This is a genomic window from Mycobacterium sp. NPDC003449, from assembly GCF_053588415.1.
The window spans coordinates 1-47,597 of sequence record NZ_JBSFPX010000031.1 but is presented as its reverse complement, the minus strand read 5'-3'; the positions used below and the strand labels follow the sequence as shown (position 1 = coordinate 47,597).

General features: G+C 69.1%; 41 protein-coding genes and 1 pseudogene. 20 read left to right on the top strand and 22 right to left on the bottom strand.

The window, feature by feature from the left end; genetic code table 11:
* Positions 1-36: 36 nt before the first annotated feature.
* Positions 37-1,257: pseudogene (locus tag ACWDTP_RS11415) on the bottom strand (GMC family oxidoreductase); the annotation flags it as partial.
* Between the two features lie 84 nt (positions 1,258-1,341).
* Here ACWDTP_RS11415 and ACWDTP_RS11410 point away from each other — a divergent pair.
* A complete protein-coding gene (locus ACWDTP_RS11410) occupies positions 1,342-2,241 on the top strand; it encodes a LysR family transcriptional regulator (RefSeq protein WP_450019610.1) in 900 nt (299 codons plus the stop codon).
* A gap of 30 nt (positions 2,242-2,271) precedes the next feature.
* Here the strand turns inward: ACWDTP_RS11410 and ACWDTP_RS11405 are convergent, their stop codons facing one another.
* Together ACWDTP_RS11405 and ACWDTP_RS11400 are read right to left on the bottom strand one after the other, a co-directional pair.
* Positions 2,272-3,201, bottom strand: coding sequence for a class I SAM-dependent methyltransferase (locus tag ACWDTP_RS11405; protein WP_450019608.1), 930 nt, complete (start codon positions 3,199-3,201; stop codon positions 2,272-2,274).
* A 126-nt stretch (positions 3,202-3,327) separates the two neighbouring features.
* Positions 3,328-4,353: a LacI family DNA-binding transcriptional regulator gene (locus tag ACWDTP_RS11400; RefSeq protein ID WP_450019606.1), complete on the bottom strand. Its 1,026-nt coding sequence runs from the start codon at positions 4,351-4,353 to the stop codon at positions 3,328-3,330.
* Positions 4,354-4,541: 188 nt separating this feature from the next.
* Between ACWDTP_RS11400 and ACWDTP_RS11395 the strand changes: the two genes are divergently transcribed.
* The 14 genes from ACWDTP_RS11395 to ACWDTP_RS11330 all read left to right on the top strand — a co-directional run bounded on the left by ACWDTP_RS11395 (position 4,542) and on the right by ACWDTP_RS11330 (position 16,601).
* Positions 4,542-5,870, top strand: coding sequence for an aryl-sulfate sulfotransferase (locus ACWDTP_RS11395; RefSeq protein ID WP_450019604.1), 1,329 nt, complete (start codon positions 4,542-4,544; stop codon positions 5,868-5,870).
* Complete coding sequence (locus tag ACWDTP_RS11390) at positions 5,867-6,703, top strand: ABC transporter permease (RefSeq protein WP_450019602.1); 837 nt, start codon at positions 5,867-5,869, stop codon at positions 6,701-6,703. Before ACWDTP_RS11395 ends, ACWDTP_RS11390 begins: the two co-directional genes overlap by 4 nt.
* 1 nt (position 6,704) lies before the next feature.
* Entirely contained in the window at positions 6,705-7,502 is a 798-nt protein-coding gene (locus ACWDTP_RS11385) for an ABC transporter ATP-binding protein (protein ID WP_450019600.1), read from the top strand.
* 5 nt (positions 7,503-7,507) lie between these two features.
* Positions 7,508-8,476 carry an ABC transporter substrate-binding protein gene (locus tag ACWDTP_RS11380; RefSeq protein ID WP_450019598.1) on the top strand — a complete coding sequence of 323 codons (969 nt, stop codon included), beginning with the start codon at positions 7,508-7,510 and terminating at the stop codon, positions 8,474-8,476.
* 99 nt (positions 8,477-8,575) lie between these two features.
* Complete coding sequence (locus ACWDTP_RS11375; protein WP_450019596.1) at positions 8,576-9,400, top strand: Abi-alpha family protein; 825 nt, start codon at positions 8,576-8,578, stop codon at positions 9,398-9,400.
* A gap of 22 nt (positions 9,401-9,422) precedes the next feature.
* Complete coding sequence (locus ACWDTP_RS11370; RefSeq protein WP_450019594.1) at positions 9,423-10,727, top strand: DUF445 family protein; 1,305 nt, start codon at positions 9,423-9,425, stop codon at positions 10,725-10,727.
* Between the two features lie 115 nt (positions 10,728-10,842).
* Positions 10,843-11,055, top strand: coding sequence for a TOBE domain-containing protein (locus ACWDTP_RS11365; RefSeq protein WP_450019592.1), 213 nt, complete (start codon positions 10,843-10,845; stop codon positions 11,053-11,055).
* Positions 11,056-11,111: 56 nt separating this feature from the next.
* Complete coding sequence (locus ACWDTP_RS11360; RefSeq protein WP_450019590.1) at positions 11,112-11,816, top strand: FadR/GntR family transcriptional regulator; 705 nt, start codon at positions 11,112-11,114, stop codon at positions 11,814-11,816.
* Positions 11,817-11,927: 111 nt separating this feature from the next.
* Positions 11,928-13,427, top strand: a complete 1,500-nt coding sequence (locus tag ACWDTP_RS11355; RefSeq protein WP_450019588.1) for an amino acid permease — start codon at positions 11,928-11,930, stop codon at positions 13,425-13,427.
* Between the two features lie 11 nt (positions 13,428-13,438).
* On the top strand, positions 13,439-13,621 hold the full coding sequence (locus ACWDTP_RS11350) for a hypothetical protein (RefSeq protein ID WP_450019586.1): 183 nt from the start codon (positions 13,439-13,441) through the stop codon (positions 13,619-13,621).
* Between the two features lie 13 nt (positions 13,622-13,634).
* A complete protein-coding gene (locus ACWDTP_RS11345) occupies positions 13,635-14,363 on the top strand; it encodes an MBL fold metallo-hydrolase (RefSeq protein WP_450019584.1) in 729 nt (242 codons plus the stop codon).
* A gap of 37 nt (positions 14,364-14,400) precedes the next feature.
* Positions 14,401-14,946: a hypothetical protein gene (locus ACWDTP_RS11340; protein ID WP_450019582.1), complete on the top strand. Its 546-nt coding sequence runs from the start codon at positions 14,401-14,403 to the stop codon at positions 14,944-14,946.
* An 80-nt stretch (positions 14,947-15,026) separates the two neighbouring features.
* Entirely contained in the window at positions 15,027-15,650 is a 624-nt protein-coding gene (locus ACWDTP_RS11335) for a TIGR03085 family metal-binding protein (protein WP_450019580.1), read from the top strand.
* An 18-nt stretch (positions 15,651-15,668) separates the two neighbouring features.
* Positions 15,669-16,601, top strand: coding sequence for an LLM class F420-dependent oxidoreductase (locus ACWDTP_RS11330; protein ID WP_450019578.1), 933 nt, complete (start codon positions 15,669-15,671; stop codon positions 16,599-16,601).
* Positions 16,602-16,718: 117 nt separating this feature from the next.
* On the opposite strand, the gene ACWDTP_RS11325 is transcribed toward ACWDTP_RS11330, so the two are convergent.
* Entirely contained in the window at positions 16,719-17,114 is a 396-nt protein-coding gene (locus ACWDTP_RS11325; RefSeq protein ID WP_450019576.1) for a hypothetical protein, read from the bottom strand.
* 46 nt (positions 17,115-17,160) lie between these two features.
* Between ACWDTP_RS11325 and ACWDTP_RS11320 the strand changes: the two genes are divergently transcribed.
* Positions 17,161-17,649, top strand: coding sequence for a hypothetical protein (locus tag ACWDTP_RS11320; RefSeq protein WP_450019574.1), 489 nt, complete (start codon positions 17,161-17,163; stop codon positions 17,647-17,649).
* 12 nt (positions 17,650-17,661) lie between these two features.
* Here the strand turns inward: ACWDTP_RS11320 and ACWDTP_RS11315 are convergent, their stop codons facing one another.
* The 11 genes from ACWDTP_RS11315 to ACWDTP_RS11265 form a co-directional block, all read right to left on the bottom strand.
* Complete coding sequence (locus tag ACWDTP_RS11315) at positions 17,662-18,717, bottom strand: AbrB family transcriptional regulator (RefSeq protein WP_450019572.1); 1,056 nt, start codon at positions 18,715-18,717, stop codon at positions 17,662-17,664.
* Positions 18,714-20,036, bottom strand: coding sequence for an MmgE/PrpD family protein (locus ACWDTP_RS11310; protein ID WP_450019570.1), 1,323 nt, complete (start codon positions 20,034-20,036; stop codon positions 18,714-18,716). Before ACWDTP_RS11310 ends, ACWDTP_RS11315 begins: the two co-directional genes overlap by 4 nt.
* Complete coding sequence (locus tag ACWDTP_RS11305) at positions 20,033-21,385, bottom strand: MmgE/PrpD family protein (protein ID WP_450019568.1); 1,353 nt, start codon at positions 21,383-21,385, stop codon at positions 20,033-20,035. Before ACWDTP_RS11305 ends, ACWDTP_RS11310 begins: the two co-directional genes overlap by 4 nt.
* A complete protein-coding gene (locus ACWDTP_RS11300) occupies positions 21,382-22,614 on the bottom strand; it encodes an MmgE/PrpD family protein (protein ID WP_450019566.1) in 1,233 nt (410 codons plus the stop codon). The genes ACWDTP_RS11305 and ACWDTP_RS11300 overlap by 4 nt, the downstream gene beginning before the upstream one ends.
* Positions 22,611-23,990: an MmgE/PrpD family protein gene (locus tag ACWDTP_RS11295; RefSeq protein WP_450019564.1), complete on the bottom strand. Its 1,380-nt coding sequence runs from the start codon at positions 23,988-23,990 to the stop codon at positions 22,611-22,613. The genes ACWDTP_RS11300 and ACWDTP_RS11295 overlap by 4 nt, the downstream gene beginning before the upstream one ends.
* A gap of 45 nt (positions 23,991-24,035) precedes the next feature.
* Positions 24,036-24,788 (bottom strand): SDR family NAD(P)-dependent oxidoreductase, encoded by a 753-nt coding sequence (locus ACWDTP_RS11290; protein ID WP_450019562.1) that lies wholly within the window; start codon positions 24,786-24,788, stop codon positions 24,036-24,038.
* 12 nt (positions 24,789-24,800) lie between these two features.
* Positions 24,801-26,348, bottom strand: a complete 1,548-nt coding sequence (locus ACWDTP_RS11285) for a tripartite tricarboxylate transporter permease (protein WP_450019560.1) — start codon at positions 26,346-26,348, stop codon at positions 24,801-24,803.
* On the bottom strand, positions 26,348-26,854 hold the full coding sequence (locus tag ACWDTP_RS11280) for a tripartite tricarboxylate transporter TctB family protein (protein ID WP_450019558.1): 507 nt from the start codon (positions 26,852-26,854) through the stop codon (positions 26,348-26,350). Before ACWDTP_RS11280 ends, ACWDTP_RS11285 begins: the two co-directional genes overlap by 1 nt.
* Positions 26,838-27,842 carry a Bug family tripartite tricarboxylate transporter substrate binding protein gene (locus tag ACWDTP_RS11275; RefSeq protein ID WP_450019556.1) on the bottom strand — a complete coding sequence of 335 codons (1,005 nt, stop codon included), beginning with the start codon at positions 27,840-27,842 and terminating at the stop codon, positions 26,838-26,840. The genes ACWDTP_RS11280 and ACWDTP_RS11275 overlap by 17 nt, the downstream gene beginning before the upstream one ends.
* 277 nt (positions 27,843-28,119) lie before the next feature.
* The gene (locus ACWDTP_RS11270; RefSeq protein ID WP_450019554.1) at positions 28,120-28,947 is read right to left on the bottom strand and encodes an IclR family transcriptional regulator; all 828 of its coding nucleotides are present in this window, start codon (positions 28,945-28,947) and stop codon (positions 28,120-28,122) included.
* A gap of 15 nt (positions 28,948-28,962) precedes the next feature.
* Positions 28,963-29,703 (bottom strand): GntR family transcriptional regulator, encoded by a 741-nt coding sequence (locus tag ACWDTP_RS11265; RefSeq protein ID WP_450019552.1) that lies wholly within the window; start codon positions 29,701-29,703, stop codon positions 28,963-28,965.
* A gap of 258 nt (positions 29,704-29,961) precedes the next feature.
* Here ACWDTP_RS11265 and ACWDTP_RS11260 point away from each other — a divergent pair, with 258 nt between their 5' ends.
* Positions 29,962-30,657 (top strand): GntR family transcriptional regulator, encoded by a 696-nt coding sequence (locus tag ACWDTP_RS11260; RefSeq protein WP_450019550.1) that lies wholly within the window; start codon positions 29,962-29,964, stop codon positions 30,655-30,657.
* 39 nt (positions 30,658-30,696) lie between these two features.
* Here the strand turns inward: ACWDTP_RS11260 and ACWDTP_RS11255 are convergent, their stop codons facing one another.
* From ACWDTP_RS11255 to ACWDTP_RS11225, 7 genes are all read right to left on the bottom strand, one after another.
* Positions 30,697-31,887: a CaiB/BaiF CoA transferase family protein gene (locus tag ACWDTP_RS11255; protein ID WP_450019612.1), complete on the bottom strand. Its 1,191-nt coding sequence runs from the start codon at positions 31,885-31,887 to the stop codon at positions 30,697-30,699.
* A 14-nt stretch (positions 31,888-31,901) separates the two neighbouring features.
* On the bottom strand, positions 31,902-33,077 hold the full coding sequence (locus tag ACWDTP_RS11250; RefSeq protein ID WP_450019548.1) for an acyl-CoA dehydrogenase family protein: 1,176 nt from the start codon (positions 33,075-33,077) through the stop codon (positions 31,902-31,904).
* 91 nt (positions 33,078-33,168) lie between these two features.
* A complete protein-coding gene (locus ACWDTP_RS11245) occupies positions 33,169-35,067 on the bottom strand; it encodes an Hsp70 family protein (protein ID WP_450019546.1) in 1,899 nt (632 codons plus the stop codon).
* A gap of 37 nt (positions 35,068-35,104) precedes the next feature.
* Positions 35,105-36,598, bottom strand: a complete 1,494-nt coding sequence (locus tag ACWDTP_RS11240) for a dynamin family protein (RefSeq protein WP_450019544.1) — start codon at positions 36,596-36,598, stop codon at positions 35,105-35,107.
* Positions 36,599-36,697: 99 nt separating this feature from the next.
* On the bottom strand, positions 36,698-38,569 hold the full coding sequence (gene iniA / locus ACWDTP_RS11235) for an isoniazid-induced dynamin-like GTPase IniA (protein ID WP_450019542.1): 1,872 nt from the start codon (positions 38,567-38,569) through the stop codon (positions 36,698-36,700).
* A 107-nt stretch (positions 38,570-38,676) separates the two neighbouring features.
* Positions 38,677-39,804, bottom strand: coding sequence for an IniB N-terminal domain-containing protein (locus ACWDTP_RS11230; protein ID WP_450019540.1), 1,128 nt, complete (start codon positions 39,802-39,804; stop codon positions 38,677-38,679).
* A 270-nt stretch (positions 39,805-40,074) separates the two neighbouring features.
* On the bottom strand, positions 40,075-40,635 hold the full coding sequence (locus ACWDTP_RS11225) for an Rv0340 family IniB-related protein (protein ID WP_450019538.1): 561 nt from the start codon (positions 40,633-40,635) through the stop codon (positions 40,075-40,077).
* A gap of 197 nt (positions 40,636-40,832) precedes the next feature.
* On the opposite strand from ACWDTP_RS11225, the gene ACWDTP_RS11220 reads away from it, so the two are divergent.
* The 3 genes from ACWDTP_RS11220 to ACWDTP_RS11210 all read left to right on the top strand — a co-directional run.
* Positions 40,833-42,632 carry an Hsp70 family protein gene (locus ACWDTP_RS11220; RefSeq protein ID WP_450019536.1) on the top strand — a complete coding sequence of 600 codons (1,800 nt, stop codon included), beginning with the start codon at positions 40,833-40,835 and terminating at the stop codon, positions 42,630-42,632.
* Positions 42,633-42,638: 6 nt separating this feature from the next.
* A complete protein-coding gene (gene iniR / locus ACWDTP_RS11215) occupies positions 42,639-45,155 on the top strand; it encodes an isoniazid response ATPase/transcriptional regulator IniR (RefSeq protein WP_450019534.1) in 2,517 nt (838 codons plus the stop codon).
* Between the two features lie 141 nt (positions 45,156-45,296).
* Positions 45,297-47,597, top strand: a 2,301-nt coding sequence (locus ACWDTP_RS11210; RefSeq protein ID WP_450019532.1) for a heterodisulfide reductase-related iron-sulfur binding cluster, incomplete at its 3' end; no start/stop codon positions are given.

The window sequence follows — 47,597 nt, the reverse complement described above, 5'->3', positions numbered from 1 at the left end:
CAGAACTGTTGAAGCCCTTCGTGAAACGCGAGGTCATGCCGGGAAATCTGCGGGGTGCGAGAGCATATTGGCGTGGATATCGACCGGGTCCCGCGGATCTGTCGAGCGCAGCCGGATGAACCCCCGACTGCGGGGGTGCACCACCCCGGCAAACAGCGTCCACCCGTGCTCGGGAAGCCCGAAGTGGGCGATGTTCTCGGCACTGGACTTCGGCACCTCGGCCTGGCACGTCTGCAGATCCGGTGCATCCAGCCCGCTACGGCTGGTGGCGAAGTAGGTGGCCTCCGATGCATTGTTGCGGGGCGCCACGGGTTCGCGGTACTCCCAGACGCAGTCGAAGCCGGGATGATCCTGCAGATTACGGCCCACCCCGGGCAGGTGGGCTTGTACCGGAATGCCGAGCCGGCGTAACTCATCCTCCGGGCCGATTCCGGAGTGCATCAACACTTTCGGGGTGTTGATCGCACCCGCGGACAGGATGACTTCGGTGCCCGCGGTGATCTGCCGGGCCGAACCCTCCTGGAACAGTTCGACGCCGGTGGCCCGGCCACCCTCGACGGTGATCCTGGTGACCAGCGTGTCGGTGATGACGTCCAGGTTTGGCTGCCCCAGGACCGGTCGGACATAGGAGCCGAACACCGACTGACGCCATCCGCCCCGCGCGCGGATGTCGGTGATGGCGACACCGGCACGCTGTTCCATCATCCGTCCGTTCTGGTTCTCGAACTCCGGGATTCCCACGCTGCGGGCCGCGCCGACCGTTGCCGGCGCCAACGGGTTCGGATCGGGTGCCGGCTCGACATACACAAGCCCACCGGTGCCGCGGTGATCCGGGTCGGGCTCCCCGTGGAAGTCCTCGATTCGGCGGTAGATGTCGAGGACCGCTTCATAGCCCCAGGCCTGATCGCCGGATTCGAAGGCGAAGTGGTCCCAGTCGTCCTTGTGGCCGCGAGCCCAGACCATCAGGTTGATGCTGGAGCCCCCGCCGAGCACCCGGCCCATCGACAACGGCACGGAGCGCCCGTTGACGTCGGCGCTGGGCATGCCAGTGAATCCCCAGTCCCGTTCGGTTCCCAGGTTGAGTGGCCATTGATCGGCCGCCGCGATGGCCGGCACCTCATCGGTGCCACCCGCCTCCACCAGAAGCACTGTCACCGCGAGATTTTCGGCCAGGCGGCGGGCGACGACCGAACCGGATGCGCCAGAGCCGCAGACGATGAAGTCGTAGTGCGACCGGAGGGTGTCGATGTAGCTCACGGCTCCATTGCACACGCGGGCGGTTATCGCGTCCAACGATCAAATCTGATGTTGACCATCTATTCAATAGATAGACTGTCGGGCATGGAACTGCGCCAGATCGAGCACTTCATTGCCGTCGCCGACGAGCTGAATTTCACCCGCGCGGCCGCCCGGGTACACGTCGTGCAATCGGCACTGTCGACGTCGGTCGCGAAACTGGAACGCGAACTCGGCGTCACCCTCTTCGACCGCACCCGCCTGCGGATCACCCTGACCCCGGCAGGTGAACGCTTCCGCGGCCACGCCCAGGACGTGCTACGTAGTGTCCGGGCGGCCGTCGGCTCCGTTGGCGAGTTCCGTGACACACTGTCTGGCACTGTTGAATTCGGGTCCCTGATCTCGTTCGGCCCGATGGATGTCGCGGGCGCGCTCGGAGACTTCCACCGCCAGCACCCCTACGTGCGCCTGCGGTTGCGGTTGAGCCAGTCCGGAGCCTCGGCCTACCTGGCGGCACTCATCGAGGGCGCACTGGATTTAGCGTTGGTGTCGGTGCCTGACCGCTTGCCACCCCAACTGGACATGCGGCTGCTGTTCGAGGACCCCATGGTGTTCGTCTGCGGCCAGGATCACCCGGTGGCCGGGCGCAAGCGAGTCGACCTCGGCGATCTCGCCGGCGAGGAACTCGTCGGATTCCCACCTGGATTCGGGCTGCGACATCTCGTCGATGACGCGTTTCGCACCGTCGGCGCCGATCCACACACCCGCTACGAAGTGCCCGCCGGGTTCACGGCCATCGCAGAGCTCGTCGCCAACGGCCTTGGTGGTGCCTTCATGCCCGCATCGGAAACCCGCAGATTCCCGGCCCTGCGTGCCGTCGAGCTGACCGATCCGATCATCTGGCAGGTGTATCTGGCCTCGCCACCCGCCACCCGAATGACGCCGGCGACCACCGCGTTGGCCGGCCTGCTCCTCGACGCGGCAGTACGCGCCCGGAAGCAATAATGGCTGATCAAATGAACAGCAGCGGCCGGCCTACCGGGCCGCCAGCGTCGACGTGAAGTAGGTGACGCCGTTCATCGTCTCCCGGTCGTCGTCGGTCTGCGGGATCTCCGCCAACCCGTGGCCGGTGAGGAGCCGGGCCATCGGCGTCGCGGCCGACGTCCAGCCGCGCGCGTCCAGGTACGCGCCGACGTTCTGGCGCTCGCCCTCGAACGCGATCACGGTGAGATCGGGCTCGAAGCCGTGCTCGCGCCACTTGGCGGTCGCCTCGCGCATACGCTCGCGCGCCTCCTCGGGGTCCATGTCGCCGGTATTCGGGACGGCCTCGGTGCCGAGTCGACTGCCGGCAGCGCTGAGTGCGGTGACGGTGTCGAGCAGCCGGTCCTGGGCTTCGGGTGCCAGGTAGCCGAACAGGCCCTCGGCGATCCACGCCGTCGGCCGGTCCGGCTCGAAGCCGGCCGCGGTCAGCGCCGTCGGCCAGTCCTCGCGCAGGTCGATCGCGACCGGGCGCAACTCGACCGTGGGTTCGGCGCCGAGGCCGGCCAGCGTCGTGGTCTTGAACTCGATGACGGCCGGCTGATCGATCTCGAACACCGTCGTCCCCGCCGGCCAGTCCAGCCGATAGGCTCGGGTATCCAGGCCAGAGGCGAGGATGACGGCCTGGCGGATTCCCGCCGCTGCGGCATCGGCGAAGAATTCGTCGAAGTAGCGCGTGCGGGCCGCGAGCGATGCGGGCATCTGCGCCAGACCCCACGAACTGCCCTCCGCGTCGAGATCCGACGCGGACAGCTCACCGGTGGCCCAGCGGGTCAGAAAGGTCACACCGACCGCGCGGACCAGCGGCTCGGCGAACGGATCGTTGATGTCACCGTTGGTGGTGGCGATGGCCCGCGCCGCCGCTGCCATCGTCGCCGTCGTCCCAACGCTGGTGGCGGGATCCCACGATTCCCTGGCCGCTGCCATTGTCTACCTCCGAAAGTTGTTCTGGCTGAGGTGATCCGCTGCCGGGCGCGGGCAACGGACTCCCGACCCGCCCAGCAGCTTCACCGAATTCGACGATAACGCTGCTTGCCGGCCGTCGGCACGACGTTATCGTGACGCTCCCGGACCAGGGCAACCGCAGGTGTCGCCCGTCCGCAGCGACGGTTCCAGTTCCCCGTCGCCGGACGCCGGGTCGCCGAGGAGCCGGCCGAGTGCCTGGTGGGCGATCGCGCCGACCGGCTGCTGGACGGCCGTCAGGCGGAACTGACCGTAGTCGCTTCCCGCGCCGTCGAAGCCGACCACCCGAATATCGCCGGGAACGGTCAGACCCGCATCGGTGATCGCGCGCAGCGTCGCCGCGCTCTGCCCGTAGGTCCCGACCACGAACGCCCGCGGCGGGCGCGCCACACCGCGCAGGTAGGCGCCGACGGCGGCGTAGGCACCGGACGGGGTGAGATCGGTGCGGACGACCGGGGTGTCCCGGCCCGCGACGGCGGCCACGCCGTCGAACCGTTGCTGCACGGTTTCGCGGTCGCCGTGGCTGACATCGGCCTCGGTGAAGCCACCGACGAAGGCCAGATCGCGGCACCCGTGGGTGTCGGCGAGGTGGCGGGCGGTGAGTCCGCCCGCATGCACGTGATCGACCCCGACGATCTCGGCGTCCACCTCGCCGCGGATGTTGTGCATCCACACCACCGGAATGCGTTCCCGACGGCACAGTTTCGCCGTTCCCGGCGCATCGGCGGCCCCGATCACGATCAGGCCGTCGATACCGACCTCGGCGAACGCCGTGGCGAACTCGAGTTCGCGCTCCGGGTCGTAGCCGGTGTTGCCGATCACGGTGAGGTGGTCGCGGGCGCGGGCCTCCACCTCGATCCGCCCGACGAACTGCCCGAACAGGGGCAGGGTGAGATCGGGGACGAGCAGGCCGATCTGTCGCCACCGGCGCGGGCGGCGCAGCGCGCGGGCCCGCAGATCGGGCCGGTAGTCCAGCGCGTCGATCGCGCTGATCACCTTGGACCGCAACGCTTCCGACACCGGTCTCGGCCCGTTGTTGAGCACATAGCTGACCACCGCGGTCGACGTTCCTGCCCGCTTGGCCACATCGGCCAGTGTCGGACGTTTCGTGCTCACCCCTGTTGTCCTCGCTCCTGGAAAGTGTCCTCGTGAGACCTCTCATCAGACCCGACATCGGGCCGGAGATAAGACTTTGAATCACAGCGATTGTGACGGTTCCACGATCGCTGACGCTCATTACGCTAATCGATTAGAAATCCGAGGTAGCCCGCGGACATGAGCACGAGATTGGTGGAGCAGCTGACATGGCATTTGTACGACAGTCCGGAGTCACCTACCTCGACCCCGACCTCGTCCACGACAGCTATGTGCTGTTCACCGGGGCCGATTCGGTCACCCGCCTGATCGACCTCAACGGCACCGTCGTGCACGACTGGCCGTACGCCGGGGTGCCGCCCCGCCTCCTCGATCCGGCGCTCAACGCGGGTCGCATCGGCGACGTCGGGGTCCAGTTGTCCGACAGCGGCGACGCCCGTGGCGGCATCTACGCCAACGGTACTGTGGGTCAACTCGATTGGTCCGGTGAACGGGTCTGGGAATGGGGCGCGCAGGCGCCCGGCGGGGCGGCCCGCCAGAACCACGACTGGGAACTCCTGCCCAACGGTAACCGGCTGATCCTGGTCACGGTGCCCCGCGTGGTGCCGGGCCTCGGCGACCATATCGTCGGCGATCAGGGCCTCTACGAGGTGACCCCCGACGGGGAGATCGTGTGGACCTGGCTGGCCGGCGACCATCTCGACGAATTCGGATTCTCGGCACACGGCTGGGCCGCGCTGCGCGAGACGGTGGCCCGCGATCCCGAGGACCCGTGGGGCTATCTGGAGATGAACAGCGCCAAATCGCTCGGCGCCAACCGGTGGCACGTCGCCGACGCCGACAGCGTCTTTCATCCCGACAACATCCTGGTGAGCTTCCGCAAGGCCAACATCATCGCGCTCATCGACAAGTCGTCGGGAGCCGTCGCCTGGAAGCTGGGACCGTACTACGCCGACCCGGCCGGGTCCCAGCATCAGCGGATCAACGCGCACAAGGTGCCGCGCCCGCTGGATCAGACCTCCGGACAGCACAATCCGCACATGATCGCCGCCGGCCTCCCCGGCGCGGGCAACATTCTGGTGTTCGACAACCAGGGCGGCGCCGGGTATCCGCCCGCACCGCTCGGCATCTACGCCGGGTCGCGGATCCTCGAAATCGACCCGGCCACCCGGGAAATCGTCTGGCAGTACACCGCGGAGGATTCCGGCCTGCCGTCGTGGACCTTCTTCAGTTCGTTCGTCAGCAACGCGCAGCGGCTGCCCAACGGCAACACCCTGATCGCCGAGGGCATGCAGGGGCGCCTGTTCCAGGTGACCGCCGACGGCGACGTGGTCTGGGAGTACCACAGCCCCTACCAGGGTTACGGCGTGGCCGGCGAACCCGAGGTCAAGCAGCCCCGGGTGCCCGGGGTCGACCGGCTCACCCGGACCGCGCTGGTGTACCGCGCGCAGGCCGTCGCCTTCGACTGGACGCCGCCGGGCACACCCCGCGCCGCTCTGCGGGCGGTGCCAACGGTCGCCCACGGGGCGAACGGATGACGGCGGGGACCGCGGTCCGGGCCGAGGCGGTGAGCGCGGCGCAACCGGCACCGGCCCGGTTGCGTTCGGTCTTCGCCCGGTTCGGCACGCTCGGCTGGACGGTCGCCGGGCTCGCCATCGCGGCCGCGGTGTGGTCGCTCGCGGTCGCGACCGGACACTTCCCCCGCCAGCTGTTCCCGAGCCTGCCCGAGGTCGTCGCGGCGGGCCACACCTTGTGGGCCGAAGGCCTGCTGGCCGACGACATCATCGCCAGTCTGCGCAGGGCCGCAATCGGTTTCGCGATCGGTGCGGTCGTCGCCGTGGTGACCGCCGTGGCCACCGCGACTACCGCCGCGGGCCGCAATCTGCTGCAGCCGGTGTTGCGGGTCTTCTCCCCCATTCCGACCATCGGCCTGGTTCCGCTGGCCATCCTCTGGTTCGGGCTCGGCGAGAACAGCAAGACCCTGGTGATCGCGCTCGGCGTGTTCGTGCCGGTGTGGATCAACAGCCATGCCGGGCTCGCCAGTACCCCGGCGGACTATCTCAAGGCCGCGCGCTGCCTCGGCGCCGGGCGCTGGCAGACGCTGCGCCGGGTGGTACTGCCGGAGGCCGCACCCGATATCGCATCCGGGCTCCGGGTCGGTGCGGCGATGGCATTCGTATTGATCGTGGTGGCCGAGATGACCGGCACCACAGCGGGTATCGGCTACCGGATCTATCAGGCGCAACTTTTCTCCCAGGCCGACCGGCTGATCTTCTGCCTCATCGTCCTCGGCATCCTCGGCGCGCTGTGCGATCTGCTCGTCAACTCGCTCACCGCCCCGTTCACCCGGTGGGCCAGGGAGGAACACTGAGATGACCCAGAGCCCGGCATTGGAAACCCGCGATCTGGTGGTGCGCTTCCCCGGTAAGCCGCAACCCACGCTCGACCACATCTCGCTGACCATCCCCGACGGGTCGTTCGCCGTGCTCGTCGGCGCGTCCGGGAGTGGCAAGTCGACCCTGCTGCACTGCCTGGCCGGTCTCATCACCCCGACCTCGGGGACGGTGGTGGACCACGGCGAGGGCACCGGCAGACCCGTCACCGCGCCCAGCCCCCGCCGCGGCGTCGCCTTCCAGCGCGATGTCCTGTTTCCGTGGATGACCGTCGCCGACAACATCGAATTCGCACTGGCCGCAAGAAAATCCGCAAAACCCGAGCGGCGGGCCAGAATTCGGGACCTGCTCGACCTGGTCGGACTGCCCGAGGACGTCGGCGGGCAACGCCCCACCGAACTGTCCGGTGGCATGCGTCAGCGGGTGAGCATCGCCAGGGTTCTGGCCGGCGAGCCGACCGTGATGCTGATGGACGAACCGTTCGCGGCCCTGGACGCGCTGACCCGGCTGCGGATGCAGGACCTGCTCATCGACCTGTGGACCCGGCTGAACCGCACCATCGTGTTCGTCACCCACGACATCGACGAGGCGATCCGGCTCGGCGACACCGTCAGCGTGCTGCGCGACGGGCACATCGCCGAGCACATCGTCAACCCGCTGAGCCGGCCCCGGCCCGCCGACGCACTCGCAGATCAACCCGGCTACAGCGAGATTCGCAAGATCCTGCACCACCAACTCGGCACCGACCATGCAGTTCACGGCTCACAAAGGACATGACCATCGTGAAGATCTCCCTTCGGCGCCTCGCCTCCGCGGCCCTGACGGCCGTCGCGTTCGCCGCGTCGATCACCGCGTGCACGGACTCCGGCAGCGCCGACGCCGAGCGGCTGACGGTCGGATTCGTCGTCGACCCGTCCTGGGCCCAGATCCCGGTCGCGGCCGACACCGGGCTGTTCAGCAAGCACGGCGTCGACGTGAAGGTGGTGAACTTCCAGTCCGGGGTCGAGGCCCTGCAGGCGGCCGCGGCCGGTCAGGTCGACATCACCACCGCCGCCGACGTGCCGACGTCCGCCGCGCTCACCCGCACCCCGACGCTGCGCGTCGTCGGTGACGGGTCACGGTGGGAAGGGTCGCGGATCGTGGCCCGCCGCAGCGCGGGCATCAACACCGTCGCCGACCTGTCCGGCAAGTCCATCGGCACCCCGCTGGGCACCAGTGCCGCCTACTACATCGCGAACGCGTTGGCAGCGAACAAGATCGACGCCAATCTGGTTCAGGTGTCGCCGTCGGCCATGGTCACCGCGGTGACCCAGCGCAACGTCGATGCGGTGTCGATCTTCCAGCCCTATCAGGCGCAGGCCGTCCAGGCCCTCGACGCCGACGCGGTCGAGCTGGCCGGCGGCACCTACAACCAGCACAGCCTGTTCCTGTCGACCCAGGACGCGATAGCGGCCAAGGGCAAGGCCATGACGGCGTTCTTCGCCGCCATCGACGAGGCCGGGCCCGCATTGTCCCGACAGGACGCCGCGGCCGTCGACGCCGTCACCAAGGCGACCCAACTCGACCCGCAACTGCTGCGCACGGTCCTCAAGGAGTTCGACTTCACCCTCCAGCTCAACCCCGATCTGGCGGCCAAGCTGACCGAACTCGGCGAATGGGCCAAAACGCAGAAGTCGATCGATGCCTCGACGGCGCTGCCGAACTACGCCGAGCGGCTCGACAACCAGTTACTGCCGAAAACCACGTCGTAAGGGCGCGACCGCAGCGACACTGACCGCACGCAATAATGTCGTCACACAGCCGAGCCTGCTGTGGCCACATTCACACGATGTCGAGGCGGTTGATAGGTGATGTCGCAGGAGATATCGAGGCCCGAAAACGGCTCCGAACCCGACGTGACCGAGGATCGGCCCGCCAAGCGCGCCATCTATCAGCGTCGGGGCTTCAAACTCAGCACACCGGTCGGCGAGATCGCGTTCGCGATCCGGACACCGCGGTCGCGGCCCGTCGTGCCGAAGCGGTTCGATCCGCTGGGTCTCACCGACCGGGCCGTCGATATGGCCAGGACCGGTTTCAAGCTGGCCAGCTGGAGCGAGGAGCAACTGGCCACCCTGGTGAAGAACCGGCTCGAAGCCCTCGATCAGGCGCCGAACCCGCAGCAACCCGCCACGCCGGAGGAGCCGACCGCCGACTCGCTCAACACCAAGATGGGCCGGTTGCTGGAACGGGCCCTGGACCAGAGCACCAGCGGCAGTCAGGTCGAGCTGTACCACCGGCTGCTCAACCAGCTCGTGGCCGATGAGGCCCGCATCATCGGCGCGCTGTCCGAAGGCGCCACCTCACCGCTGGTCAACATCCACTCCCGAACCCGCACGTCCGGCCAGCCGGTGCTGGAGAACGCCTGCCTGATCGGCCGGACCGCCAACGTCGCATTACCCAGGATGGTCCCGCAGTACGTCAGCCATCTGCTGTCCCTCGGCCTGGTGGAGACCAGCCCCGAGGACGCCGACAAGAAGGCCGACTACGAAATCCTGCTCGCCGAGCCCGCGGTGCTGAGCGCGATCAAGAACGCCTCGCGAGGTCCGCTCACGGCGCGCGTCGAGAAGCTCACGCTCAGCCTGTCCGGCCTGGGCATCGGACTGTGGGAGGCGGCCATGCAACAGGACGGTCGGTGAGCGCCAGCGAGAAGCCGAGCGCATGAGGTCCAGCGAGACGATCCTCGCCATCCAGAACTGGCAGGAGATCACGGCCGACTTCGGCGCCAACTGGCTGATCTATCTGTCCATGCCGTTCGTCGCGGCGTTCGTCGGGTGGAGCACCAAGATCGTCGCGCTGGAGATGCTGTACCGGCCGCTGGCCTTCAAGGGCATCGGCCCGATCGGCTGGCAGGGCATCGTGCCGCGGCGCGCCGGCAAGGTCGGATCCAAGACCATCGAACTGCTCACCCAGAATCTGCTCAAACCCGAGGAACTGCTGGAGAAGGTCGACGCCAGGGAGGCCGTCGAGGCCCTGCGGGAACCGCTGACCCGGGCGGTCGACGAAATCTCCCGGGATCTGGCCGAGCAGATCCGGCCGGGCCTGTGGGATTCGCTGCCCGACGCCGCGCGCAAAGCCATCCAGGCCCGCATCCACGAGCAGACCCCCAAGGTCGTGGAGAAGATGCTCAACGAGATGCGGGCCGATCTGCCCCGGTTCGTCGACGTCCAGTTTCTGGCCATCACCACGTTGGTCGCCAACAAGGACAAGCTCAACAAGCTGATGCGCGGGCTCGGCGACAACGCGATGGCGTTCGTCCGTCGCAGCGGCATCTACTTCGGCCTCGTCATCGGTGTGGTGCAGATGGTGGCCTGGGCGCTGTTCCGCAACCCCTGGATCATGCCCGCGTTCGGTTTCGGCATCGGCTTCATCAGCGACTACATCGCGTTGAACATGCTGTTCCGCCCGGTCAAACCGACCCGGTACCTGGGCTTCATCCAGTTCCAGGGGCTGCTGCACGCGCAGCGCCAGACCATCACCGAGGATTACGCCAGGATCCTGTCCGAGGACCTGTTCTCCCCCGAGATCCTGCTCGACGGGGTGCTGCGGGGGCCGGGCGCCGACAAGCTGTTCTCGCTGGTCGGCAAGGAGGTCGACGCCGCGATCGAGGCGCAGACCGGCCGGGCGACCCCGCTGGTGAAGTTCGCGGTCGGCACCCAGCGCTACAACGCCCTCAAGGACAACCTCGTCGCGATGGTGCTGGAGCGGCTACCCACCACGCTCGTGGAGGCCAAGGACTACACCATGAATGCGCTGGATCTGGAGCGGACCATCATCGACAAGATGGGCCAGCTCACCAACGAGCAGTACGAGTCGATCCTGCGGCCGGTGTTCAAGGACGACGAGCCCACGATGATCGCCGTCGGCGCCGTCCTCGGTGGCATCGTCGGCGAGATCCAAGTTCAGCTCATCGAGCATTTCGGCAACGAGCCGCCGGTCGTCACCGCACTGATGTTGCGCCACTGATCGCCTCGAACCCGACGAAAGTGTTGCTCCCGCTCGCCGTCGACGACAGTTACGTCGAGTTCGAGGACATCGGCTACGGTCGGACCCACAGGCAGCTACTCGACGGAGGTCCACCATGCGTCTGTCCACCCGCAATCAGCTGACCGGCACGGTGACCGAGGTGACGATCGGTGCGGTCATGGCGACGGTGAAGGTCAAGCTCGACGGCGGTGAGCAGATCGTCACCGCGTCGATCACCAAGGAGGCCGTCGAGGAACTCGGGTTGACCACGGGCGGCGCGGCCACCGTGCTGGTGAAGTCGACCGAGGTCATGCTCGGCGTCGATTAGCCGCGGCCGAGCTGTGAGTGTTGACAGCCCACTACCGGGCAGGCACCCTGACGGGCATGAATCTGCCCGATAGCTGGACAGATCGCCCGGTGGCCATCGTGCGCCGCAATGCCGCGGAGACGGTGTTCGAGGATCTGTGCTCGGCCATCGAGAAGGGTGAGCTGCCGGTCGGGGTGAAACTGCCACCCGAGGCAGCACTCGCCGAGCGCTACGGGGTGAGCCGGTCGGTGATCCGCGAGGCGTTGCGGTCCTGTCAGACGCTCGGGCTGACCGAGACCAAGACCGGTTCGGGCACGGTCGTGGTCTCGGCGCACGCCGCGGCGCCGCACTACGGCCGGTTCTCGGCCCGCGACCTCGTGGAAGCCCGGCCCTACATCGAGGTGCCCGCGGCCGGTTGGGCCGCCCGCCGCCGCAGCGACGCCCAATTGTCTGAGCTCACCGGCATTGTCGAGCGGATGGAGGCCGAGGTCGAGCCGGCCCGCTGGGTGCGGCTGGACACCGAATTCCACCTGGGCATCGCGCGAGCGTCGGGAAACGAGGTGTTCGCCACTGTGGTCGCGGCGATCCGCGGGGCGCTGTCGATGCAGTCCCGGATGCTCAACGCCAGCATCCACGAGCGGCGTTCGGCCTCCAACCGCGAGCACCGCAGGATCCTCGACGCGATCGCATCCGGCGACTTCGCCGATGCCTCCGACGCCATGCGTCAGCACCTGGACCGGGTAAAGGACGCGGTGAACAAACTGGCCAGCATCGCTCCCTGAGCGCCCGGTGACCCCGAACCGGGGTTCACGCCGTTGACGCCGCATCGTGATCGGTGTCACACTCACTCCGTTAAGCTGTCAGACAGCCCTACAGCTCAGATGGGACCTGTGATGCCGCCGCGTTCAGAACAGTCGGAAGCCGTACGGCCCGGCGTATCCCATGAGCAGCTGACCCGCGAGGACGCGGGCTATCACAAGGGCCTCAAACCCCGGCAGCTCCAGATGATCGCGATCGGCGGGGCCATCGGCACCGGCCTGTTCCTGGGTGCCGGTGGTCGGCTCGCCTCGGCCGGCCCCGGCCTGTTCCTGGTGTACGCGGTGTGCGGCGTCTTCGTCTTCCTGATCCTGCGAGCGCTCGGCGAACTGGTGCTGCACCGGCCGTCGTCGGGTTCGTTCGTGTCCTACGCCCGGGAGTTCTACGGCGAGAAGGCCGCCTACGCCGTCGGCTGGCTGTACTTCCTGAACTGGGCGATGACCGCGATCGTCGACACCACCGCGATCGCCACCTACTTCCACTACTGGAAGGCGTTCAACGTCATCCCGCAGTGGTTGCTGGCGCTACTGGCCCTGGCCATCGTGCTCTCGGTGAACCTGATCTCGGTCAAGCTGTTCGGCGAGATGGAGTTCTGGGCCGCCCTGATCAAGGTGGTGGCCCTGATGGCCTTCCTGGTGGTGGGCACGATCTTCCTGGCCGGGCGCTACCAGGTGGACGGGCAGAGCACCGGGTTGAGCATTCTCGGACAGCACGGTGGGCTGTTCCCGACCGGCGCGCTACCCCTGCTCATCGTGACGTCGGGCGTGGTATTCGCCTATGCCGCAGTCGAACTCGTCGGCACCGCGGCCGGTGAGACCGAAAACCCGGAGAAGATAATGCCGCGGGCCATCAACTCGGTGGTGGCCCGCATCGCGATCTTCTACGTCGGGTCGGTGGTGCTGCTGGCCCTGCTGCTGCCCTACACCGCCTACGACAAGGCCGAAAGCCCGTTCGTCACGTTCTTCTCCAAGATCGGATTCGCCGGCGCCGGCGACATCATGAACGTCGTGGTGCTCACCGCCGCGTTCTCCAGCCTCAACGCCGGGCTGTACTCGACCGGCCGCATCCTGCGCTCGATGGCGATGAACGGTAGCGCCCCCAAATTCACCGCGCGGATGTCGAAGAGCGGTGTCCCCTACGGCGGGATCCTGCTCACCTGCGTGATCTGTCTGTTCGGGGTGTTTCTCAACGCATTTCAGCCCGGCGAGGCCTTCGAGATCGTGCTGAATATGGCCGCCCTGGGCATCATCGCGTCCTGGGGCACCATCGTGCTGTGCCAGCTGCGCCTGGTGAAGATGGCCGACGCCGGCATCATGCAACGACCCAGGTTCCGGATGCCGCTGACGCCCTACAGCGGCTACCTGACGCTGGTGTTCCTGTTCGCGGTGCTGGTGCTGATGGCCTTCGACGCGCCGATCGGCACCTGGACCATCGGCACCCTGGTGGTGCTCATCCCGGCCCTCGTCGGCGGCTGGTACCTGGTCCGCGGCCGCGTGATGGCGGCCGCGCAGGAACGGATGGGCTATACCGGCGAATTCCCGGTGGTGGCGAACCGTCCGGTGGATCCTGATCAGTAGGAGGTGCACCGATGACCCGCAACCGCTACGCCGCCCGCCCACCGCTGTACGGCATGGTGATGGTCTTCCTCGCCATGGCGATCGTCGCCGTCACCGCGTACTTCCACCTCGGCTGGTGGTCGATCATCGGCTACGCGATCGCCGCGGTGGTCGCCGTCGGCGGGTTCGCCCTGGCGTTCCGCGATCTCTCCTGAGGAGACCCGGCACATGGCCGTCGACGCCGCCACCCGAGTCGACGAGATCGCCCCGGACATCTACCGGCTGTCCACGTGGGTCCCCGACCTCACCGAGCACGGGTTCACGTTCAACCAGTTCCTGCTGACCGGCGACGAACCGTTCCTGTTCCACACCGGGATGCGTCACCTGTTCGGCTCGGTATCCGAGGCGATCAACCGGGTGCTGCCGGTCGAGACGTTGCGCTGGATCGCGTTCGGACATCTGGAGGCCGACGAGTGTGGCGCGATGAACCACTTCCTGGCGGCGGCGCCGAATGCCGAGGTGATCCACGGTCCGCTGGCGATCAGCCTGTCGCTGGCGGATATGTGCGACCGGCCGCCGGTCGTCGCACCCGACGGGATCCACGACATCGGCGGCCACCGGCTGCGGTTCATCGCCACCCCGCATGTGCCGCACAATTGGGAATCCGGGCTGTGGTTCGACGAGACCACCTCGACGCTGCTGGCCGGTGATCTGTTCACCCATGCCGGACGTTGCCCCGCCCTCACCCAATCCGATTGCGTGGCACCGGCGCTGGAGACCGAGCGACTGTTCCACGCGACCGGGCTGACGACGAATCTGGCGCCGACCCTGGCCGGGCTGGCCGACCTGAACCCCGCCACGCTGGCGATCATGCACGGTGCGTCCTACCACGGCGATGGCGCCGCACAGCTACGCGAGCTCTCCGATGGCTACCGTGCAATGTTCGGCGCGTCGTGAGCGGTGCCACCACGCCCGCTGCGTAGCCTTATCCACGATGAACGTGCGGCCGCTGCTGGGCTGCCTGCTCGCCGCGGGCGCCGCGCTGGTCGGCTGCCAGTCCAGCATCGAGGGGTCTCCCGTGACCAGCCCCCGGTCCCCGACCGAGCCGGACTTCCCGACCGCCCGTCCGCCCCGCTCGAGTCCGGCTCCATCGCCCAGCAGCACCGTGGCGGCGCCACCGAGCGCGAAACCGCCTGGCGGGGTCACCCCGCTGGAACCGGAGAACGGATACGTCTTCATTCAGACGAAGTCGGGCAGGACCCGGTGCCAACTCGATACCCACGCCGTGGGGTGTGAATCCGAATTCGCCAACGCCCCCGATATCGACGGCTCACCGGCCAACGGGGTCAACGTCAGCGCCGACGGCCGAATGCGTTGGGTGCTGGGCAATCTCGGTGCCATTCCGGCCGTCACCCTGGACTACCGGCGCTACAGCGCGCTGGGCTGGACGATCGATGCGAGCAGCGACGGCACCCGGTTCACCAACGACGACACCGGACACGGGATGACCGTCGCGGTCGAAGGGGTCCAGGTCTTCTAGAGTTGGTGGCATGACGACCAGCGAGGAGCCGGAGGCGGATCGCGCATGACGGCCAGCGAGGAGCCGGAGGCGGATCGCGCATGACCATTGCCCGGCGGGAACGTGCCGCCCTCGTCGAGACGATGCGGGCCACCGGCCCCGATGCACCCACCCTCTGCGAGGGATGGACCACCCGCGATCTCGCCGCCCATCTGGTGGTCCGCGAACGCAGGCTGGACGCCGCGCCCGGCATCCTGCTGCCGCAGTTGGCCGGCTACACCGAGAAGGTGCAGCGGCAGGTCACCGACTCCACCGACTGGACCACGCTGATCGAGCGCATCGCGGGCGGACCTCCGCTGCTCTCGCCGTTCAAACTGCTGGATCCGCTGGTCAACGTCGCCGAGATGTTCATTCACCACGAGGATGTGCGCCGAGCCCAGCCCGAGTGGCAGCCACGGGTTCTCGACGACGCGACCGTGCGCGCGCTGGCGCGCCAGGTCGCCACCATGGCGCGGATGACGCTGGGGAAATCTCCCGCCCGGGTGACGTTGGCCACCCCGGACGGCAAGACCCTGGCCACCCTGGGAAGCGGCCCCGCCGTGACGGTCACCGGGGAGCCGGGCGAACTGTTGATGTTCGCCGCGGGCCGCGAGCCGGCCCGGCTGGCGTTCACCGGGGGCGACGACGCCGTCGCCGCACTGCGCGCGGCGCGGCGCGGACTCTAGCGATCTAGGGTGGGGTACGTGGATTTCCGTGTGTTCGTCGAACCCCAGCAAGGTGCCAGTTACTCCGATCAGCTCGCGGTCGCCAGGACCGCAGAGGAGCTGGCCTTCTCCGCGTTCTTCCGGTCCGATCACTATCTGGCGATGAGCGGTGACGGTCTGCCGGGCCCGACGGACTCATGGATCACGCTGGCCGGCATCGCCCGCGAGACGACGGCGATCCGGCTCGGCACGATGGTCACCTCGGCCACCTTCCGGCACCCGGGCCCGCTGGCCATCTCGGTGGCCCAGGTCGACGAGATGAGCGGTGGCCGTGTGGAACTGGGCTTGGGCGCCGGCTGGTTCGAGGCCGAGCACCTGGCCTACGCGATCCCCTTCCCGTCGCTGGGTGAACGTTTCGACCGGCTCACCGAGCAGTTGCGGATCCTCACCGGGCTGTGGAGCACCCCGGTCGGCGAGACCTTCGACCATGCCGGCGCGCACTACACCGTCGCCGACTCACCCGGGCTGCCCAAGCCCGCGCAGACGCCGCACCCGCCGATCATCATCGGCGGGCAGGGCGCCAAGCGGACTCCCGCCCTTGCCGCGGAGTTCGCCGCCGAGTTCAATGTTCCGTTCGTCCCACTCGACGCGCTCAGGACGCAGTTCGACCGGGTGGCCGCCGCGGTGGCCGGGGCGGGCAGGCCCGCCGATTCGATGACCTACTCGGCGGCGTTCGTGCTGTGCGCGGGGCGCGACGACGCCGAGATCGCCAAACGGGCCGCCGCCATCGACCGCGAGGTCGACGAGTTGCGCGGCAACTCCCCGCTGGTCGGGACGCCCGCCGAGATCGTCGACAAGCTGGCCCCGTTCCTCGAGGCCGGTGTGCAGCGGGTTTACCTGCAGATGCTCGATATGGCCGATCTGGACCATCTGGAACTGTTCTCCTCCGAGGTCATCGGACAGCTGAGCTGACGGTGCCGTATCCGCTCCTCACGTCCGCCCCGGCCCGCCGTCACCACCGGCGTTAGTATCGGTGCCCGTGACCGGTGACAACGATGACCATGGGCCGACCGATCAGCCGCCCTGGCATCATTCGACACCGGCAGTCGTCGGGGCCAGCGTGGTCGCCCTCGCGGCGATCGCCCTACTGGTGTGGGCGGTGGTCGCACTGACCAGTTCGGCCGACAAACCCGAGCAGGCGCCGATCGAGTTCGTACCGCCGACATACGCGTCGACGACGTCGAAGACCTCGACGACCACCACGACGCCGACGATCACCAGCACCAGTCCCCCGGTCACCTCCGAGATCGGCCCCACCGACGCTCCCGGCCCGCCGATTCCGTCGTCGACCTCGGGGACGTCGGAGTCGTCGACCTCGGTTTCGAGGATCCCGCCGCACACCAGGACCGAATCCTCGGACGGCGAGGACGACGAGTCGTCGACGTCGACGACCAGGAACCGGCCACGGACCAACGTGACACGCACGCTGTATCCGGCACCCGGCAACTGACGGCGCCTACTATCGGGTCGCGTGGGGAACAACTACTCCGACGACTATTACGACGACGAGCCGACCCAGTACGCGGGCAGCTACGGGGATTACGGGACCGACCCTCAGTCGCCGGAGCCGCAGGCCCCCGAGCCGTGGTACCGCAAACCCGCGGCACTGCTCGGCCTCGGGGCGCTCGGCGCGGTGATCGCCGCGCTCGTCATCTACGCCCTGGTGCAGCTGTTCTCATCGGATTCCACGCCGACCACCACCACGACGACGAGCTCCACCACCAGCACAACCTCGTCGCAGGTGCAGACCTCGGCGTCGGTGGTACCGGCACCCACTCACACCGTCACCGAGACCGTCCCGCCGAGCCCCACCACCACGACGCAACCGCCGCCCACCACGACCACCACGGAACCGCCGACCACCACAACGACGACCGAACCGCCCACCACGACCACCGAGCCGCCCACCACGACCGACGACACCGGGACCATCACGATTCCGACCGAACCGCAGGGCTGAACGCGCGGCCGGTCAGCCGGGGTGTCGCCGGAAGTATCCGGCGACGAACGGCGCCATGGCGAGCACGATGAGCATCCGTACGATCTGGGTGGCCGCGACGAACGTGACATCCGAACCCGTGGACGCCGCGGTCCCCATCACCGCGTAGATACCGCCGGGTGTCGTGGCCAGATAGGCATCGAGCGGCGTCGCATCCGTGGTCACGGTCAGCACCCAGCCGAGACCCGCGCAGGCCACCAGGGTCACCACGATGGTCAGCAGCGCGGCCGGAACCATCCGGCCGATCGACTTCAGGCTGCCGACCGTGAATTTCAGCCCGACCTGCACACCGATCGCCAGATATCCCAGCCCGGCGATGATCGGCGGTACCTGAGCCTCCGAGAAGTACGGCACCAGGGTCAGCGGGGCCGCCACCAGCAACGGGCCCAGCAGGGCGGGCGAGGGCAGGCGCAGCACCTTGCCCACCGCCACCCCGCACCCCACCGCGATCGCGACGAACGGCAGGTCGATATGCCAGTCGCCGGGTGCTACCGACAACCCACCCGCCTGATCGGATGCGCCGAACAGCACCGTCACCACCACCGGCATGGTCAGCAGCACGATCAGCAGACGCAGGTACTGCAGCACCGCGATGACGCGGGCGTCGGCCCCGAGATCGTCGGCCATCGCGGTCAACCCGATCGCGCCGCCCGCGATCGACGAGAACGCCGCCGTCGCCCGGCTGGCACCGCGCCGGGTCAGCAGACTGCCGACCAGCACGCTGACCACGAGGGCGAAACACGAGATGCCGATCACGATCAGCCAGCGGGCACCCAGCCCGGCCAGGGTGTCCCATTCGATCGCCGAACCGACGATGACCCCGACCACGGCCTGGCCGGCCTGAAACCACACCCCGGGCAGTCGCAGCGGGGCCGATGGCCGGGCCAGCGCGTAGATCAGCGCCCCGAGCAGACCGCCGAACAGCAGCGGGGTCGGCAGGGCGATCAGGATGAAGCCGTAGGACACCGCGGCGACCACGGCGGCCAGCAGCAACCAGCGGCCCACCGCGGACACCACCGGCCGCGTCACCTGGCCGCTGCGAACAGCTCTGCCGTTCCCGGCATTTCGTCGAGCCGCCAGGCCGCCTGCCACAGCCGCACCGGATCCCGCAGGCGGTGGGCGAGCCCGGTCACCTTGTCCCGCAGCTGCTCGTCGGTCATCGGTGCCGAGGTGGAACCGGTGGCGTGGTCGACGGTGGCGTCGAGCTGTCTGCCGTCGGTCAGCGTTGCCGTCATCCGGCAGGAATCGGCGGGCAGCGTCGGATCAAGATGCACCGTGACCAGTTGCCGCACCCGGCGGATCTGGGGATCGAGCGCGCACTCCGTGCTGAACTCGGCTGGGCCACCGGCCCCGCGCACCAGTCCGACGGCAAAGCAGTGATACACCGAGAACTTGCTCCGCAAACCAGTTTCCGGTTCGACGACACCCATCACGTCGAGCACCCGCGGATGCACCTCAAGATCCACCGAATCCAGAAATTCCGGTGCTATCCCGTTCGCGCGCAGCCGATTTCCCGCGTCGATCACCGGATGGCTGACGATCCCGCAGCTGTACGGTTTGAGGGCGTTGGCCTCGACGAGCCACCGCACACCGAGGTCGTCCATCGGGGTCCAGTCGGCCTCGTCGGCCATCAGCGCGGCCATCCCACGCCGGCCCGCCAGCGGCTCCACCGGTCCGGTGAAACCCTGTTCGGCCAGCAGCGCCGCCTCGACGCCGGTCGCGGCGGCGCGGCCCACCTGGAACGACTTCGTCATGGAGCCGAGTTGCTCGGTATGCCCGGCGGCCTGGGTCGCCGCGATCGCGACGGCCGCCGAGGTGCGGGTGGCGTCGAGACCGAGGACCCGGGCGGCCGCGCACGCCGCTCCGACCGGGCCGGTGGTCGCCGTGACGTGCCAGCCGCGGTCGAAATGCGTTGGCCACAGGCAGTCGCCAAGCCGGCTCGACACTTCGACGCCGGCTACCACACCGGTCATCAAGGCCGCACCGTCGGCATCGGCAACCGCGGCGGCGGCCAGCGCCGCGGGCAGGATGGGTGCCCCCGGATGCAGGATGCAGGCCAGGTAGGTGTCGTCGAAATCCTCGACGTGTGCCGTCAATCCGTTCACCAGGGCCGCCCACGGCGGGGTCAGGGTCTCCTGGCGGCCGAGCACCTGCGCAGGTCCGTGCTGACCGAGGTCGGCCGCGGCGGCCATCACCGCGCCGGCCGCGGGATCGTGCGCCGCGCCCACCGACAACCCGATCACGTTGGCGGCGGTCCGGCGCGCCGCGGCGCGGGCGGGGTCCGGGATGTCCACCCAATTCAGTCCGGCGACAAACGAACTGATTCTGGCGGTGACGCCCTGGCTCATGCCGGCACACCCTTCCGGTCAGCGGTCTCGGCGGTGAGTCCGGAGAACCAGGCCCGCGCATCGGGTGCCGCCGTCACCGCCCGCACCGACTCGACGATCTCCTCGCCGCGGCCCGGCAGGCTTCGTTCCACCAGCGCGATGACCTTGCGGTCGAGTTGCGCGTCGGACAGCGGCGCCTGCAGGCTGCCGCGGGCGTTCGCCACGGTGTGGCTCTCGCCGCCCCCGCCCACCAGGGTCACCGCGACTTGTGCTGCCGCCCTTGCCATATCGGGGTCAGGATGGAGCCGTACCCGCGATCTCATCGCGACCAGCCGCGCCGAGCGGACCCACGCATCCTCATAGGAACCGAGGTCGACGACGCCGTCGAGCACGCCGCAGGCGACCCCGTGCACGGTGGAGAACCGTGCCGCCAAACCGTCGTCGGGGTCGGGGTTTCCGGTCAGTTCGACCACCAGCGGGTGGCAGCGCACGTCCACCCGTTCGATGTCACGGCCGCTCACGTTCTCGTGCAAGGCTTCCGCGGCCTCGATCGCGGGGTGGCTGACGATGCCGCACGGATAAGGTTTGTAGGTGTTGTCGAGCAGTTCCCAGCGATCGCCCCAGCCGTCGAACAGCCCGGCCACGTCCAGCTGCGGTGCCAGCACGGCGAAGTAGCCGCGGGGGCCGCCCCAGGCGGTGGGGGATGCGGTCAGCCCGCGTGCTGCCACCGTGGCCGCGACCAGACCGTTGGCCGCGGCCTTGCCCGGGTGCAGCGGCTTGTTCATCGTCCCGAACCCCTCACGGTGCCCGAGCGTCATGCTGGACGCGATACCGAGTGCCCGGCCGGTGGTTTCGGCATCCAGTCCGAGCAGGACGGCCGCGGCCGCGGCCGCACCGAGCGGTCCGACCGTACCGGTGATGTGCCACCCGGCGTCGTAGTGCGACGGTGACATCGCGACCGCGGCCCGCAGCTGCAGTTCGGCACCGACCGCGAACGCCCGCAGCAGATCGTCCCCGGTCCGGTCCCGCGGCCAGCCGGCCCCCAGCACCGCGCCGAGCGTGGCCGCCCCCGGATGCACGACCGTGGCCAGGTGGGTGTCGTCGAAATCGTCGAGATGGGCCGCGAATCCGGTGAGAAGCGCCGCCGACGGCGGATCGAAGGTATCGGCCCGGCCCGGCACCGGCACCGCACCGGGCGCCCCGGACCGGCGCACCCCGGCCGCGAGAATGTCGGTTTCGGCGGCGGTCGCCGCGCCGATCGCGGTGCCGACCACATTGAGCAGGCCGCGGACCGCCTCGGCCCGCACCGGGCCCTGCACCCGATCGGCCGCGGCCAGGGCCAGGCCGGCCAGTTCGGTCAGATCGATCATGAGGCGTCCCGGTCGGGTACCGAGCTCTCCAACAGGCTGGCGATATCGTCCCAGCCGGCGGACAGCACGGCGTCGGCCCGGTCACCGACGCAATCGCGCACCTTCTGCGCCAGCTCGGCCCTGGTGACCGGCCGCCCCGGGGCGCCTGGGGGAATATCGATCTCACCCGAGCGGGTTCGGCCGTCGGTGGTGCTCAGCTCAACCCGGACGACGTCCTCGAGCAGGCCGTTGCCGCCCGGCGCCAGGTGGATCGTGACCTCGCGGGTCAACCGGGCCACATCGGGCCGGTGCACCGATTCGTCGGAGAAACTGTCGAATCCGGCGAATCCGTCGATCACCCCGACCGCCAGCGCATGCTCGAGGCAGAACTTGGCCTCCAGCCCGGAGGTGGGCCGGTGGTGCACCAGGGGCTGTACCGCCGATTCGGTCAGCCACACGTCGATCCGGTCGACGTCGGCGGCGTCCACCCCGCGGGCCAGTTCCGCGGCGCAGGCGATCGGCCGCTGCAGGGCGTAGCAGCACGGATAGACCTTGACCGCGAGCCCGCCGGGCACCATCTCCGCCGAGTCCAGGGCCAGCTCGAACGGGGGCTCGGACACCAGCCCCAGCCACGCGTCGAGCACCCGGAGGTCGGCCGAGGCCCCACCGGCGGCCAGCTGCGCGGCCCTGATGCCTGCGTCGACCGCAAGCCCCACCTGAATGGCCTTGCCGTCACTGCCGAATGCGCGTTGCACTCCCCCGGCACTCGACACCGCGAGGGCGATCGCCGCGGCCGTGCGTTCGGCGTCGAGTCCCAACGCGGCCGCGGTGACCGCCGCGGCGGCCATCGGGGCCGTCGTCGACGTCGCGTGCCAGCCCCGGGAATAGTGCTTCCAGCCCAGTGCCGCCCCGAGCCGGGCCATCACACCGGCCCCGATCAGATAGGCCCGCGCATCGCCGCCGGTGGCCGCGGCGGCGGGCACACACACCGTGCTGATGTGGGTGGTGGAGGGCAGGTGCAGATCGTCGTAGTCGAGGACATGGGCCTGCGCGGCCCACCGGGCCCCGTCGGGTAGCCCGGCCACCAGGGCGGTCAACGGGTGCCCGCCCCCGGCCATGCCGACCGCGACGGTGTCGATCAGGGCGGTCTTGGCCAGGTCGAGGTCGGCGCGGTCCGGCACGGCGTCGACCGCCCACCGGGCCAGTCCCATCGCGGCGCCGCGCAGCTCCGCGGGCATCTCGATCGTCATCGACCGGCCTCCACCGGAATTCCGGCGCCGAGCATCGCGGTGACGGTGGTGATGTCGGGGCAGGTCTCCAACGACCACAGCGTGTCGATCAGCTCGCCGGTGGCGGCCCGGCCGAGGACCGGCTCGATCAGGTCGACCGCCTTGGCGTTCACCTCGTCGTCGGTCATCGGGTCGTCCACGGTGCCGCGCACCGCCCCGACGTAGCGCTGCCGTTCACCACCGTCGTCGAGAGTCACGGTGACGTCGGCGGTGCGGACCCCGGCCTTGTCGGGGTCGGGGATCAGCTCGGTTCGCGCCCGCAACGCGGCGATCACCGGATCGGTCATCCGGTCGTCGTCGTGTGCCATCGCGAAGGTGAACGCCCGGTCCACCAGGGTGCCCGCGACCAGGTACTGGCAGTTGATATCGGGCATCGAGCGGTCGTCGACGACGCGGCACAGATCGTGCGGCAACACGATTCGGATGCGGCTCACCCGGTTCGGGTCGATCGGCTCCTCGGTGACGAGTTCGAGCACGGCCTGCACGGCCGCCTGCGCGGGCGAGCCGACCGCGAACTTCTTGATGTTGGTGTGCATGATCTCGTAGCGGTCGCCGAGGCCGTCGGCGAGCTCATCACGCCGGACGTCGTCGGACAGCGCGTCCAGAAAGTTGGGCACCCCGCTGAACACGTCGTCGACCCCGTCGCAGCCCGAGGCGACCATGGCCGCGGCCCGCACCCCGTTGGACGCGGGCATACCGGCGAACACGAAGGCCTTCTCGACGTGGTTGGGGTCGCGCACCCAGCTGGTCACGCCGGAGGCGCTCTGCGCGGCATACGACAACGCCTGCCGCACCTGCTGCTCACCCAGCCCGTACAGGCTGGCGGCCGCCGCGGCGGCACCGAACAGCCCGCAGAAGGCGTGCGTGCTGCGCCCGCTGGAGTCGGTGTTGAGCGCAGGCTTCCCCAGGCTGAGGACCACCCTGGGGCCGGCGTCGTAACCCGCTGCGACGGCCCGCAATACCCGCTCCCCGCTGCTGCGCCGCACATCGCCGACGGCCAGTGCGGCCGGCACCACCGCACAACCCGGGTGGCTGATGGAACGCGCATGCGAATCGTCGGTCTCGTCCGCGTGGGCCGACATGCCGTTGGCCAGCGCGGCCTCCACCGGTGTGGCGCGCAGACCGCCGATCAGCACGCTGGGCCCGTCGGCCGCACCCGACACATACGCCAGGCCGCGTTCCCCGGGAGGTAACTGGGCGCCCGACACCATGGCCGCGATCGTGTCGATGACATGGTGTTTGGTCTTGTGGACTACCTCGGGGGGCAGCGGGGCCGCCGCGGCCGCACTCAGGTATTCGGCCAGTCGGCGGGTCTGGGCGCTGATCTCGCCAGCCATGTCGGTCCTTTCAGAGAAGTGGTGTGGTGGGGCAGGTCCGGCTCGTCACATATAGGAGCCGCCGTTCACCGAGATGACCTGGCCGGTCACGTATCCCGCGTCCGGGCCGCACAGATAGGAGACGGCGCCGGCCACATCGGCCACGGTGCCGATCCGGCCGACCGGATTGCCGTCGGCGGCCAGTTGCCGGTAGTGCTCGGCGGCGACGCCCGCGTCGCCGAGGCCGGCCCGACGTTCCGTGTCGATGAGCCCCGGCGATACGGCATTGACGGTGACGCCGGAGCCGCCGGCCTCGTGGGCACACGCCTTGGTCAGGCCGATGAGCCCGGATTTGGCCGCCACCACCGGGGTTCGGCCCGCGGCCCCGGACTGCCCGGACATCCCCGCGATGTTGACGATCCGGCCCCAGCCGCGTTCCCGCATCCCGGGCAGCACGGCCCTGGTGGTCAGGAAGGCGCCGGTGAGCACGGTCCCCAATACCGCATTCCAGTCCTGCACGCTCATCGTCCCGATCGGACCGTGCGCCCGGATTCCGGCGTTGTTGATCACGGCATCGACCGCACCCCAGGCATTCTCGACGTCGTCGACCAGCCGCCGGACGTCGTCCTCGACCCCGACGTCACCGACGAAGCACCGGGTGGCACCCGCGGGCCCGGACTCGGCCAGCGCGGTCGCCGCCCCGGCGAGGGCGTCCCCGTCGCGACCGGTCAGGCAGACGTTCCAGCCGTCGTCGAGGAGACGCCGGGCGATCGCCAGTCCGATGTTGCGGCTGGCGCCCGTTACTATTGCGGCCCGCACCGGGCCTCCTTTCTAGGTGGGTTGATCGACCGGTTCGGCGGCGACGGCGGTGCGGTCCTTGCGGCGCTGACGCACCCCGCTGAGCGCCATGGCGGCGAGCGCGGCGATCAGCAGGACCCACAGGATGTTCACCATGATCGAGCCGAAAAAGTAGCCCGGCCCGTCGGCCAACTCCAGGCTGCGTTGCAGGTACTCCTCGGCCAGCGGACCGAGGATGATGCCGAGAATCAGCGGGATCACCGGATAGTCGTTGAGCCGCAGCAGAAGTCCGATCACACCGAAGAACAGGGCCAGGCCGACGTCGAAGATCGAGTTGCGGATCGCATACACACCGACCATCGACATGAACAACACGGTCGGCACCAGGAAGTACAGCGGCACCTTGGTGACCGAGGCCAGCGGCCCGGCCAGCAGCACACCGAGCGGCAGGATCATGATGCTGGCCACGATGAGGGCCAGCGCCACCGCGTACACCTCGGCGTTGTTGGTCTGCAGCACCCGCGGTCCCGGCTGAATGCCCTGCAGGTAGAACGCGGCGAGGACGACGGCCATCGTGGCACTCCCCGGGATGCCGAGGGTGAAGGTGGGGATCAGGCTCGAGGCGGCCACCGCGTTGTCGCAGGCCTCGGACGCGATGATGCCCTTGTGGCTGCCCTTTCCGAACTCCTCGGGGTGCGGGGAGCGGCGCTTCTCGAACGAGTAACTGATGAAGTTGGCCACCGCAGCGCCGAGTCCGGGGATGATGCCGAGGATGATGCCGACACCGGTCGACCGGGCCACCGCACCGGGCTGTCTGAGGGTCGCGGTGACTCCGTCGATCGCGTCACGGGTCTCCTTGCGCAACCCGCCGGGCCGGACCGTCTGCTCCTGCTGGCGCTTCTGCATGACCGTGGAGCCCACCAGCATCAGCATCTCGCTGATGGCGAAGACGCCGATCAGCGCCGCCAGGAACTGGATACCGTCGTAGAGCTGCAGTTCGCCGAAGGTGTAACGGGTTTCGGCCGTGCCGGGGCTGACGCCGACGACCGCGAACATCAGTCCGAGCAGTCCCACCATCAGGCCCTTGCGGGCCGAACCGCCCATCAACGACGACGCCACCACCAGTCCGAGCACGATGATCGCGAACATCTCGCGGGCGCCGAATTTCAGCGACAGCGTCCCCAGCGGCTGCAGCAGGAACAGCACGAAGAAGCCGCTGATCACCCCTCCGAGCACCGAGGCCATCCTGGCGATCCCGATGGCCAGCCCGGCCTGTCCCTTCTTGGCCAGCGGATAACCGTCGAGAGCGGTGACCGCCGAGCCGGCCTCACCGGGGACGTTGAACAGGATCGCGGGTACGGCGCCGCCGAATTGTGCTCCGGCGTAGATACTCACGATCAGCACCAGCGAGTTCTCCAGCGGCAGCGTGATCGCGAACGGCAGCAGCAGTGCCGCGGTGTTGGATGTGCTCAGGCCGGGCAGCACCCCGACGATGAATCCGACGGATACGCCGATCACGAGCCACATCAGCGGTGCCGGCTGCAGCAGCAGCCCCAGGCCTGCGGTGATGTTGTCCAGCATCAGAATCCCCTGGCGAGTGGCAGCGGGACCCCGATCAGCACCGAGAACAGCAGATAGCCGACGCCGATCAGGAGAAGCGGATAACCGATGAGCACCAGCGGCTTTCGGACACCCATGATCCACAGCCCGCCCAGGATCAGCAGGCCGGCCGCCGGGTAGAAGCCGATCGGTTTGACCAGCCACACCGTGACCGCGATCAGTGCGGCGAAGCCGACCACCCGCCATGCCACGAGCCGGCCGTATTCACCGTCGGTGCCGTCGTTTTCGGCCCGGCCGCGCAGATCGGCGATCACGTTGAACAGGCCGGTGAGGATCAGCAGCGTGGCCAGCACCCGCGGGTAGGCCCGGTCGGCGGGGTTGAGGTCGACCGACATCATCCAGGCCAACGCCCCGATCACGGTCGCGATCGCGCCGGGGGTCACGACCAGGATGCCCCGCGCCAGGGCGCCCTGGCCGGGCTGGGCCTGCGCCACCGTGTCGCAGGCGGGGTCAGCCGGCGAAGGCATTGGGGTTGGCCTGGAGTAACTGCTCGATCTCGGTCTGGGATTGCTGCGCAAGGGCTTCCAGTTCATCGGGGGTCAGATAGGAGACCTTCGAGTCCTCCCCGAGTTTCTTCAGCGTGCTCAGGTACTCCTCGTCCTCCAACGACGTCTTGAGTCCGTCGACGAGCGCCTGATAGCGCTCGGGGTTCTTGTCCCGGCACTCGGCCGAGGCGAACAGCACGTAGTTCGACGCGTTGGCCGGGAGGTTGACGCCGAGCGCCTCGTTGATCGGTGGCGCGTTGTCGGTGACCTCGGGCCATTTGTTCTCGGGCTGGCTGACCGCGAGCACCCGCGAATCGTCGGCGATCGCCAGGCTGTTGAAGACACCGGCGTGGGTGGCGTCCACCTCGCCGCTGACCAGCGCGGTACGGGAGGGCCCGCCGCCGTCGTAGCCGATGATGTTGAGGTCGATGCCGAGGTCACGTTCCATCTGCAGCAGCGCGATGTAGTTGTTGCTCTGCAGGTCGGAGACGCTCACCTTGATCTGTCCGGGCCGCGCCTTAGCGTCGTCGACGAACTCCTTGATGTTCTTCCACGGGGCGTCGTTGCGGACCCGGATCACGCCCGGCTCGATGCTGATGCCGCCGATCGGGGCGAAACCGCTCAGGTCGTAGTCCACATCCTGGGTCATGTAGGAGAACATCAGGTGCGGAACTCCGTGCGTCACGATGCTCGTGCAGTCGGCGCCGTTGGTCAGCATCGTCTGGGCGCCGATCGCGTAACCGCCGCCCTCCAGGTTCTCGACCGTCGCGGTGGCCCCCAATGTCTTGGTGAAGGCCGGCTCGAGCTGGCGGGTCGTGGTGTCGAAACCGCCGCCGGGCGCGCTGGACACGATCCAGCGCAGCTGCGTTCCCGCGAAGTCGGTGCCTTGGGAGTCCGACGCACATCCCGAGAGGCCGAGCGCGACCGTCGCGGCGGCGACCAACAACGTACGAGTGGTGTGACGTGTCATGGCTTATCCGATCGTCTGTGATCTGTGCCATGCCAGCATATGGCCGTACATTTTGAAGTCAAGACCTTGGCGGATTTTCCCTGCCAAATGAACACCGCAGTTCAGAGTGATAAATCGCGGCGCGACGGGACCACATCAGGACGGAAAAAGATGCGGCCATATGGCGCGCATGACCTGGCGGTCGCTCGGTCCGCGACCACGAATGACGACCACGCATCCCGACTGTCGGGAAGGAGATTCGTCTAGCGGGAAGGCTATTCTCGGCCGCGGCGGTGTGTCAACCGTCACCAGCCGGGTTGCGCGACCCCGGTGGCGTGAATCCCAGGCCGGCCGAGATATCGGCGGCGGCCTGCACGATGGTCGGCAACGCCCGGTACATCCAGTCCTCGGTCACCCGGATCGCCGGACCGGTGACACTCATCGCGGCCACCACGGTCCCGGTGTAGTCCCACAGCGGAACGGCGATCGACCGGATGCCCGCCACCCGTTCCTCGAACGAGAACGTGTAGCCCTTCTGCCGCACCAGATCGATCTGACGGACGAGTTCATCGTGATCGACGACCGTGCTCGACGTGATGGATTCGAACGGCCCGGCCAGAACCGCGGCGATGGTGTGCTCGTCGGCGTAGGCCAACAGCACCCGGCTCGGTGCCCCCTGGTACAGCGGAATCGACTGGCCCCATTCGGTATAGGTCCGTCGCAGCGGCTGAGTGCTCTCCACCTGATCGATGACGAAACGTCCGCCGCCCTTGACCACATGCAGGCCGACGGTCTCCCCGGTGGCATCGCGAAGCCGCGTCATCACCGGGCGGGCGACCGCGGTCAGGTTCCCGGTGTCGCGCGCCGCGGCCGCGAGCTTGAGGATTCGCGGCCCCAGCGCGTAGTTCGACCCGACCTTCGTCACCAGACCGTGCACACACAACGAGGCCAGGACCCGGTGCGCGGTGCTGGTGCTCAACCCGGTCGCCCTGGCGATATCGCTGACCCCCAGGCGCAGCTCACCGTGGGTGAACACGTCGAGAACCGCGATGGCACGGTCGACGGCCGCGATCCCGCTCTGCGGTGCGAACGTGGTGTCGCCCGCGTCGTCGTGGGCTGGCGGCATCGCGAATCCCCCTGCTCAACTGCGCGTTCGGCGCAGGCTGGAACGGTAGCTGTACTGCGACGTGACGAACCGGGACACCGCCAACTCGACCGCTTCACCCGACATCGTCCGATACATCCGGTCGATCCGCAGCATCGGCTCCCCCGGCTCGCATTCGGTGGCGGCCGCGACCCGCACATCCGCGACCCCCACCGTGATGGTCTGATCGGCGCCGCCGATCGGATCCGGCAGCACCGGGTCGAGCAACCCGATGATGGTGCGCGCACTGCGCGCGCCCGGCTGCACCTCGGGGGCGTCGGCGATCAACGCACCTACCGCGGGGGGCAGGTACACGTCCGTCACGCAGAACGGCACCCCTTGATGGAGCCGGCGAAACGACACCGTCGTCACGGCATCGCTGGACAATCCGAGCCGGCCGGCCGCTTCGATGTCGATCCTCCGGCCCAGCGGCGCCAGCACCTCCATCTCGGTGTCGACCGACAGACTCATCAGATCCTCGACCGTGCCGAACCGGCGCAGATACTGCGAACCACCACTGGCCGCAAACGTCCCCCGCCCGGGGGTGCGGGTCACCAGGCCGTCGGCGACCAGCTCCTGATAGGCGCGCCGGACGGTCTGGCGGCTCACCCCGTGCTGCTCGGCCAATTCGGCCTCGGTCGGCAGCCGCAGCTCGTCGTCGGCCGAACGCAGCACGGTCAGCCGCAACGCCTCGGCGATGCGCTGATAGGCCGGTCTTGCGCCGGATTCAGCCGTCATCGGTCGAGAGACCTCCCCTTGCCTCGAGCAGATGCGATATGTACGCAATTCCTGCACCAAATGTCAATCTACGTGAGCGCGCGCCCGATGCGGCTCGAGAACGGCCACAGCCAGCGCACACCCGCCAGGGCCCGGCCGCAGAACCCGTGCCCGCGGTGAGCTCGAGGCGACTGCCGGGCTGGTTTGTACACACATTTGGCCGGCGCCGCGGGGGATCCGCCTGCCAGAACGGGCAAGAAAATTGTCTATATTTGATGCGTGAAGGCTCCGGACGCAGCACGGGCGACGGCGAACCGTAAACGCGCACCGATTCTTCGTCTCAGCGATGTCGCCGCCGAGCATGTCCGCGAACTGATCGTGTCCGGCCAGCTTCGGGCCGGCGAGTTCATCCGGCCCGAGACGGTCGCCGACGAGCTGGGCATCAGTGCCACCCCGGCCCGCGAGGGCCTGCTCCTACTGCAGACCGAGGGGTTTCTCACCATCGAGCCGCGGCGCGGATTCTCGGTCACCGCGTTGTCCAGCGACGACATCCGCGATGTCTATGAGGCCCAGGCGTTGCTCGGCGGTGAGCTCACCGCACGCGCGGCCCGAGTCATCAGCGCCCAGTTGGTCGACGAGCTCGAACGCATCCAGGCCGAACTCGAACAGGCCGCGGCCGCACAGGATTACGAGGCCGTCGAACGCCTCAATCACCGCTTCCACGAGACGATCTACCGGCTGGCCGGGTCCCGCAAGATCCGGTGGCTGATCAAGACCACCCTCCCCTACGCTCCGCGCAAGTTCTTCGCCGCGGTGGAGGGGTGGCCGGAGGCGTCGGCACAGGACCACCGCGCCATCATCCAGCAGCTGCGGGCCGGCGACGACGAAGCCGCCAGGACCGCGATGGCCCACCACATCCGCAGGGCGGGTGAGCTTCTCGCCGAGCACCTGGCCGCGAGCGGCACCCTGGGCTGACCGGCCGCGACAAGAGGTGGATCCGGTGCGCGTTGGCGGTCACCGCGCTGAATCGGAACGGTAGGTCTCCGATTCGGCTGCGTGGTAACCGAGTTCGGCCAGGATCGCGGCGGTGTGGGCGCCGAGCGCGGGCACCGGGTCCATCCGCGCCTCGGTGCCCAGATCGATCGGTGGCAGCAGGGCGTCGACCGGGCCGTGTTCGGTCTGCACCGTGCGCCAGCGGTCGCGGGCGGCCAGGACCGGGTGGGCGAGAAACTCCTCGACCGTGTTGACCCCGGCGAACGCGATCCTGGCGGTGCTCAGCCGGTCCTCGAGTTCGGTACTGGTCAAGGCGGCGAAGGCTTCGGTGATCGTCGCGTTCACCTCGGCCCGATGAGCGACCCGCAGGGTGCCGGAGGCGAACCGCGGATCCTCCGCGACGTCGGGTCGGCCGAGCACGACGGTGCAGAACCGTGACCATTCCGGCTCGTTCTGGATGGCGATCAGGATGGTGTGCCCGTCACCGGCGTCGAACGGGCCGTAGGGGGCGATGGTGGCGTGCTGGGCACCGAACCGGCCCGGCTGGCGGCCGGCTCCCGCGGTGAAATAGGCCGGCTGGCCCACCCATTCGGCCAGCGCCTCGAACAGCGAGACCTCGATCGTGGCGCCTTCGCCGGTGACGGCGCGCCGGTACAGCGCGGCCATCGTGCCGCTGAACGCGTACATGCCCGCGGCGATGTCGGCGATCGACACCCCGACCTTGGCGACCTCGTCGGGGGTACCGGTCAGCGAGACCAGCCCGGTCTCGCACTGCACCAGCAGGTCATAGGCTTTGCGTTCGGCCCACGGACCGGTGCTGCCCCATCCGGTGACCGATACGACGATCTTGCGCGGATCGCGGGCTCGCAGCGCATCGGCCGACAATCCCAGCCGCTCGGCCGCGCCAGGGCCCAGGTTCTGCACGACGACATCGGCCCGGTCGGCGAGATCGTGCAGAACCTGGTATCCCCGTTCGGATTTGACGTCGATCGCGATCGACTCCTTGGATCGGTTGAGCCAGACGAAGTAGCTCGACTGCCCGTTGACGGAATCGTCGTACTGGCGGGCGAAATCCCCGGAGCCCACCCGTTCCACCTTGATCACCCGCGCGCCCAGATCGGCGAGCTGACGGGTCGCGAACGGTGCCGCGACGGCGTGCTCGAGCGACAGCACGGTGATATCCCGCAGCGGCAGATCGTCTTTCGGATGCATCGGGCCGGCGTTCGTCACTGATCCAGTCCGCCCCTCTTGACCAATTGCTTTGCGATCACGCCGCGCTGGATCTCGTTGGTGCCCTCACCGACGATCATCAGCGGGGCGTCGCGGAAGTAGCGTTCGACGTCGTACTCGGTGGAGTAGCCGTAGCCGCCGTGGACCCGCACCGCGTCGAGCGCGATCTCCATCGCGGCCTCCGAGGCGAACAACTTGGCCATGCCCGCCTCCATATCGCAACGGGCACCGGAGTCGAATTTCGCGGCGGCACTGAGCAGAAGGGCCCGCGCGGCGGACAGCTTGGTGCCCATATCGGCCAGCAGGTTGCCCACCGACTGGTGCTGCCAGATCGGCTTGCCGAAACTCTCCCGCTCCTGGGCGTAGCGCAGCGCATCCTCGAACGCCGCGCGGCCCACCCCGGTCGCCCGGGCGGCCACCTGGAGCCTGCCGACTTCCAGCCCCTTCATCATCTGGGCGAAACCGCTGCCCTCGGCCTCGCCAAGCAGTGCACCCGCGGGCACCCGGCAGTCGGTGAAGTTGAGCTCACAGCTCTCCACGCCCTTGTAGCCGAGTTTGGGCAGGTCCTTGGAGACGGTGAACCCGGGCAGCTTCTCGACCAGCAGGATGGACACGCCCCGGTGCGCGGGCTCGGCGGCCGGATCGGTTTTGCACAGCAGCGCGACCAGTCCGGCGCGGCGGGCATTGGTGATCCAGGTCTTGCTGCCGTTGATCACGTACTCGTCGCCGTCCCGGCGGGCGGTGGTGCGCATCGCCTGCAGGTCCGATCCGCCGCCCGGTTCGGTCAGCGCCATCGTGGTGCGCAGTTCACCGGTCGCCATCCGGGGCAGGTAGTGCTGCTTCTGCTCCTCGGTGCCGAACATCATGATCAGCTTGGACACCACGGTGTGGCCCCCCATGGCCCCCGCCAGGCTCATCCAACCCCGGGCGAGTTCCTCGGTGACCGTGACGTAGCAGGGCATGGACACCTGCCCGAAGCCGTACGGCTCGGGTATCGCCAGGCCGAAGATGCCGATCTCTTTCATCGTGTCGATGAGGTCCTCGGGATAGGTGTTGGCGTGCTCGAGGTCGCGCACCACCGGTTTCACCTGCTTCTCGACGAACTCGCGGACCGTGCCGACCAGGTGTGCCTCTTCCTCCGACAGCGTCATTCCGTCACCTCCATTCTCCATAGAAAATATTCTATGGAGATAAACCCGGGCGTGACAAGGTCTCGGTGCGGGCGGGCGGTGAGCCCGGACTACCGGGGCGGTCGCGGGCGGCTTATTCGGCCGGCACGACCCCCGTCGGCTCGACGACGGTCGGCTCGACCACGGTCGGCTCGGCCGGCGCCGGCTCAGGCTCAGGCTCGGTCGACGGTTCCGGCGCCTGGGTGGGCTCGGGTGTCTGGGTCGGTTCCGGCGTGGGCTCCGGTGTGTGGGTCGGTTCCGGCGTGGGCTCCGGCGCCTGGGTCGGCTCCGGCGTCGCGGTCGGTTCCGGGTTGGTCTGCGTGGGTTCGGGGTCGTGCGTCGGCGGCACGAAGGTGGGGATCGGCAACCGCGGGATGGGCAGCTGCGGCACCGGGAACTGCGGCACCGGGAACTGTGACACCGGCAGCTGCGGGGGCGGTGCCGCAGGCGGAGCCGGTTTCGGCGCGGCCCGCGGCGCCGGACGGGGCGCCACCCGCGGGGCCGGGGCGACCTGCTTACGCTGCACGACCCGGGGAGCCGCGGCCGCGCGGGGCGCGGCAGCCGGTGCGGGTGCCGGCGCCCGCCCCTCGGGGTCACGCACCACGACGGTCCGCGTCGGCGGGGCCGGCATCGACTGTGCGAGCGGAGACTCGGCCGGAACCGTCTGTGGGACAGCCGCTTTCCCCGGCGCCGCATCGAGCCGATCCGCCCGCGCCGAGAGCACCATGCCCACCGTGCCGACCAGGGCGAGGAACACCGCCGCGTAGAGCACCACGCCCCCGCGCCGGTACCACGGCGCCCCTGGCGCCGGGGTGGTCTCGGCCCCGGCCTCGGCGTCGGCGAAGACGAAGTCCGGCCGGGCCGCCTCGGGTGAGATCGCCTCGGGAACGTATTCGGCGACCTCGGACACCTCGTCGGTCACCGACCAGGCCAGGGCGGCCGGGGCGGCGACGGTGGCGTCCCCGGGCCCCGGCACCCACCCGGCCTTGCGGGTCGCGGCGTCGTCCCCGGTGCGGCCGGCCAGCAGCCCGGCCCCGATCGCGGCCAGCACCGGCGCCTGCGGAACCGTGGTCACCGGCATCCGGAGGGCCTCTGAAAGCCGTTGGGTGACAACGGGCATTCTCGCGCCGCCACCGATCGTGACCAGGGCGGCCAGCCCTGCCGGGTGCACCCCGTTGCGCCGCAGCAGATCCAGTACGGCCTCGACCACACCGTCCAGCGGTGCGCTCACCATCGCATCGAGTTCGGCGCGGGTCAGCCGGATGGTGCCTGCCGGCCCGGGACCCACCAGACCCGTGGCCGCCTCGTGGCTCAGCCGTTCCTTGGCGATCCGGCACCGGTCCCGCAACTGGCTCAGCGCGGCCACCGCGGCGGTGCCGGCCGGCTCGCTCTCCAGGCCGGTCAGGACGTGGCGGAGCACCTCCTGATCGATCAGATCGCCCGAGAACTCCTCGTGACGCACGGTCTGACCGACACGTTCGAGGCCGGCGCCGGCGTCGACCAGGGTCAGGCTGGTACCGGTCGCGCCGAAGTCGCACACCGCGACCAGTCCGCGTGCGGGCAGGCCTGGATGGGTTTGGATCGCGGTCAACGCCGCGACCGCGTCGGAGACCACCCGCACCCCGGGCAGCGCCGCGCGCACCGCGTCCAGCGCGGCGGGCCGCCAATGCGCGGGCACCGCCAGCACCGTCACCTGCGGCCGCCGCTGCGGGCACGCCGCGCGGGTCATCGCTTCCACCGCATCGGCCAGCAGACGCTCGGCCCGATGAGGCGAGCCGTCGGCGCCGACGAGCGGCACGGGATCACCGACACGTTCCACGAAATCGGTCATCACCAGGCCGGGTCCGGTGAGTCGCGGGTTTTCACCCGGCACACCGATCTCCGGCCTGCGATTCCCGGACAACGTGAGAACCGCGCGCCGGACGACCGGCGCCTCGTCGGTGATCGCTACCAGATTGGTCGTCCCGACGGACAACCCCAGGCGATCACGCATACCCGTATGTCGGTGGCGGGCGCCGATTCGTTAAGCCTCAGCGGTACCGAGTCGAATATTCGGCGACCAGCGCCTCGGCGCTGCGCACCGCGGCACGGCAGGCGCGGGTGGTGAACGGATCGTTGAGCGGGTGGTCGGCCCGCCTGCGCCAGCGCTGAGCGGCGGCGAACGCCGCGCGGGGACCGTCATAGGGCTCGTCGGGCGTGAGGCCCAACCGGCTGGCGGCGTCGGTTCCCGAGCCGCCGATGATGCGTCGCAGCGAGGCCATCTCGTCCTCGTTGAGCGTCGTCGACCGCGACCGCAATTGGCTCAGCAGCCGCAGCTCCTCGAACGCGTGGGTGTCGGCCAGCAGCGGCTCGATGTCGGCGAGGATGTAGGGCGTCGCGTAGACCGGGTTGTGTTGCACGAACTGGCGCAGCGACAGCAGCGCGGTGTGGGCCTTGAGCAGCTCTGACCGCTGCGCGAACTGCTGATCGATGACATCGCGCAGCGCGATCAGCCCGCTGCGGTCCAGCAGCTCGTCGGCCAGCGCGACCGAATCCGACACCCCGGCGTGCAGCACCGCGATCGAGATCCTGATGCCGAACATGCCGAACCGGTCCAGCAGCGCCGCCCGGGTCGCGGCGTCCACCGGCAGTGCGCTGTCCTCCCGGACGAACCGGTCCACGCTCAGCATGGCCTTGGACAATTCGGTCGGCTCCACCCCGGCCAGTTTCTCCAGCGCGACGAACTCGCTCTGGCGCAGCGTGCGGGCGGTCAGTGCGAGCAGCCCCGACACCGGCACCACCGCCTGGCAGATGCCGGTCTTGTCCATCTCCGCGGTGAACCGCTGCGCGACGTCCTTGGCCGACATCATCGCGTCGATGCGTCCCGCGCCGATCTCATCGGCCCGCGAGGCCACCCCGATCACGCCGAGCGCCCCCGCCGAACCGCCGACCAGTTCGCCGATCTGTTTGAGCAGCGCGATATCGGCGGCGTTGAGGGTGCGCAGCAGGAACACCACGGCGTCGACCCGGGGCACACCGTCCTCGGGCACCAGCAGCCGATGGGTGCGTTCGGACACGTCCCGCGACAGCGATGAGGTGCCCGGCGTGTCGATGATGGTGGTGTCGACGAGCTCGGCGGCGGGCCATTCCACGTCGAGGTCGACCACGTCGACCGGGTCGAGGCCGCTGAAGCTGAACGTCAGGCCCCGGTCGTTCGGATCGCGCGCGATCGGCACGTTGGACCGCCGGCCGCCGCGGTGGTTGGCGGTCACCTTCGGCGTCGGCCCGTGCCGGAACCAGGTGACGATCCGGGTGGCCTCGGTCGCGTCGGTCGGCGCGATGTCCTCCCCGACCAGCGCGTTCACCAGCGTCGACTTGCCCGCTTTGAGCGTGCCCGCGAGCGCGATCCGGATCGGTTGGTTGAGCCGGCGACCGATGCGGTCGAGTTCGTTGTGGACGTCGGGGCGATTGCGGTAGGCCGGGTCACCGCGGTACGCCTGGATGGTGCCACCCAGAATTGTGCGCACCTGATCGCCCGTGCCCATTACCCGGCTTTCCCGCCTATCCTCCGACTCGAGTCTTCCACCTTAGGCATAGGCCGTTCGCACGCCGAGACTGCGCACAGATCGCGGGATCCGCCGATTTCACGATCCGTGCGCAGTGTCGACGCCGCGGACCAGGTTGGTGGCGTGCTCGACCACCTGGGTGAGGATGTTGCGCTCGCGCTCCAACTCCTTGACCCGCGCGTTGCGCTCGACCTCCTCGACCTTGGCCGCGGCGATCGTGGCCTGCAGCGATTCGTTGAGCGAGCGGGTGGTCTGGTTGGCGATCCCCCGGTAGTGGTCGCGCAGTTGCCGCTGGATCCCCTTCAGCCGGTCCCGCGACTCCTTGCCGACGACGAACGCCACATCGTCGACGAACTTGCGCATATTGGTCTTGGCCTCACCGCGCACCCGCATCATCCGGTTGTCCATGTCCTCCTTGTAGGCCTTGCGGCCCAGCACCAGGCCGGCGCCCAGCGACAGCGGGTTGAACATGCCGAGACCGGCGAACGAGGTCAGCATGCCGAACATCAGCACGCCGCCGTAGGAGCCGCGCATACCGGTGACCACCTTGTGCCCGGCCTTGATCGGCTTGGCCTCCAACCGGGCCAGCGACTTCATCTCGCCGAAGCCCGCGCCCATATCGCGCGCGTCGATCTGGGGCATCTGCACGGCGTCCAGACCCGCCTCGGTGAACGTCCTGGCCACCTCGGCGGCCAGCGCCTCGGCCCGCTGATAGGCCCAGACGAAGTTGTCGCCGACCGCGGTGGCCACCGCGTCCTCCAACTCGGCGCCGATCTCGGCCCAGTGCTGGGTCGGATCGCAGCCGTCGATCACCTGCTCGGTGTGCGCGGTGATGTTGCGGAACCGGTGACGCAGGTCGTGGTCGACGTCGGCGGTCAGGTCGGCGATACCGTCGCTGAGCACCTGTTGCCACAATGCGGTGTGCTGCAACGCATCCTGGGCTTCGGCCTTGCGGCGCTCCAGGTCGGCGGTGAGCCGGTCCCGTTGGTCGGGGTCGGTGAACGAGGACAGTTCGGACTCCACCGCGAGCAGCAGATGTTCTGCGGCCGAAAGGACTTCGGCCACCACCTGGTCGCGGACCCGATCGTTCTCCCTGGACAGCACCCGATCGGACAGAAACTTGACGATCGCCGGGAAGTTCGACTCCTCGTTGAGCTCCTTGTCGTTGAGCTGGATGGCGTGGCTGCGCAGCACACTGGAGACAGGTGTCACCGGGACGTCGAGCCCGGCGCGCTGCAGGTGGGCGGTGTTCGCTCCGACAATCTCCCGCCAGAACGGGTACAGATCGGTCTTGGTCGCGACAATCGTTGCCAGCGGACATATTTCGAGTGCCTGCCGGATGAAGGTCAGCTCCGGTTCGGTGAACTCCTGGCTGGTGTCACTGACCATGAGCATCGCGTCGGCGTCGGGCAGCAGGCCGAGGGTCGCCGACAGGTGCGGCTGCCCGAGCCCGCCGACGCCGGGGGTGTCGACGAACGCCAACCCGCCCTTGAGCAACGGGCTGGGCGCCGTCACCTCGACCCGCAGCACCTCGCGACCGCCGGCCTGCGGGGCCCGGCGCAGATCGTTGGCCACCTCGGACGGGGGGATCTCGACGAGCTCCGGCTCGGCCCCGTCGGGGCGGGCCACCACGAGCCGCGCCGACGCCTGTTCGCCGTAGGACACCACGGTGGCGAGCACCGTGGATTCGTCGTCCCCGACCCGGGCCACCGGGATGTTCAGCAGCGAGTTGAGCAATTGGCTCTTGCCCTGTTTGAGCTGGCCCGCGATCACCACCCGGATCTGCGGGTCGCTGATCCTGGCCCGGCCGACCCGCAGGCGTTCGACCAGGTCGCCGCGGTCCTTGGCGGCGGCGATCCGGCTGGCGTGGTCGATGAGTTCGACGATCACCTTGACCGGTCGGCCCGGCCCGCCGGCCGAGGCATCGCGGGGGTTGTTGGGTTGCGTCACGGGCATTCCCTCCTGGCCTGATGAGCCTCAACGGTAGGCGGGGACCATCCGGGTATGGGATGGTCCCCGCCAATCGCGTTATGTGGTTGTGGTCGAAACCGATCGGCTCAGAACGCGTCCAGGCCGGTGTCGACTCCGGTGTTGTTGTGGGAGGCGACGTCGGTGTTGGTGTCGTAGCTGTTGCCCGAACCCAGCGCCGAGCTGGTGTCGTTGTAGGAGCCCAGCGACGTGTCGTTGTGCGACGCGGTGTCGTTGCCCGACGCGAACGCGGTGTCGTTGTTCGACCCGAGGTTCGACTCGTAGGACGAGGAGTTGTCCTCCCAGCTGGTGTCGGTGTCGGACTCGACGCTGGTGTTGACCGAGTTGTCCTGGGTGTTGCCGCTGCCGTAGTCGCCGCCCACCGAGGTCTGGTCGCCGCCAACGGCATTGGTGTCGTTGTCGGTCAGGATGATCGAGCCGCCGTTACCGCCGTCGCCACCCGAGGCGCCCCCGCTGCCGATGCCGATCAGGCTGTCGCCTCCGCTGGCACCGCCGCCGTGGCCACCGCTCATATCGACATCGCTGATCACCGGACCGTCGTTGCCGGAGATCAGATCGCCCCCGGCGGACTGCGAGTTGTCCTCGATCTCGTTGTCCTCGCCGACCGCGACGTTGGAGCCGTCGCCGGCCCAGATGTCACCGTTGTTGGTGGTGTTGCCGTCACCGAGGACGGCGCCGTCACCGCTGACGATGTCGCCGGCGTTGTCGCCGTCGACCACCACGCCGCCGTTGGTGGCGGTGTTGGTGCTCTTGTCGCCGAGGGTGATATCCCCGAAGCCCAGGTTGAACGCGCCTTGCTGGGCGTTGGCGCCGGCGTCCTGGTTCGGGCTCAGCACCGGCACGTTGTTGTGGCTGGCCAGATCGGTGTCGTTGTGGCTGGCGAAATCGGTGCTGTTGTGGCTGGCCACATCCGGCGAGATCTGGGTCTGCGGTGAGAACGGCGAGGCGATCGGCGCCGCGAACTGGGTCGGGATGTTGTGGTGGTCGGCGACCGCGCGCTGCAGGCCCACCACCGGGTTCCCGCCGCCGAGCAGCGCACCGGCCGGGGCCGCGGTGGCCGCGACGGCGTGCAGCTGCGCCGCGGTCACATTCGGCAGGCCGGCATCGCGCAGGCTGCCGTCCGGGTCGGCGATGAACGAGGCCGCCGAGGCGGGGCTGCGGAACAGGTCCAGGATGAAGTCGATAAGGGAGGTCATTTCTCCAACCTTTCAGATGATGCTGGGAAGTCTTTCTGACCTCCCCGCCGGACCGTCCGGCGATCTGCAGACCACGTTATGGACTCGCCGATGCGCCGGAAACGGGGCCGGATCCCCTCCCCCGACGGGGCCCATCCGGGGTGCGCCGGGGTGCCCCGTTAGGGGATTAGGGGATCGCTAGGGGATGCACCGTTTACGCAGGTAAACGCAGAAAGCGCAGGACCGGAGTGGTCCTGCGCTTTGTGCGTGTCGGGTTTCCGAGCGGGGGTTTCAGTCGAAGATGTCGAAGCCGCCCGGATCGTCGGTGTGGTGCTGATCGTCGACGGCCTGCCGGTCCCAATCCTCGGCGCCGGCGGGCTCGCCGATCGGCACATCGTCGATGACCGGCTCGCTGATCTGCAGCGATGCATCGTCGAAGGGATCGTGAGCGAGGCCGGTGTCGGCGAGGTCGCCGGTCAGGTCGTCCAACCCCTGCAGCCCCGCGGACACCGTCTCGTGCGGCTGATCGATCACCTGCCCGATCAACTCGTGGCCGACATCGGTGGGCGGCTGGTCGCCGAAGGCGTCGAACGCGGCGGTCGCCGCACCACTCGCCCAGACATTGCCGGCCGACTCCAGGCCGGGGCCGGCACCGAATCCGTCCAGGTTTCCGGCCGGGGCCCCCGCCGACAGCGACTCCGACACCACGGGAATCAGATTATTCACGTCTGCACTGGTCACATCGGTCAGATGAGCATCGGCGATAGCCTGCGACGGATCGGCCGCATAACGGGCCGCGGCGTCGGGATCACGCACCAGCGACATGACAAAGTCGAGCAGCGCGTTTGCCATGGCACACCTCCTTCACGATCTCGACACGATGCTAACCAGCCATCCGGCGGGTGGAATCGGTGCCGGACCCACCTCTCCCCTCCGGCGATTAGGGGACTCGTCATTAGGGGATCGACGCCACTAGGGGAACCTTCACCGGCCGTGGGGGGCGGAGCCGCTATGGTGAGGGGCGGCCGAGACAACGGGAGTGACGCCTGATGACCGACTCACTGGGATTGTCGATCGGGATGACCAATCTGGTGGCGGCCCGTGAAGGCCGTCCGCCGGTCGTCCGCAGATCGATCCTGACGCTGTTCAACGACCGCGCCCCCGACGTCGGCGAGTTCGGCGGTGCGGGCCTGGCGCTGACCGGTTTCGTCGAACGGGTCGGCGACCCGGTGCCCATCGTCGCGGCCGACGGTTCCCAGCACCGCGGCGAACTGGTGCTGGCCGAGGCCCTGGATGCGATGGCGCGGGCCGCGGGTGGCGGCGCGCCGGTCACCATCGCGGTCCCCGCCCATTGGGGGCCAGGCACGGTCGGTGCGCTGCGCGGAGCCCTGCGCGGCAAGCCCAACCTGGCACCCGACGGTGTTCCTCCGACATTGGTACCGGATTCCCTGACCGGCCTGGCGGCGTTGCGCGCCGAGCCTGGGCTGCCGGCCGAGGGTGTGGTGGTGCTGTGCGATTTCGGCGGCAGCGGCACCAACGTGACCCTGGCCGATGCGGGCGCCGATCTCGCCGTCATCGGGCAGACCGTGCGGTACCCGGAGTTCTCCGGCGACCAGATCGACCAGGCGCTGCTCAACCACGTGCTCACCGGAATCGCGACGGCCAACGACGCCGACCCGGCGGGCACCGCGGCGGTCGGGTCGCTGGCCCGGCTGCGCTCCGAATGCCGGCAGGCCAAGGAACGGCTGTCGGCCGAGACCGCGGCGGTGGTGGCCGCCGACCTGCCGGGGTTCCGCTCCGATGTCCGGGTGACCCGGCCCGAGCTCGAGCAGCTGATGTCGGGGGCCGTTTCGGGATTCCTCGACACCGTCGAAGACACGTTGCAGCGCAACAATATTGCCTTGTCGAGCATCAACGCCGTGGCGACCGTCGGCGGTGGCGCCGCGATTCCCATGGTGACGCAACGGCTTTCGGAACGGTTACGCGCACCCGTGGTGACCACGCGACGCCCCCAACTCGACACCGCGATCGGGGCCGGGCTGGTCGCCGATCGGGTCGCCGAGGCGGGCGCCCCGACCGGCATGGCACCCGAGGTGGCCGCGGCCGATGCCCCCACCGGACTGGGCCCGGCGGGTTGGGCGGCGGGCGCCGCCGGCGCGGCGGGCGCGACCGCTGCGCAACCCACCCCCAACGGGCCGGAATCGTCGACGTTCCGGGCGCTGGCCTGGTCGCAGGACGATGCGCCGTCCGAGGAGCCGGTCCCCTACTCCGGCGCCGACTACAGCTATGAGCCGGGCACCGGTGCGACGGCCGCGCGCCCGCCGGTCGAGTTCAGCCACGAAGAGGAGATGTACGACACCGGGCCGGCGCCGCTGGCCTGGTACAAACGTCCGCCCATCCTGTTCGGCGCGGCCGCCGCGGCGGCCCTGCTCGCGGCCGGGGGTCTTGCCGTGACCCTGACCAGCGCGACCGAGGATTCGACGCCGCTCACCGAGACCAGCACCACGTATTCGATGGAGCCGTCGCCGGTCGGCCCACCACCTGAGCCGGTCACCACCGTGACCGTCGGCCCCGACGGCCGCCAGACCAGCACCGTCGTCGTTCCGCCGCCGCCACCACCTCCGCCGAGTTCGAGCACGACCACCACCGAGCCCACCACCACCAGCCCCACCACGACGACGACCGAACCGACCACCACGACCACCACGACGACCACCCGAACCACCACCACCCGGTCGACCACGACCGAACCGACGACGACGGAACCGCCGACCACCACCGAGCCGCCGGTCACCACGACCCCCGATGTCCCCGACGACGTGCCCGACGACGGCGGCGGCGGCGCCTAGGCCGCCGTGACCAACCCGGTGCCGGAATCCGCGACCGACCTGCCACCGGCCGTCCGGGACGCCATCGGCGGGGTGCTCGCCGCGCCGATGTCACCGGCCAGGCTGGTCGTCGCGGGGGGCATCGGGACCGGCAAGAGCACCGTGCTCACCGTGCTCCGCACCGCGTTGCGCGACGCCGGGCGCATCGTGCTGACCCGGCCGCCGCGTCCGGGCGACGGCCCCGAGGCGGCTTTCGTCGTCGACGACGTCCATCTGCTCGAGGACAGCGAGATCGACTGTCTCACCGAACGACTCGCCGACCCGGCGACGACCACGGTAGTGGCGACCGAGCCGCTGGCGCAGCGGTCCGCGCTGCGCAACCTGGTGACCGCACTCGAACGGGAGAACCCCGCGGTGACGCTGGGCGCCTGGTCGGCCGCCGAGGTGAACCGGCTGATCACCGCGGTGCGGGGGGCTCCCGCGTCGCCGGAGACCGTGCGCTCGGTGCTGACCGCGACCGCGGGACTGCCGTTTCTGGTGCGGGCCGCCGCGGATTCGGCAGAACCGGAGGAAGCCGCGCGATTCGCGCTCATCGAGCGGTTGCGCCGGCTCGACGAACGCACCCGCGACGCCCTGTTGATCACCTCGCTGAGCCGGGGCCTCGGCCCCGACGACATCGCGGCGGCGCTGCGGCTGGACGGCACCGAGGCAGCGGTCGTGGTGGACCGGGTGCGGGCCGGTGGTCTGGTCGAACCGTCCCATGACCGCGGGTTTCTGCGGCTGGTGCATGAGTGCGTCGCCCAGATCGCCGGGGCCGCGCGCCACCACGAGATCGAGACCTCGCTACTCGGTTCGCAGATCGAACTATCCACACTCTCAGCCGAACTCGCGGTGCGCCTGGCCGAGCACGGGGTACGCGACGATCGGCTGGCCGCGGCCCTCACCGATCATGCCGGGCTCGCTCGGGGACGGCCGGCCCGGGCGGCGCGGCTGTACCGGGCGGCCGCGCAGGCCGGCTCGGCGGTGGTGAGTGCCAGGCTGGCCGATGCGCTCGCGCTGTCCGGGGACTGCCCCACCGCCGGGCGGATGGCCGATGAACTGCTCAGCTCCGAGGACCCCGGCGAGCGGGCGGCGGCCGTCCGGATCGCGGCGGGCGTGGCACTGCACGACGGGAATGCGGCCCACGCCGCCGACCTGTTCCGATGGCTCGGGCCGTACCCGGATGCCATGGTCAGTTCGGCCGGTGCGACCGCACTGCTCGCCGTCGGCGATGCCACCGCCGCCCGCGGCGCGTTCGACATCGAGGTGGCCGGGCCGCCGACGTCGACGGCGCGCGCGGCCCGCAATCTGGCCGAGGGGCTGCTGCTGTCGTTGGACCAGCCGTTCGCGGTGACGGTGGCGCGGTTGGGGCAGGCTGTGGCGTCCGAACACCAGACCGCCGGGGTGTCCCCGGACACCCCGGCGGCCGTGATCACGCTCGCCGCGCTGCACGGCGGCGATCCGGTGCGGGCCCGCAGCGTGATCGGCCGGGCAGTCCGCGCCGGCGATCACGCCGACGGCGGGGTCCCGGCGTCGGCGTTCGCCGTCCATCGGCACCGGCTGTTGCTGGGTTGGGTCAGGATGCAGGACGGCAGGCTGGCCGCGGCCGGCGCCGACGCGGCCGCCGCGGAGGCCGGTGCCCAGCTACACCGGCGGGACGCGCTGTGGGCCGCGGCATTACGCACCGCGATCGCCCGGCGCAGCGGGGACAGCGGCGCGGTCCAGAAGCACTGGTATGCGGCGATGGAGGTGCTGGCCGAGTATTCGATCGACCTGTTCTCGCTGCTCCCGCTGGGCGAGCTGTGGGTGGCGGCGGCCCGGATGCGCCAGGTCGACCGGCTCGAGCACACCCTGGCCGAGGCGTTCGGCCTGCTCGAGGCGCTGGGCCGGCCCGTGCTGTGGTCGGTGCCGCTGCACTGGGCCGGGGTGCACGCCGGGATCATGGCCAATTCGCCGGCCGCGGTGGCCCCGCACGGCCAGGCGCTGACCGCCGCCGCCGGACAGAGCCCGTTCGCCCGGGTGCTGGCCCACGCCGGGCGGACCTGGCTGCGGGTGCTGGCCAATCAGGTCGACATCGACGAGGTCACGGCCGCCGCCCGAGGGCTCTCCCAGTTCGGTTTGACCTGGGACGGGACCCGGCTGGCCAGCCAGGCCGCCCTGCAGACACCGCAGGCCAAGGTCTCGCAGGCGATGCTGCAGTTGGCCCGCGACCTCAAGCAGACCAGTTCCGTGGACGACGCCCCGGCACCCGTCGTGCCGGTCACCCCGGACGCGCAGGCCGCCGGCCCGGTGCCGGGCCCGGGGCCCGCCCGGCTCTCCGAACGCGAACGCGAGGTCGCGGAGCTGTTGCTGCTGGGCATGCCCTACCGCGATATCGGCAGCCAGTTGTTCATCTCAGCAAAGACCGTGGAGCATCACGTCGCCCGGATCCGGCGACGTCTCGGTGCCGAATCGCGGTCGGAAATGCTGTCGATGCTGCGGGCCATGCTGGCCGCCGAGAACTGACCGCCCCGGGGGCACCGGTGCTCGTGGTTCCGCGCTGAGACCCGCACCACAGTGACCCGAAGTTAGGCAAGCCTCGGTAGCGGTAAGAAACGTCTAAATGTCACTATGAGCTGAAGGAAGCTAAGTTACCGATGGGTAACAATGCTCAAGTTACCGTCGGGTAACCCGCGAATTGGAGGCGTTTCTGTGGAGAGTCTCGAACACACCCTGGCTGTGTCGCGGCTGGTTCTCGGTGTGCTCGCCACGCTGGTCGTGCTGGCGTTCGCCGCCAAGCGCGTGCAGTGGCTGACCAAGCTGATCAGCTCCGGACAGACCGTCGGCGACGAGCGCGGCCGCAAGGACCATCTGCTGCAGCGATTCCTCAACCAGAACAAGGAAGTCTTCGCCCAGTCGAGGCTCCTGAAGTGGTCGATCCCGGGTATCGCGCACTTCTTCACCATGTGGGGCTTCTTCGTCCTCGCCTCGGTGTACCTCGAGGCCTACGGTGTGCTGTTCAACCCCGAGTTCCACATCCCGCTGATCGGCCGCTGGGCCGTGCTGGGCTTCCTGCAGGACTTCTTCGCCGTCGCCGTGCTGGCCGGCATCATCGTCTTCGCGATCATCCGGATCCGCAAGAACCCCGAGCAGCTGGGCCGCGAATCCCGGTTCTACGGCTCGCACAACGGCGGCGCCTGGACCATCCTGATCATGATCTTCCTGGTCATCGCGACCTACGCGGTGTTCCGTGGGGCGGCGGTCAACGTGCTCGGCGAGAACTTCCCGTACCAGTCCGGCGCCTTCTTCTCCGACGGGATGGCCGCGCTGCTGGCCCCGCTGGGCCACACCGGCAACGTGTGGCTGGAGACCATCGCGCTGCTGGCCCACCTCGGCGTCATGCTGGCCTTCCTGCTGATCGTGCTGCATTCCAAGCACCTGCACATCGGTCTGGCCCCGATCAACGTCACGTTCAAGCGTCTGCCCGACGGGCTGGGCCCGCTGCTGCCGATGGAGTACAAGGGCGAGCCGATCGACTTCGAGGATCCCGCCGAGGACGCGGTGTTCGGCAGGGGCCGCATCGAGGACTTCACCTGGAAGGCCAACCTCGACATGGCGACCTGCACCGAGTGCGGTCGTTGCCAGTCGCAGTGCCCGGCCTGGAACACCGGTAAGCCGTTGTCGCCCAAGCTGGTCATGATGAACCTGCGCGACCATCTGTTCGCCAAGGCTCCCTACATCATCGAGGGCAAAGAGCTGCCCGAGGAGGGCTCTGTCGACTTCGCCAAGTTGGGCGACAGCCTGCACGGGCACGGTGTGGCCGAGGACGGCTTCGCCCGCATCGAGGGTTCCGGCCCCGAGCAGGCGCTGCGCCCGCTGGTCGGCACCGCCGAGCAGGGCGGCGTGATCGACCCCGACGTGCTGTGGTCCTGCACCAACTGCGGTGCCTGCGTCGAGCAGTGCCCCGTCGACATCGAGCACATCGACCACATCGTCGACATGCGCCGCTACCAGGTGATGGTCGAGTCGGAGTTCCCCGGGGAGCTCGGGGTGCTGTTCAAGAACCTGGAGACCAAGGGCAACCCCTGGGGCCAGAACGCCAAGGACCGGACCAACTGGATCGACGAGGTCGACTTCGACGTTCCGGTCTACGGCGAGGACGTGGAGAGCTTCGACGGGTACGAGTACCTGTTCTGGGTGGGCTGTGCCGGCGCCTACGAGGACCGGGCCAAGAAGACCACCAAGGCCGTCGCCGAGCTGCTCGCGGCATCGGGCGTGAAGTTCCTGGTGCTGGGAACCGGTGAGACCTGCACCGGTGACTCGGCCCGGCGTTCCGGCAACGAGTTCCTGTTCCAGCAGCTGGCCGCGCAGAACGTCGAGACGATCAACGAGCTGTTCGAGGGTGTCGAGACCGTCGACCGCAAGATCGTGGTGACCTGCCCGCACTGCTTCAACACGATCGGCCGCGAGTACCCGCAGCTGGGCGCCAACTACACCGTGGTGCACCACACCCAGCTGCTCAACCGGCTGGTGCGGGACAAGCAGCTGGTGCCGGTCAAGTCGGTCAGCGAGCAGAACGGCAAGCCGGTCACCTACCACGACCCGTGCTTCCTGGGTCGGCACAACAAGGTCTACGAGGCACCGCGCGAGCTGGTCGAGGCCTCCGGCGTGACGCTCAAAGAGATGCCGCGCCACGCCGACCGCGGCCTGTGCTGTGGTGCCGGCGGCGCCCGGATGTGGATGGAAGAGCACATCGGCAAGCGGGTGAATGTGGAGCGCACCGAGGAGGCGATGGACACCGCCTCGACCATCGCGACCGGCTGCCCGTTCTGCCGCGTGATGATCACCGACGGTGTCGACGACGTCGCGGCCGCTCGCGATGTCGAGAAGGCCGAGGTCCTCGACGTGGCTCAGCTGCTGCTGAACTCGCTGGACAAGAGCGCCATCACCCTGCCCGAGAAGGGCAGC

Bases quoted from the DNA above. Each gene is read 5' to 3' on its own strand.
- ACWDTP_RS11375 (WP_450019596.1), top strand. From the start codon at position 8,576: ATGTCGCAGGAGATATCGAGGCCCGAAAACGGCTCCGAACCCGACGTG.
- ACWDTP_RS11275 (WP_450019556.1), bottom strand. From the start codon at position 27,842: ATGACACGTCACACCACTCGTACGTTGTTGGTCGCCGCCGCGACGGTC.
- ACWDTP_RS11265 (WP_450019552.1), bottom strand. From the start codon at position 29,703: ATGACGGCTGAATCCGGCGCAAGACCGGCCTATCAGCGCATCGCCGAG.
- ACWDTP_RS11370 (WP_450019594.1), top strand. From the start codon at position 9,423: ATGAGGTCCAGCGAGACGATCCTCGCCATCCAGAACTGGCAGGAGATC.
- ACWDTP_RS11245 (WP_450019546.1), bottom strand. From the start codon at position 35,067: ATGCGTGATCGCCTGGGGTTGTCCGTCGGGACGACCAATCTGGTAGCG.
- ACWDTP_RS11345 (WP_450019584.1), top strand. From the start codon at position 13,635: ATGGCCGTCGACGCCGCCACCCGAGTCGACGAGATCGCCCCGGACATC.
- ACWDTP_RS11335 (WP_450019580.1), top strand. From the start codon at position 15,027: ATGACCATTGCCCGGCGGGAACGTGCCGCCCTCGTCGAGACGATGCGG.
- ACWDTP_RS11305 (WP_450019568.1), bottom strand. From the start codon at position 21,385: ATGATCGATCTGACCGAACTGGCCGGCCTGGCCCTGGCCGCGGCCGAT.
- ACWDTP_RS11270 (WP_450019554.1), bottom strand. From the start codon at position 28,947: ATGCCGCCAGCCCACGACGACGCGGGCGACACCACGTTCGCACCGCAG.
- ACWDTP_RS11240 (WP_450019544.1), bottom strand. From the start codon at position 36,598: ATGGGCACGGGCGATCAGGTGCGCACAATTCTGGGTGGCACCATCCAG.
- ACWDTP_RS11410 (WP_450019610.1), top strand. From the start codon at position 1,342: ATGGAACTGCGCCAGATCGAGCACTTCATTGCCGTCGCCGACGAGCTG.
- ACWDTP_RS11255 (WP_450019612.1), bottom strand. From the start codon at position 31,887: ATGCATCCGAAAGACGATCTGCCGCTGCGGGATATCACCGTGCTGTCG.
- ACWDTP_RS11390 (WP_450019602.1), top strand. From the start codon at position 5,867: ATGACGGCGGGGACCGCGGTCCGGGCCGAGGCGGTGAGCGCGGCGCAA.
- ACWDTP_RS11280 (WP_450019558.1), bottom strand. From the start codon at position 26,854: ATGCCTTCGCCGGCTGACCCCGCCTGCGACACGGTGGCGCAGGCCCAG.
- ACWDTP_RS11295 (WP_450019564.1), bottom strand. From the start codon at position 23,990: ATGGCTGGCGAGATCAGCGCCCAGACCCGCCGACTGGCCGAATACCTG.
- ACWDTP_RS11385 (WP_450019600.1), top strand. From the start codon at position 6,705: ATGACCCAGAGCCCGGCATTGGAAACCCGCGATCTGGTGGTGCGCTTC.
- ACWDTP_RS11300 (WP_450019566.1), bottom strand. From the start codon at position 22,614: ATGACGATCGAGATGCCCGCGGAGCTGCGCGGCGCCGCGATGGGACTG.
- ACWDTP_RS11355 (WP_450019588.1), top strand. From the start codon at position 11,928: ATGCCGCCGCGTTCAGAACAGTCGGAAGCCGTACGGCCCGGCGTATCC.
- ACWDTP_RS11225 (WP_450019538.1), bottom strand. From the start codon at position 40,635: ATGGCAAACGCGCTGCTCGACTTTGTCATGTCGCTGGTGCGTGATCCC.
- ACWDTP_RS11310 (WP_450019570.1), bottom strand. From the start codon at position 20,036: ATGAGCCAGGGCGTCACCGCCAGAATCAGTTCGTTTGTCGCCGGACTG.
- ACWDTP_RS11365 (WP_450019592.1), top strand. From the start codon at position 10,843: ATGCGTCTGTCCACCCGCAATCAGCTGACCGGCACGGTGACCGAGGTG.
- ACWDTP_RS11350 (WP_450019586.1), top strand. From the start codon at position 13,439: ATGACCCGCAACCGCTACGCCGCCCGCCCACCGCTGTACGGCATGGTG.
- ACWDTP_RS11220 (WP_450019536.1), top strand. From the start codon at position 40,833: ATGACCGACTCACTGGGATTGTCGATCGGGATGACCAATCTGGTGGCG.
- ACWDTP_RS11230 (WP_450019540.1), bottom strand. From the start codon at position 39,804: ATGACCTCCCTTATCGACTTCATCCTGGACCTGTTCCGCAGCCCCGCC.
- ACWDTP_RS11285 (WP_450019560.1), bottom strand. From the start codon at position 26,348: ATGCTGGACAACATCACCGCAGGCCTGGGGCTGCTGCTGCAGCCGGCA.
- ACWDTP_RS11360 (WP_450019590.1), top strand. From the start codon at position 11,112: ATGAATCTGCCCGATAGCTGGACAGATCGCCCGGTGGCCATCGTGCGC.
- ACWDTP_RS11340 (WP_450019582.1), top strand. From the start codon at position 14,401: ATGAACGTGCGGCCGCTGCTGGGCTGCCTGCTCGCCGCGGGCGCCGCG.
- ACWDTP_RS11405 (WP_450019608.1), bottom strand. From the start codon at position 3,201: ATGGCAGCGGCCAGGGAATCGTGGGATCCCGCCACCAGCGTTGGGACG.
- ACWDTP_RS11395 (WP_450019604.1), top strand. From the start codon at position 4,542: ATGGCATTTGTACGACAGTCCGGAGTCACCTACCTCGACCCCGACCTC.
- ACWDTP_RS11250 (WP_450019548.1), bottom strand. From the start codon at position 33,077: ATGGAGAATGGAGGTGACGGAATGACGCTGTCGGAGGAAGAGGCACAC.